57 protein-coding genes (2 of these 57 only partly in view) are annotated in these 57,671 nt (G+C 30.5%); 44 read left to right on the top strand and 13 right to left on the bottom strand.

The features are described from left to right. From EV145_RS08340 to EV145_RS08325, 5 genes are all read right to left on the bottom strand, one after another. Nucleotides 1–853, bottom strand: the 5' portion of a protein-coding gene (locus EV145_RS08340) for a thiopeptide-type bacteriocin biosynthesis protein (RefSeq protein ID WP_133524756.1). Its footprint begins 5 nt before the window's first position; the window shows 853 of its 858 coding nt (coding positions 1–853); the start codon lies at nucleotides 851–853; its stop codon lies beyond the left edge, outside the window. A gap of 2 nt (nucleotides 854–855) precedes the next feature. Next, nucleotides 856–3,054, bottom strand: a complete 2,199-nt coding sequence (locus EV145_RS08335) for a lantibiotic dehydratase family protein (protein WP_133524755.1) — start codon at nucleotides 3,052–3,054, stop codon at nucleotides 856–858. Beyond that, on the bottom strand, nucleotides 3,051–4,724 hold the full coding sequence (locus EV145_RS08330; RefSeq protein WP_166638425.1) for a S8 family peptidase: 1,674 nt from the start codon (nucleotides 4,722–4,724) through the stop codon (nucleotides 3,051–3,053). Before EV145_RS08330 ends, EV145_RS08335 begins: the two co-directional genes overlap by 4 nt. A gap of 10 nt (nucleotides 4,725–4,734) precedes the next feature. Then, on the bottom strand, nucleotides 4,735–4,911 hold the full coding sequence (locus EV145_RS22380) for a hypothetical protein (protein ID WP_166638424.1): 177 nt from the start codon (nucleotides 4,909–4,911) through the stop codon (nucleotides 4,735–4,737). Nucleotides 4,912–5,046: 135 nt separating this feature from the next. After that, complete coding sequence (locus EV145_RS08325) at nucleotides 5,047–6,672, bottom strand: helix-turn-helix domain-containing protein (protein WP_166638423.1); 1,626 nt, start codon at nucleotides 6,670–6,672, stop codon at nucleotides 5,047–5,049. Between the two features lie 621 nt (nucleotides 6,673–7,293). Here EV145_RS08325 and EV145_RS08320 point away from each other — a divergent pair. The 7 genes from EV145_RS08320 (at nucleotide 7,294) to EV145_RS08290 (ending at nucleotide 14,477) form a co-directional block, all read left to right on the top strand. Then, nucleotides 7,294–7,485, top strand: coding sequence for a hypothetical protein (locus EV145_RS08320; protein WP_133524752.1), 192 nt, complete (start codon nucleotides 7,294–7,296; stop codon nucleotides 7,483–7,485). 83 nt (nucleotides 7,486–7,568) lie between these two features. Next, nucleotides 7,569–7,757, top strand: coding sequence for a hypothetical protein (locus EV145_RS08315; protein ID WP_133524751.1), 189 nt, complete (start codon nucleotides 7,569–7,571; stop codon nucleotides 7,755–7,757). A gap of 133 nt (nucleotides 7,758–7,890) precedes the next feature. After that, a complete protein-coding gene (locus EV145_RS08310) occupies nucleotides 7,891–10,290 on the top strand; it encodes an outer membrane beta-barrel family protein (protein ID WP_133524750.1) in 2,400 nt (799 codons plus the stop codon). Nucleotides 10,291–10,424: 134 nt separating this feature from the next. Next, nucleotides 10,425–10,616, top strand: a complete 192-nt coding sequence (locus EV145_RS08305) for a hypothetical protein (RefSeq protein WP_133524749.1) — start codon at nucleotides 10,425–10,427, stop codon at nucleotides 10,614–10,616. 78 nt (nucleotides 10,617–10,694) lie between these two features. Then, the gene (locus EV145_RS08300; protein WP_133524748.1) at nucleotides 10,695–10,886 is read left to right on the top strand and encodes a hypothetical protein; all 192 of its coding nucleotides are present in this window, start codon (nucleotides 10,695–10,697) and stop codon (nucleotides 10,884–10,886) included. A 44-nt stretch (nucleotides 10,887–10,930) separates the two neighbouring features. Further along, complete coding sequence (locus tag EV145_RS08295; protein ID WP_133524747.1) at nucleotides 10,931–12,283, top strand: radical SAM/SPASM domain-containing protein; 1,353 nt, start codon at nucleotides 10,931–10,933, stop codon at nucleotides 12,281–12,283. Nucleotide 12,284: 1 nt separating this feature from the next. Further along, entirely contained in the window at nucleotides 12,285–14,477 is a 2,193-nt protein-coding gene (locus EV145_RS08290) for a peptidase domain-containing ABC transporter (protein ID WP_133524746.1), read from the top strand. A 672-nt stretch (nucleotides 14,478–15,149) separates the two neighbouring features. Here EV145_RS08290 and EV145_RS08285 read toward each other — a convergent pair. Next, on the bottom strand, nucleotides 15,150–15,614 hold the full coding sequence (locus tag EV145_RS08285) for a RadC family protein (protein ID WP_035685144.1): 465 nt from the start codon (nucleotides 15,612–15,614) through the stop codon (nucleotides 15,150–15,152). A gap of 389 nt (nucleotides 15,615–16,003) precedes the next feature. On the opposite strand from EV145_RS08285, the gene EV145_RS08280 reads away from it, so the two are divergent. From EV145_RS08280 to EV145_RS08190, 19 genes are all read left to right on the top strand, one after another. Next, entirely contained in the window at nucleotides 16,004–17,047 is a 1,044-nt protein-coding gene (locus EV145_RS08280; protein ID WP_133524745.1) for a tyrosine-type recombinase/integrase, read from the top strand. Nucleotides 17,048–17,209: 162 nt separating this feature from the next. Then, a complete protein-coding gene (locus EV145_RS08275) occupies nucleotides 17,210–17,488 on the top strand; it encodes a hypothetical protein (RefSeq protein ID WP_133524744.1) in 279 nt (92 codons plus the stop codon). 120 nt (nucleotides 17,489–17,608) lie between these two features. Further along, nucleotides 17,609–18,091: a hypothetical protein gene (locus tag EV145_RS08270; RefSeq protein ID WP_133524743.1), complete on the top strand. Its 483-nt coding sequence runs from the start codon at nucleotides 17,609–17,611 to the stop codon at nucleotides 18,089–18,091. Between the two features lie 221 nt (nucleotides 18,092–18,312). Beyond that, complete coding sequence (locus EV145_RS08265; RefSeq protein ID WP_133524742.1) at nucleotides 18,313–18,909, top strand: hypothetical protein; 597 nt, start codon at nucleotides 18,313–18,315, stop codon at nucleotides 18,907–18,909. 180 nt (nucleotides 18,910–19,089) lie between these two features. Beyond that, nucleotides 19,090–19,755 carry a hypothetical protein gene (locus EV145_RS08260; protein WP_133524741.1) on the top strand — a complete coding sequence of 222 codons (666 nt, stop codon included), beginning with the start codon at nucleotides 19,090–19,092 and terminating at the stop codon, nucleotides 19,753–19,755. A 190-nt stretch (nucleotides 19,756–19,945) separates the two neighbouring features. After that, the gene (locus tag EV145_RS08255) at nucleotides 19,946–20,500 is read left to right on the top strand and encodes an XAC2610-related protein (RefSeq protein ID WP_133524740.1); all 555 of its coding nucleotides are present in this window, start codon (nucleotides 19,946–19,948) and stop codon (nucleotides 20,498–20,500) included. Nucleotides 20,501–20,657: 157 nt separating this feature from the next. Continuing rightward, on the top strand, nucleotides 20,658–21,215 hold the full coding sequence (locus EV145_RS08250) for a hypothetical protein (protein ID WP_133524739.1): 558 nt from the start codon (nucleotides 20,658–20,660) through the stop codon (nucleotides 21,213–21,215). Nucleotides 21,216–21,377: 162 nt separating this feature from the next. Beyond that, nucleotides 21,378–21,869, top strand: a complete 492-nt coding sequence (locus tag EV145_RS08245) for a DUF695 domain-containing protein (RefSeq protein WP_133524738.1) — start codon at nucleotides 21,378–21,380, stop codon at nucleotides 21,867–21,869. Between the two features lie 212 nt (nucleotides 21,870–22,081). Further along, nucleotides 22,082–22,438, top strand: coding sequence for a hypothetical protein (locus EV145_RS08240; RefSeq protein WP_133524737.1), 357 nt, complete (start codon nucleotides 22,082–22,084; stop codon nucleotides 22,436–22,438). 168 nt (nucleotides 22,439–22,606) lie between these two features. Beyond that, nucleotides 22,607–23,149, top strand: coding sequence for a hypothetical protein (locus EV145_RS08235; protein ID WP_133524736.1), 543 nt, complete (start codon nucleotides 22,607–22,609; stop codon nucleotides 23,147–23,149). Nucleotides 23,150–23,323: 174 nt separating this feature from the next. Continuing rightward, the gene (locus tag EV145_RS08230) at nucleotides 23,324–23,803 is read left to right on the top strand and encodes a hypothetical protein (protein WP_133524735.1); all 480 of its coding nucleotides are present in this window, start codon (nucleotides 23,324–23,326) and stop codon (nucleotides 23,801–23,803) included. Between the two features lie 285 nt (nucleotides 23,804–24,088). After that, nucleotides 24,089–24,445 (top strand): hypothetical protein, encoded by a 357-nt coding sequence (locus EV145_RS08225; RefSeq protein WP_133524734.1) that lies wholly within the window; start codon nucleotides 24,089–24,091, stop codon nucleotides 24,443–24,445. A 171-nt stretch (nucleotides 24,446–24,616) separates the two neighbouring features. Then, on the top strand, nucleotides 24,617–25,168 hold the full coding sequence (locus tag EV145_RS08220) for a DUF695 domain-containing protein (RefSeq protein ID WP_133524733.1): 552 nt from the start codon (nucleotides 24,617–24,619) through the stop codon (nucleotides 25,166–25,168). A 175-nt stretch (nucleotides 25,169–25,343) separates the two neighbouring features. Next, on the top strand, nucleotides 25,344–25,949 hold the full coding sequence (locus tag EV145_RS08215; protein ID WP_133524732.1) for a hypothetical protein: 606 nt from the start codon (nucleotides 25,344–25,346) through the stop codon (nucleotides 25,947–25,949). 160 nt (nucleotides 25,950–26,109) lie between these two features. Then, nucleotides 26,110–26,676 (top strand): hypothetical protein, encoded by a 567-nt coding sequence (locus EV145_RS08210; RefSeq protein ID WP_133524731.1) that lies wholly within the window; start codon nucleotides 26,110–26,112, stop codon nucleotides 26,674–26,676. A 161-nt stretch (nucleotides 26,677–26,837) separates the two neighbouring features. Continuing rightward, the gene (locus EV145_RS08205) at nucleotides 26,838–27,308 is read left to right on the top strand and encodes a hypothetical protein (RefSeq protein ID WP_133524730.1); all 471 of its coding nucleotides are present in this window, start codon (nucleotides 26,838–26,840) and stop codon (nucleotides 27,306–27,308) included. 159 nt (nucleotides 27,309–27,467) lie between these two features. After that, nucleotides 27,468–28,028 (top strand): hypothetical protein, encoded by a 561-nt coding sequence (locus EV145_RS08200; RefSeq protein ID WP_133524729.1) that lies wholly within the window; start codon nucleotides 27,468–27,470, stop codon nucleotides 28,026–28,028. A 151-nt stretch (nucleotides 28,029–28,179) separates the two neighbouring features. After that, the gene (locus tag EV145_RS08195) at nucleotides 28,180–28,749 is read left to right on the top strand and encodes a hypothetical protein (protein ID WP_133524728.1); all 570 of its coding nucleotides are present in this window, start codon (nucleotides 28,180–28,182) and stop codon (nucleotides 28,747–28,749) included. Nucleotides 28,750–29,027: 278 nt separating this feature from the next. Beyond that, on the top strand, nucleotides 29,028–29,441 hold the full coding sequence (locus tag EV145_RS08190) for a hypothetical protein (RefSeq protein WP_133524727.1): 414 nt from the start codon (nucleotides 29,028–29,030) through the stop codon (nucleotides 29,439–29,441). A gap of 282 nt (nucleotides 29,442–29,723) precedes the next feature. Here the strand turns inward: EV145_RS08190 and EV145_RS08185 are convergent, their stop codons facing one another. From EV145_RS08185 to EV145_RS08175, 3 genes are all read right to left on the bottom strand, one after another. Then, a complete protein-coding gene (locus tag EV145_RS08185) occupies nucleotides 29,724–30,956 on the bottom strand; it encodes a relaxase/mobilization nuclease domain-containing protein (protein WP_133524726.1) in 1,233 nt (410 codons plus the stop codon). Next, on the bottom strand, nucleotides 30,941–31,333 hold the full coding sequence (locus tag EV145_RS08180; protein ID WP_133524725.1) for a plasmid mobilization protein: 393 nt from the start codon (nucleotides 31,331–31,333) through the stop codon (nucleotides 30,941–30,943). The genes EV145_RS08185 and EV145_RS08180 overlap by 16 nt, the downstream gene beginning before the upstream one ends. Nucleotides 31,334–32,060: 727 nt before the next feature. Continuing rightward, on the bottom strand, nucleotides 32,061–33,413 hold the full coding sequence (locus tag EV145_RS08175) for a hypothetical protein (protein ID WP_133524724.1): 1,353 nt from the start codon (nucleotides 33,411–33,413) through the stop codon (nucleotides 32,061–32,063). Between the two features lie 470 nt (nucleotides 33,414–33,883). On the opposite strand from EV145_RS08175, the gene EV145_RS08170 reads away from it, so the two are divergent. Together EV145_RS08170 and EV145_RS08165 are read left to right on the top strand one after the other, a co-directional pair. Further along, nucleotides 33,884–34,315 carry a DUF6326 family protein gene (locus tag EV145_RS08170; protein WP_133524723.1) on the top strand — a complete coding sequence of 144 codons (432 nt, stop codon included), beginning with the start codon at nucleotides 33,884–33,886 and terminating at the stop codon, nucleotides 34,313–34,315. A 16-nt stretch (nucleotides 34,316–34,331) separates the two neighbouring features. After that, complete coding sequence (locus EV145_RS08165) at nucleotides 34,332–35,021, top strand: DUF4386 domain-containing protein (protein ID WP_133524722.1); 690 nt, start codon at nucleotides 34,332–34,334, stop codon at nucleotides 35,019–35,021. Here EV145_RS08165 and EV145_RS08160 read toward each other — a convergent pair. Continuing rightward, nucleotides 35,005–35,976, bottom strand: coding sequence for a T9SS C-terminal target domain-containing protein (locus tag EV145_RS08160; protein ID WP_133524721.1), 972 nt, complete (start codon nucleotides 35,974–35,976; stop codon nucleotides 35,005–35,007). The genes EV145_RS08165 and EV145_RS08160 overlap by 17 nt on opposite strands. A 455-nt stretch (nucleotides 35,977–36,431) precedes the next feature. Between EV145_RS08160 and EV145_RS08155 the strand changes: the two genes are divergently transcribed. From EV145_RS08155 to EV145_RS08095, 13 genes are all read left to right on the top strand, one after another. Beyond that, the gene (locus EV145_RS08155; RefSeq protein ID WP_133524720.1) at nucleotides 36,432–36,857 is read left to right on the top strand and encodes an adenylyltransferase/cytidyltransferase family protein; all 426 of its coding nucleotides are present in this window, start codon (nucleotides 36,432–36,434) and stop codon (nucleotides 36,855–36,857) included. Nucleotides 36,858–37,018: 161 nt separating this feature from the next. Further along, entirely contained in the window at nucleotides 37,019–37,930 is a 912-nt protein-coding gene (locus EV145_RS08150) for a glycerophosphodiester phosphodiesterase family protein (protein WP_133524719.1), read from the top strand. A 146-nt stretch (nucleotides 37,931–38,076) separates the two neighbouring features. After that, entirely contained in the window at nucleotides 38,077–38,499 is a 423-nt protein-coding gene (locus tag EV145_RS08145) for an adenylyltransferase/cytidyltransferase family protein (RefSeq protein ID WP_133524718.1), read from the top strand. A gap of 4 nt (nucleotides 38,500–38,503) precedes the next feature. Continuing rightward, entirely contained in the window at nucleotides 38,504–40,414 is a 1,911-nt protein-coding gene (asnB, locus tag EV145_RS08140; protein ID WP_133524717.1) for an asparagine synthase (glutamine-hydrolyzing), read from the top strand. A 36-nt stretch (nucleotides 40,415–40,450) separates the two neighbouring features. Further along, a complete protein-coding gene (locus EV145_RS08135) occupies nucleotides 40,451–41,698 on the top strand; it encodes an oligosaccharide flippase family protein (protein WP_133524716.1) in 1,248 nt (415 codons plus the stop codon). 34 nt (nucleotides 41,699–41,732) lie between these two features. Beyond that, a complete protein-coding gene (locus EV145_RS08130; RefSeq protein ID WP_133524715.1) occupies nucleotides 41,733–42,968 on the top strand; it encodes a CDP-glycerol glycerophosphotransferase family protein in 1,236 nt (411 codons plus the stop codon). Further along, nucleotides 42,958–44,154 (top strand): glycosyltransferase family 4 protein, encoded by a 1,197-nt coding sequence (locus EV145_RS08125; RefSeq protein ID WP_133524714.1) that lies wholly within the window; start codon nucleotides 42,958–42,960, stop codon nucleotides 44,152–44,154. Before EV145_RS08130 ends, EV145_RS08125 begins: the two co-directional genes overlap by 11 nt. Before the next feature lie 5 nt (nucleotides 44,155–44,159). Next, nucleotides 44,160–45,455 (top strand): hypothetical protein, encoded by a 1,296-nt coding sequence (locus EV145_RS08120; RefSeq protein WP_133524713.1) that lies wholly within the window; start codon nucleotides 44,160–44,162, stop codon nucleotides 45,453–45,455. Next, a complete protein-coding gene (locus tag EV145_RS08115) occupies nucleotides 45,455–46,489 on the top strand; it encodes a glycosyltransferase family 4 protein (RefSeq protein ID WP_133524712.1) in 1,035 nt (344 codons plus the stop codon). Before EV145_RS08120 ends, EV145_RS08115 begins: the two co-directional genes overlap by 1 nt. A gap of 116 nt (nucleotides 46,490–46,605) precedes the next feature. Beyond that, nucleotides 46,606–47,745: a glycosyltransferase family 4 protein gene (locus EV145_RS08110; RefSeq protein ID WP_133524711.1), complete on the top strand. Its 1,140-nt coding sequence runs from the start codon at nucleotides 46,606–46,608 to the stop codon at nucleotides 47,743–47,745. A 91-nt stretch (nucleotides 47,746–47,836) separates the two neighbouring features. After that, nucleotides 47,837–49,255 (top strand): undecaprenyl-phosphate glucose phosphotransferase, encoded by a 1,419-nt coding sequence (locus EV145_RS08105; RefSeq protein ID WP_133524710.1) that lies wholly within the window; start codon nucleotides 47,837–47,839, stop codon nucleotides 49,253–49,255. A 124-nt stretch (nucleotides 49,256–49,379) separates the two neighbouring features. Then, a complete protein-coding gene (locus EV145_RS08100) occupies nucleotides 49,380–50,171 on the top strand; it encodes a polysaccharide biosynthesis/export family protein (protein ID WP_133524709.1) in 792 nt (263 codons plus the stop codon). A 9-nt stretch (nucleotides 50,172–50,180) separates the two neighbouring features. Continuing rightward, nucleotides 50,181–52,580: a GumC family protein gene (locus EV145_RS08095; RefSeq protein ID WP_133524708.1), complete on the top strand. Its 2,400-nt coding sequence runs from the start codon at nucleotides 50,181–50,183 to the stop codon at nucleotides 52,578–52,580. Between the two features lie 83 nt (nucleotides 52,581–52,663). Here EV145_RS08095 and EV145_RS08090 read toward each other — a convergent pair whose 3' ends face one another. Next, nucleotides 52,664–53,407 (bottom strand): tyrosine-protein phosphatase, encoded by a 744-nt coding sequence (locus tag EV145_RS08090; RefSeq protein ID WP_133524707.1) that lies wholly within the window; start codon nucleotides 53,405–53,407, stop codon nucleotides 52,664–52,666. A 157-nt stretch (nucleotides 53,408–53,564) separates the two neighbouring features. On the opposite strand from EV145_RS08090, the gene EV145_RS08085 reads away from it, so the two are divergent. Continuing rightward, nucleotides 53,565–54,737 carry a DUF5009 domain-containing protein gene (locus EV145_RS08085; RefSeq protein ID WP_243739225.1) on the top strand — a complete coding sequence of 391 codons (1,173 nt, stop codon included), beginning with the start codon at nucleotides 53,565–53,567 and terminating at the stop codon, nucleotides 54,735–54,737. Nucleotides 54,738–54,878: 141 nt separating this feature from the next. On the opposite strand, the gene EV145_RS08080 is transcribed toward EV145_RS08085, so the two are convergent. Both EV145_RS08080 and EV145_RS08075 read right to left on the bottom strand, forming a co-directional pair. Beyond that, on the bottom strand, nucleotides 54,879–55,274 hold the full coding sequence (locus tag EV145_RS08080; RefSeq protein ID WP_133524705.1) for a hypothetical protein: 396 nt from the start codon (nucleotides 55,272–55,274) through the stop codon (nucleotides 54,879–54,881). Between the two features lie 4 nt (nucleotides 55,275–55,278). Next, on the bottom strand, nucleotides 55,279–55,836 hold the full coding sequence (locus EV145_RS08075; RefSeq protein WP_133524704.1) for a hypothetical protein: 558 nt from the start codon (nucleotides 55,834–55,836) through the stop codon (nucleotides 55,279–55,281). A 151-nt stretch (nucleotides 55,837–55,987) separates the two neighbouring features. Here EV145_RS08075 and EV145_RS08070 point away from each other — a divergent pair, with 151 nt between their 5' ends. Together EV145_RS08070 and EV145_RS08065 are read left to right on the top strand one after the other, a co-directional pair. Further along, nucleotides 55,988–57,175, top strand: a complete 1,188-nt coding sequence (locus EV145_RS08070) for a hypothetical protein (RefSeq protein WP_243739224.1) — start codon at nucleotides 55,988–55,990, stop codon at nucleotides 57,173–57,175. A 31-nt stretch (nucleotides 57,176–57,206) separates the two neighbouring features. Further along, a protein-coding gene (locus EV145_RS08065) for a glycosyltransferase family 2 protein (protein WP_133524703.1) crosses the window boundary here: on the top strand, nucleotides 57,207–57,671 show its 5' portion. 699 nt of this gene lie beyond the right edge of the window; only the first 465 of its 1,164 coding nucleotides appear in the window; it begins with the start codon at nucleotides 57,207–57,209; its stop codon lies beyond the right edge, outside the window.

Raw genomic sequence — 57,671 nt, 5'->3', positions numbered from 1 at the left:
TATTCTCCATTCTGTAACTTAAGTACTTATAATACCTGTGCAAATGATCATAAATAACAAGTTCATACATTCTTTGTTTGGAAGTATATTGCCTGTTAATCATCATATGAATATGACTTGATAAAAAATCATCTAAGGGAATTTTAATTTTCTCCATCATTTCAAAAGTCTTTTTTTCGATGCGTTTTGCTTTCTTATTGACAATACTGAAAATTTCAGAGAAATTATCTTGATTCGAAAATTCTAAAAAAAGCTTAATTTGCGGATATAATAATCGATAACTGACATCCAATTCTTTTTTCTGAATTTTTTCTATTTTAAATTCTTCCTTAAAAGCAATCTGCAGCTTATTAATTAAAGCCAATTTTTCCAGATTTGACAGCTTGAACGAATTTAAGAAAGATTCAATCATTAAAAAACTAAAAAAAAGCGGAGTTTCTCTTTCAATGAAAGTCGTTTTTAAACTCAGATATCTTAACATCATTTTACTGTCTTGCCAGAAAAGAAATTCAGAATCATGCATTGTTTCTTTTCCATAACGTTCTATTTCTCTTTCATAAGTATCTGTCTGAATTTTCCAAACTAGATTCTCATCCATAAGCTCCTTGAAAATAGGATAAAAAGAATTGATGAGTACACTCAAATTATCAACATCATCTATTAAAAAACGAATTCGCAGATGTTCGTCAGTATCTCTATATCTGATAAAGAACCACTTTTTTATTTTTTTATTTTTTTCTAAGCTAGCAATAACAGGGGCTAGCTTTTCGATTAAAATATAATCGGCTGTTTTTACACCAGTGTATATTTTATAATATAGCCACCGACTGCCTAAACAAAAACTTCTCTGCATCTTTATTCTTTGTAAAACGATAATATAAATTGATTGCAATAACGATCCGCATTTTTATTTTGTACCACGGAATTTTTTGTAAACAAAAATTCTTCCAGAATGATTTCTTGTTTATTTTTGACAGAATTTAAGAATAAGTCAATTCCTACCTGAGTTTCAAAATCAAACAAAAGAGTATTGTCATGATTTACCCAATTGACATAACGCGAAATATTTCTTTGAGACCGCCAATTTAAAAATTCTTCTATAAGTTGTTTGTCATTCATTTTAGAAAAATATATGATTTCTTCTTTTTCTACAGCCCACTTGGCTTTTGATAAAATGATATCATGATACGTTACTCGTGGAAAATAATTATAATGCTTTTTTAAGACTCCCCAATCAAAAGAATAAATTGGTTTTATATGTTGAGATTGTAAATCACATAAAAAGTGGTAAAGAGGTAATGAATTCTTAGAAAAGTTGTGAGCATTTGACAAACAAGGAATTACCTTTTTATTGTGTTTTTTTGAAAATAGTATTATGGTGTCATTTTCTACAGAAATCCACAAATCATTCAAATTAATTGTATCCTTTTCATGCACTCCGGATTTTGCCAAATAACTAATTTCATGTTTTCTAAAAACAGGTCGACGCAAAATATTTCCTGTTCTTGATTCAGGAATATGAACAACCTCCGCCATTATCTGATCGGCATAAAAAACTTCTTCTTTTTGTATAATCTCTTTAGTCAGTTTATGGACTGAAAGATTGCCGTTGCAAAACCGACCTAAGAGCTTGCTAGCACTCACATCCCCTGATGATTCGATTACAACTTTCTCCTGATCTAAAACTTCAAACATAACAGAAAATGTGACCGGAGCACTACTAAGATCTCTACTAAAGTTTGAAAAATCTTTTTCAGATAATTCAATTTCTGTTCCTCCTTTTAGTATGCACTCCTGTATTTTTTTCTGTAAAATAAAATCATAAGATGTCCAAAGTTCATTTCCATGCTCTGCGCCTTTAGGTTTAACTGAAAGAAATTCCAAGATCTCATGGCTGTCGTTCATATCGTGATTCTGGAGATAACCAATTCCTATTTCGGTATCCAAAACAGTTGCTAATGGCATTATTCTGCTTTCATACCTTTGAATAAATGCTTTTTTAAAGTTTTCCTGATTTTTAAAATTCTGCTTTGTTTGAACACCATTTAAAAACTCAATTGCACGAAGAACTTTTTTTTGAATATTTTTATTTAAAGTGTTAACACAAGTATTTGATTTTAAATCTGTCTGGAAAAGATATTTTTCATCAAAACCAATTCCTATTTGTTTGATATTGCTTTTAATTTCATAATATGTCTTCTCAGAAGGAACAAGTTTTTCATCTAGAGAACCAAGTTGTTTTCTAGTTTTTTTTAATAGCTGATAATCTCTATCAAGTAAAGGAATCTTTTCCAAAATAGCAAATATTCTATTCCAATCCTTATTTCCTGTGACAACTGCATCTAACTCGCTTACTAAAAATTGGAAATCGATGAGTTTTAAAACATATTCTTGAGCATCTTGTTTTTCATTCTCATCATCCGACAAAAACGTGACCATTTCTTCGATAGTCATTCCATTTTGTAAAGTATCAAGCAATTCAGCTAATAGAGCAGATTCTCGTAATGCCGAAATACTATGTTCCCGCTTTGTGCCTAAACTTTTGTATTCTATATAACGATAAAAATCTCCAATTTTATAAATACTATTGTTTGGATAATATTTTAAATGTGGCATTACTTCCTTTTTTCTAGAAACTTGCTGAAGCAGCATTATCCAAAATTGCATATCAAATTGGGTAAAACGCTCAAACTTCTCAGAATCCTCTAGAATAATTCTTGTTTGGACATCTATTCTCCCCACAGAACAACCCGAAAAGAGACCAAAAGGTGTACATCTGGATGACATTCTGGCTAAATATTTTAGAAATGTAAGCTCTAATCTTTTTGCCTTTTTAACAGACAAATTTGAATCTGTTTTAGCCCATTTATCTAATTCTTTTATCAAATCCGGAGAAGCTAAATTAATAGCTTCTCGAACTAGTGGATTTTGATAATGTCGTTTTACTTTCTCAATCGAATAATTATCTACTGTGTCAAGATATAAAGACAATGGAAACAAAGGGGTTCTTAATACATAATCATCAAAGGATGCTATCTTAGTGTTCGATATCATTTTCTCTCTCGATTCACTTTTTTAGCTAAGTTCATGGCATTGTAAACATTTAAAACCTTGCCTGATTTGGATAATTCTGAAAATAGTTTCTTTTTATCTTTTGTTCCCGGTATTATTACTTCTAAATTGTAAATAGTTCCTGAATCTAGAATAATTTGCTTTACCTGCCCAACTGTAAGTTCTGGATAATAAGACCAAATTAATGCAGCTGTTCCCGAAACCATCGGAGCAGCCAATGATGTTCCTGAATCAAATTTATATGTATTGCCAGATGCAGTAGTATAAATTTCTTCTCCAGGGGCAAATAAATCAACATTCTTTTTGCCATAATTAGAAAAACGGGAAACAAATGTACTATCAAGTCTGCTCGATATTGAGCCTACATTGATAAAATTATTGGAAATATCTTCAGTTCCATCATAACTATTATCACTTGGATAGACAGGATTTTCATCAATATTTAGGCCCTCATTTCCGGCAGCGTGAACAATTAAAACATTATGTTTTTCAGCATAACGGAAAGCTTCAGAAATCCAGTCTTGTCTTAATGAAAATTCCTTGGTAAAAGACATATTAATTACTTTTGCTCCGTTATCAACCGCATAATAAACTGCCATTGCAATATCTTTATCGTGTTCATCTCCTGAATATGAAATGGTTAATGACATGATTTTTATATTTTCTGCAATTCCTTTCATTCCAACATCATTATTTCTTTCGGCTCCAATGATACCTGACACTTTTGTATTATGATCTTGAAAAGATCTATGCCCTTTTTTAGAAATACTTATATACTTACTGCCGTATCCTTTTTCCAAAATATCAGGATGATCTCCAATAAATTTTCTTTCATCAAAATTTACATTCAAATTTTTATTTACAATTGAATCAATTTGTGTTTCCATTTCGACAACATCAGCCAACGTTTTTTCATCTAGATCATATCTATGCATCATAAAATCTATCATTGCCCCCAAGTCTTTATCATTATCTTCACGTCGTTGGCGAAAAGTTTTGTCATTAACTTTATGAATCTTATACAAGCTATCCAATTGTTCATAAGTGTAATTCTCTTCAGGGAAATAATGCCTTAAGCTGTCTTTAGCAATTGGAAAAACTACTGTACTGTATTTTTGAGATTTCAGTCTATTTTCATAATACTTCTTTTCTTCGGCCAACTTTTTCTTCGCTCTTAAATATTCTTTATAGCTAGTTGCATCATTTTTCGAAAGTTGAAGATTATCGTTATTTTCAAACTTATCTCGAAACTCTCTTACAATCCTTACATATTCAAAATTTCCCCACACGACATAGCTGTCGTTTTTTGCAGTAAAATTCCAGCCTTGTATATCATCGATATATCCGTTTTGATCATCATCCAGATTATTATTAGGAATTTCTTTTGAATTTATCCAAATTTTATCTTTTAAATCTTCATGGTTTTTATCAATTTGAGTATCAATTACTGCAACGATAATAGTCTTTTTTGTTTTATTTTTATTTTGGCCGAACCATTTATCTAATGAAATACCTGGTATCTTGTTTATTTCATAATCTTTTTGATACCACGTTTGTTTTAAATCTCCCGTTTTTAAATTGATCGTTTCTTTTGAAGATTTACATCCAATCAAAATGATAAAAGCAAAACAAATAATATATATTTTTTTCATTCTTATAGTCTTAATCATCAACACCGCAAGACCTACTAAGATTACAATTTTTGCTGGTAGCTGTACCTGTTTCTGGATCATCACCGCCGTCACCGCCAACAATCAGATGCATATTTTTTAATTTTGCAAATTTCATTTTTTCCAAGTCAAATTTTTTGACCTCTTTTTTAGTCTTCTTACCTTTCATGTTTTTTTTATATTAAATGTTACGTTGCAAATATAAATTTTGCCTGACAAAATCATATTTAATCATAATTTCTATTTATCGAAATTCCTGAATTCCAATATCAAAATCATAAAAAAAACACTCATTAACAACCAGTTAAGCTTCATTTATTTTTTCTAACTGCTTAATAAAATAAACGGGTTTGATACCTGTTTTTTTATAAAATGCAGTCGAAAACGATTCAGAATTATTAAAACCAAACTCAATAGCTAATGCTTGAATTGTATATTTTCTCAATTTATTATCTTCTTTCAAAGATTTTAAAGCGTCTTCGACTCTAAGGTCATTAATGTATTGTATAAAACTCTTCCCTTTATAAGTATTTACTACTTTAGAAATATATTTACTATTAGTTTCAAAAGCATCAGATAATGACTGAACAGTAATATTTGAGGATAAATAACCTTTTGTTATTTCGAAATGATTTAACTTTTCTAATATCTGTCCGACCAGTTCCTGATTGATTCCAATATTCTCTATGCCAGATTTTATACTTTTAATTTCTTTTTTAATTGGTTTATTAGTTTCTATTTCACTATTCGCTGATTCATATATTAATTTTTCAAATTTAGAATATTGTCTCTTTTTAATTTTATACTGATAAACCCCAAAACTTGTAGTGATAATTACTAATGAAAGCAATAAACCAATCTCCCAATAAAATCTGTTTTTACCATTTGTCAGATCTTGTATCAGGTTTTCTTTTTCTAAAATCAAATTAGGTATATCATATTCTTTTTCCAGCTTTTTACTTAGTTCTTTATAATCAGTCTGCAAAAGGCTATCAATAAACATATATTGGCTGAGATATTTTAACTGATTTTCTTTGTCGTTTTTATTTTTAAAATAGGAGATCAAAAACAAATATCCACTTGTAAACTCGGGCGTAATTTTTTTTGTTTTATTGTAAATTGAGTCTACTTTTATAAAATTTTCAGCAGCCTTATCCATTTTACCTAATCCATTATATGCTTTTCCTAAATAGTAATATGACGCTAGAGTATTTTCTGAGTTTTTATAGAAAATAATTCTTGGCAAAGCTTTATTGATACTGTCAATTGCAGTATTATACATTTTTTTTTCTACTGAATTAGCCCCTTCATTTAGAACAAAAAGTGTATTGTATTCAAAATCTTTAGTAAGTTTTGATTCCTTATATCCTAATTTATTGTAGTATGTTGCTGAGTCTAATTGATGTAATGTTTTGTATGCATCTGCTAATCCAAACAAAACATCTTGATAGGCATAGGAGTATTTAGATTCTCTAACATCTTTTTCTTTATAGTAATTAAAACATTCTTTGTATAATTTCAGTGCCTCATTTACTTCTCCTAATTGCTCCGATCTTAAAACTGCAATCGAATATTTTACGTGGTAATAAAAATCAATATTGTTTTTTTTAGCAATTTTTTCCGCAATCAAGAAATTATCTATAGCTTCTTTATAATTCGACTTATATACAAATTCATACGCTTTTCTTGAAAAAGCATAAGCCGGATACTTCATATCATTCAAATTTTTGGAATAATATATAGTACTGTCTAAATAACGAATAGCTTTCTCTCCAGAGCATAATAATGAAAGTAAATACCAACCTCGTGCCTTTTCAATTGAATTGCCTTCCTTATTTGCCTTCGATAAATAAGCATTAGCATAAAATAACTGCTTTTTTACATCCTTTATATTATTATGATAAAGCGCTTTTAGTTCTTTATAAGACATTTCATCAAAATGCTTTTTAGGACCCTGAGCCAATATAAAACTAGAAAACAATATTAAAACTAAGTTTATCAAAAATTTAAAGCGTCGCATATTTTATATTAATTTCCGACAAAAATAAAGTTTCTTTCCAAAATTTAAGACAAAAATTCTTAAAAAAAATGAAATGATAATTCGTTTAAAACCAACACTTAACACGGTACACAAGTTAAAAATTCCTGAATTCCATATCTAAATTCCAGAATTTCGATACATAACATTTGTGGCCTAAGTCAAGTCCTTGTAGTTTTGACTTATGAAATGTTATATAATTAAAGTGGTGTCTATTTATAAACATTTGTTCTATTATAAATGATGTTTCTTCTAATCAATATTAATTAAGAATCAAAAGTAAGACAACTAGTTTTGTCCACTTTTTTTGCAAGCTAAAAGATTAAAATCAGCCAAGAATTAATATAAAGCCTTGAAAGATAATTAGGACATAACATACATAGATTTATCATTTTGAGTACCTCGTATTGCGCAGTGCGAAAGAAAAAAATCTAAATAACTAGGTTGCAACCAAGCCGAGCCAGCACGGTGTTTATGGATGCTGTATTTTTTTAACTTTAAACTATTAATACAATGTTTAAAAACAAATTTAAAGCCTTAGTTCAAAATAAAGAATTTTCTAGCAGTTCTTTTGAAATTTTGAACGACAGAGAAACATCAAAGCTTACCGGAGGATGCAGAAAGTTATCTGGATGCGGAGTTTTTTCGGGAACATGCGGTGAACTAGTAAGCTGTCAAAGATTTGACGAACCTACGGATTCGTAAAAGTAATCAAAAAATAGATTTTCAGTACAGTAGAATCATTATAATGGTTTTACTGTATTTAATAACAACTAAAAAATTACAATATGTTCAAGAAAAAATTTATTGAGCTTTCAAAAAGAAAAAAAGCAATATCAAATTTCGAGATTATATCTGAAAAACAAGCGATAAAATTAATTGGTGGCTGTGGAAAACTATCAAGCTGCGGTGTTTTCAGAGGAAACTGTGATCAATTAACTATTGATAATTGCGGCTCATTTTATCTTAACGAGTAAAAAAAAATAAAAACACAGTACTAACAAAGTCGCTATTAGTTAACAGTTTTGACTGATTAAAAGTGCATGTTGATGCAAAATTTTAAAATTCAAAATAAACTAATTCAAATAGAAATCATAAACAGCCCCTAGAATGTTGAGAACCTATTTTGTATCTTTTTTTTTAATTGTTTTATTGCCTGCTTCATTATTTGCACAAATAGAAATAAAAGGACAGGTTAGACAAATTGAGAAAAACCTAAAGTTTTTAGAAATACAATTAATAAACAAAGACTCTATAGTCGTGCAAAGTACATTAACCGATTATGAGGGGAAATTTTCAATAAAAACAGAGAGAGGAAACTGTCAATTATTAATTAAACAAGTTGGAACTATTTTATATCAAAAAAGGTTTGACTTTCAAGGTAATCAGGACTTGGGAATAATTGAAATAGATAACTCACAAGAACTTAAAGAGGTAATGGTGAACTCAAAAAAGAAACTTATAGAGAGAAAAGTTGATCGTTTAGTTTTTAATGTTGAGAATAGTATTTCTGCTTCAACAGGTGGAGATGCAATTAATGCTTTAAAAGCTACTCCCGGGATAAATATTCAAAATGATAAAATAAGCATGATTGGCAAAAGCAGTCTGGCAGTAATGATTGATGAGCGGTTTGTTCAGCTTTCCGGAGATGATTTAACTAATTATCTGCGAACGATAAAATCAGAAGACATTAAGTCTATTGAAGTAATCACAAATCCGCCTTCAAAATACGATGCTGAAGGAAATAGCGGAATTATTAATATAAAATTAAAAAAAACTAAATCAAACTCCTGGAATGCAAGTTTTCGCTCGGCATACATCCAATCCACTTACTCTTCAGGTTCCGTTGGAGGTTCATTTGCCTATCAAAAAAACAAAATTGCATTAACTTCAAACCTAAATTATTCAAACGGCTCTAATCGACTATTAGAAAATCAAAAAATTGATTACGCAACAGAAAATTGGAATAGCAATGATAAATTGCGCAGTTATAATAAAATTTTTGGAGGCAAATTTTCGACTGACTATAAAATAAATGAGAATATTTCTATTGGATTTCAATATACTGGAGGAAACAGCGATCCAACTGTTAAGCAAAATAATTTAGCAGTCCTTTCTGATGTTGAAACAAATAGTCCAAATCAAAACATTCAGACAAAACTATTCGAAAAAAAGGACAACAAGTATAGTACGTTGAATTTCTATTCAAAATATAAGATTAATCCAGACGGACGTAACTTATCATTAGACATAGATTATTTTGATTATGACAAAAAAAGTTATTTAGCATTTATAACTGATGATTATGATGTAATAAATGATTCAGGTACAATTGTTTCAAAGCAAAATTTAGGGAATCAAGAATTGAAAAATTTTTCTGTAAAAGTGGATATGGTACATCCGTCAAAATGGGCTAACATTGATTATGGAGCCAAAATATCAGTTGTGCAGAATAATAGTGAACTTGAATATTATAATCTTAATCCAGACAAAAATACAGCCGAAACTTCGATAAGCAATTTATTTAGATACAAAGAAAATAATCAGGCAGTATACTTTTCAGGGGCTAAAAAAATCGGCAGCAATAAATGGGAAATTCAGATTGGGCTGAGATACGAAATAACTCAGACCAATGGTTACTCTGCTACTCTGAATAAGAAAACCGACCAAAAATATTCAAAACTTTTCCCAACATCATACATAACATTTACTCCAAACGATAATCATTCATTTTCAGTCAATTATGGAAAAAGAATTAATAGGCCCAGATACTCCATGCTCAATCCTTTTCGGGAATATAACAATGCATATTCCTATATTGAAGGCAATCCTTTTTTGCAGCCAAGTATAAGCCATAATCTCAGTCTGGGCTATATTTTGAAAAACAATTTTAATTCATCACTGTATTACTCCTTGGAGAAAAATGGCTTTTCTTCAATAACATTTATCGAAAATGGAAATATTAATCAAATTACAACAAACTTAAATTATTTTGACTCCCAAAATATTGGAATAAATGAAAGTTATGTTTTTAACAAATTTAAGTTCTGGGAAAGCTTTAACTCTTTATTTCTCTACTACAGCAAGACAAAGTCTGATAATATCAGCGTTGAGAGTCCAACAGAAGGTTTGGGAAGCAGTTTATCAAGTAATAATTCGTTTATAATAAATAAATCCAAAACTATTTTAATGAATTTGGACATAATGTATTCTTTTCCCAGCACTTCTATAAATACAAGAAATGAGGGTGTTTTTAATACTGATTTTGGTTTCAAATATTTATTGCTGAAAAAACAGTTGGTTGTGAATTTTCTTGTTTCTGATGTTTTTAAAAGTAATATGCAAAGGTGGTCACAAAAAATAAACGGCATAAACTCATACAATACAAATTATGAGGATGCACGCCGATTTACCATTTCAGTTTCTTACAAGTTTGGAAACAATAAATTGAAGATCAAGGAGAATAAAGCGGGTAACAGTGAAGAAAAAAACAGGGCTGGAGGAAATTAGATTTTGATTTATCATTTTGAGTATTTCGTATTGCGCAGTAGGAAAGAAAGAAATTCTAAATATGGGTTGCAACCATGCCGAGTCAGCACGGTGTTTTTATATGCTGTATTTTTTAATTCTTAATTTTCAAAACAATGTTTAAAAGCAAATTTAAAGCCTTAGTTCAAAATAAAGAACTTTCTTCGACTTCTTTTGAAGTCTTGAATGATGCAGACGCATCAAAATTTACAGGCGGCTGCAGATCATTAAAGTCTTGCGGAGCATTTAGCGGAACTTGTCCGGAACTGACATCTTGTTCAAGATATGCAGAACCGGAAGATTCTTAATATAATCTTAAAATAGATTTTTACAGTACAGTAAAGCCAATATATTGGTTTTACTGTATTTCTACTAAACCACTAAATATGTTCAAGAAAAAATTTATTGAATTTGCTAAAAGCAAAAAGGGAACAGCAAGTTTCGAGATTGTATCTGAAAAACAAGCTTCAAAATTAATTGGCGGATGTGGTAAACTATCAAGTTGCGGTGTTTTTAGAGGAAACTGCGATCAATTAACGATTGGTGACTGCGGTTCATTTTACCCTGCAATAGAATAGAATTATACTGTCTATAATTAACTGAAAACTAACAAAACTAAAGTATGAAATTTTCAAAATACCATCTATCTACTGATGAACTGAGCGATGTAGATATGCCTAATAAAAGAATTATTTTTTCAACTCGAACTGCGACTTCAATATTAATTGATGAGAATATCTATCAATTTGCCGTTAATAACGAATTTGATAAAGTTGATAAAGAAATATACAAAACATTAATCGAAAAAGAGTTTATAGTTAGCGCTGAAGAAGATGAATATCTACATGTCATGTCAAGAAATGCAGAAGTTAGAGATACTGTAAATTTCCTGGCCATGACTATTCAGCCATCTGCCAATTGTCAATTAGGGTGCCACTATTGTGGTCAGACACATACTAAAGACTACGCAAAGGAAGATGTTATTGATAAATATCTTGAAAGAATAGAATTTTTATTGAATGGAAAGGATATCTACAATGGACTAGCCATTACGTGGTACGGCGGTGAACCTTTGACAGGTTATTCATCAATAAAAAAAGCATCGAAAAGAATGATTGCTTTATGTAAAGAAAAAGGCTTTACATATATTTCCGATATGGTTACAAATGGTTTAAGCTTAAAACCTAGATTGTTTGAGGAACTCGTTAAAGAGTGCGGAGTAACTGACTATCAAATAACTATAGATGGAACTGCGGAGAGTCATGATACACGAAGAATTACTAAGACAGGCGATCCAACATTTGATATTATAATGAAAAATATTGCAGATGTTACTCAAACTCCAACTTATAAAGATTATGGATGTAATATATCCATAAGGGTAAATATTGACAAAACTAATTACCAATATGTGGAGCCCTTAATAGATTATATTAATGAAATGAATTTGCAGGATAAAATTACTATGTATTTTGCAACAATTGTTGATTTTGGTGGTAATGATGCTGGAAAAGAAAGTTTAACAAAAGATTTTTTTGCACAAAAAGAAATCGAATGGCTTTTTAGATGTTATGAATATAATATAAGAGTGAACATTTTGCCAAAACGAAGTTATTCTGTTTGTATGGTTGAACAAAAAGACAGTGAAGTATGGGATGCTTTTGGAAACATATATGCCTGTTGGGAGTTCCCTTATTCTGAAACTTATGGCAAAGGAGATAGTTTGATTGGAAATCTTTTTGAATCCAAGGAAACTTATAATATGAATGCAACGCTCCGGGATTGGAGTACTGTAGTAGACTCAGGAACAACTTGGTGCAAATCGTGTTTGCATTTGCCAGTCTGTGGAGGTGGCTGCCCAAAATCTTGGCATGAAGGAACTCCCGCCTGTCCGCCTTTTAAATCAAATTTTAAAGACAAACTGCTTTTGGATTATTATATCAGACAAAAAAAAGAAGAAATTGCAAAAAATTAAAATGACATATCAATTAGACGAGATGGATTGTGGTCCATCTTGTTTGGTTATGATTGCTAAATATTACGGAAAAGAATTTAGCCTGTCTTTTTTTAGAGAAAATTCTTTTATAACCAAAAATGGCGTAAGTCTTTTGGGGATTTCGCAGGCCGCCCAAACGATAGGCTTTGAGACAATATCTGCGAAATTAACACTTGATAAACTTAAGGAAAAAGAAGTCGAACTGCCTTGCATACTTCACTGGAATCAAGCACACTTTTTAGTCTTATACAAAATTAAAAAGAGCAGATTTCTTAAAAAAACATATTATTACTTAGCAGATCCAGCCCACGGCTTCATTAAGATAGATGAAGAAGATTTCTGCAAGGGATGGATAGCTAGCTCAATGAAGGGCATTGCTTTATATTTAACTCCCGGTAATTCTTTTTTTAAACAGAAAGAAATAAAAGAACAGAATAATCTTTCTTATCTCTTAAATTACATAAAGCCATTTAAATGGCAAATGACAAAAATTTTTGCAACTCTATTTTTAGGAAGTTTGCTGACTCTGGCCTTCCCTTTTTTAACTGAAAATTTGGTTGATAAAGGCATAAAAGCTAAAAATATAAATCTTGTTACATTAATTCTTTTAGCTCAGCTTTTTCTTTTCTTTGGGCAAACAATAGTAGAGATCATAAGAAATAGAATTCTGCTTTATGTTGGATCAAAAATCAATATAAACATCATTGCTGATTTTTTTGGCAAATTAATGAGCATGCCTTTAAAATATTTCGATGCTAAAAGAATTGGTGATTTGACGCAAAGGATCCAAGATCATAAAAGAATCGAAAATTTTTTAACTTCCCAAAGTGTTCAGATTCTTTTTTCTTTAATAAATTTTTCTGTTTTTTTTGGAGTTCTTGCATATTATAAGTGGTCATTATTGTTAGTATATACGTGTATAACACTCTTGTCTATATTATGGGTTTTATATTTTCAAAGACAAAGAAAAATACTTGATTATAACAGGTTTGACTTATTAGCAGATAATCAAAGTACCACTTATGAACTTGTAACCGGAATGCAGGAGATAAAACTGAATAACTTTGAAGAATACAAAAAAAATCAATGGAAAGAATTACAGGAAAAGCTTTTAAAGATTAATGTAAAAGTTCTTAATTTAGACCAATTTCAACTTTCCGGATATGATTTTTTAAACAGTTTAAAAAATATTGTTGTCACATTTATAGTTGCTCAAAATGTAATTGATAACAATCTTACTTTAGGCAGCATGCTAAGTGTATCTTATATTATTGGTGAAATGAATTCTCCAATAAATCAATTGATAACTTTTTTTCGTTCACTGCAAGACGCTAAATTGAGTTTTTCAAGATTAAATGAAATTCATAATTTCAAAGTTAATGAAAATCAAATACCATATTTGCCTACTAAAAAATACATGATCACTGATAAAATAGATGGAATTTTACTTAATGATATTAGTTTTCAGTATGAAGGCCCAAAATCTGAATATGTATTGCAAAAGATTAATCATTTTATTCCTGCAAATAAAATTACTGCAATTGTTGGTTCAAGCGGAAGTGGTAAAACAACTCTTTTAAAAATTTTATTGATGTATTATGATGTAACGGAGGGAGAGATTTTAGTAAATGGAAAAAATTTGAAAGACACTAAACTTGAAGAATGGAGAAATGAATACGGAGTTGTTATGCAGGACGGATTCATTTTTTCAGAAACCATAGAAAGGAATATTGCTACCTCTGAAGTAGAAATTGATAGTGAAAAGTTAGAAAATGCCATCAAAACAGCAAATCTGTCCGACTTTATCAATAGTCTTCCTCTGGGCTTAAAAACTAAAATAGGTTCTTCAGGAAGTGGGATTTCCGGAGGTCAAAAACAAAGAATTCTGATTGCTAGAGCTGTTTATAGAAATCCAAAATATTTATTTTTTGATGAAGCCACAAGCAGTTTGGATGCCGAGAATGAAAGAATAATAATGGAAAATTTAAATGTTTTTTTTGAGGATAAAACTGTATTAATTGTAGCACATAGATTGAGTACCGTTAAAAATGCAGATCAAATTATTGTTTTAAAAAACGGTAAAATTATAGAAATAGGCACTCACAAAGAATTAGTAAATAAAAAAGCAGATTATTTTAATTTAGTAAAAAATCAGCTTGAGTTAGGTGTCTAAATTAGTAGAGCACTTTATACCTTAGTAGCCTTCAACTTTGCGATAAAAACTAAAAAAGAAGATAAATAATATGTTGAGACCAATGAAAAATATAATTAGAAAGTACTAAAAAGAATGATACTATTCTGTTCTTTAGTCGAGCAATGTTTTTTTTTTATTGTTATACAATCAGATTTTGATCTGAATAATCTCCCTACTATATTTTAACATTTAACCCTTACAATACTTATGAACCGCTTACGAGTAAAATATTAAGCTAATTATCTTATAAATTCACCTAAAAATAAGCAAATTTCTTTAAATCATTCATAAAATGGTTTGTAAATTGCAAACTAGACTGTCTATATTTATTAATATTTATATTGACCGTCACGGGATTTAAACCAAAAAATTTAATATTGTTTGATATTTATTTTATTTAAATCATCCCAAAAATGGTTCGAGAATTGTCCCGTTAGGGCTATTTAAAAAGGTATTTAAAATTTTATTTTTTTACCAACTAAAGCAATTAGATATTCTATAGTTACTATACTGAGCGGGAAGCATTCAATTATCTAACCATTTTATTGAAGATTACTATATGATTATTGCACTTGCATCTTAAAAATATACATAGGATAATCTTTAACTTTTTTGGATATCTTTTATAGATAAAAATAGTTGAAAAGGCGCTTATAAAGCGCCTTCATCAGCAAAGGAGTAGTAGGATTCGGAAGTTATAATTAATGAATCCAGTAAGGTGATATCAAGGAGCCTTCCTGCTTCTTTTACTTTTCGAGTTATCTGTTTATCGGCTTCAGAGGCTGTTAGGTTTCCTGAAGGATGATTGTGGATCATCATCAAAGATGTGGCATTTGCCTTAAGAGCTGCTGAGAATATTAATCTAAGATCTACAACAGTTCCTGCAATTCCTCCAGAAGAAATTTCGTAAATACCAAGTGCTTTATGAGCGTGATTCAAAAGCAATACTTTGAACTGCTCGAAGAATTCTATTTTATTATAATCCCAAGCTGAAAGCATTAGTATATATGCATCTTTTGAAGATTTGATTTGTGGTCTTTCAGAGTTTTTTACTTTTGTTTTGTAGATCAGTTCAATTTCAGATACAGTCTGCCAGTTTTGATTTAAAGTTTCCATAGTTTCTATATTTTATATTAATTATGGAACATTCGCTGGGAATCGCTCAGCAAGCGCAAAAAGCAACGCAATAAAGCAGGAATTTTTTCCTGCATTTATGGGGGAATTTTTTGCTAGCGCCCGCAGGCGATTCCCGAACTTTGTGACGAAATTAAATAAGATTAAGAAGAATAAAGAGCCGTTTGATTACCTAATTTTATAGTGAAAGATCACTATAATATGTGTGAAGAAAAATTAAACTCTTCGATGATTAAAATATAAAACTTTGAAGGGAATTGATAATTCCACGATCTGCCAAAATTCAGCTTATTTTATTACTCTTCTTTTGTCTTTATACTCATTTTGAGATTGATCTTAATTTATTATTTTAGTAGTTAAATTGCATAAGTATGAATTGGGAAGCCAAAATTATCACGTATAAAAAAGAAAAGAGAATAGCAGTTTATTTTGAGAAAAACACCGAATTAATAGTTCGAATAAAAAAGCTAACAGGTTCTCGCTGGAGTCAAACTTTGGGAGTTTGGCACCTTCCTAATACGGTTGAAAATAGAGAGCGATTTCATTTGGCACCTCCCTCTTATTCCTTACCATCAGAAGAAGGCATTGAGCAAATCGAAAAATTCAAACAAATACTGCGTTCCAAACGTTACAGCGAAAACACTGTTACGACTTACAGCGAAGCCCTGAAATCTTTTTTGGTTTTCTACCGGGAGAAAGCGGTTGCCGAAATTACGAACGAAGATGTGATTGTATATAATAACGAGCATATCTTAAAGAATAATCTTTCGGCTTCTTATCAAAACCAAATCGTTAATGCTATTAAATTGTTTTTTCAAATCATTCGAGAAACCAAGATGATAGTGGATAAAATTCATCGTCCCAAAAATGCCAAAACCCTACCTAATGTTTTGAGCAAAGAAGAAGTCAAGTTGATTTTGAATGCCCATAGTAACATCAAACACAAAATGATGCTTTCGCTGATATACAGTTGTGGCTTGCGCTGTGGTGAATTATTAGCGCTTAGACCTGTTCATGTCGATTCTAAAAGAAATATTGTATTGCTTAAAAACTCCAAAGGAAAAAAAGACAGAATTACACCTTTATCTCCTAAAATTTTAGAAATGCTTCGGGAATACTATGTCTTATTTAAACCCACAACCTATTTGTTTGAAGGTGCAAATCCTGGTGAGCCCTATTCAGAAAAAAGTTTGCAAAGTGTATTAAAACAAGCACTCAAAAAAGTTGCCATAACAAAACCTGTAACTTTACATTGGTTGCGCCATAGCTTCGCTACGCATTTACTTGAAAGCGGAACTGATTTAAGGTATATTCAAGAATTATTAGGCCATCAAAGTAGTAAAACTACCGAAATTTATACCCATGTTAGTACAAAAAGTATTCTACAAATAAAAAGTCCGTTTGATGATTTATGAAATAAAAATCCTATTTTTGAAAAGAAATAATACTGACAATTGTCAGACATAGCGACCCAATTTAGGGTAGATAAGTCGGACGTAGTCAGACATATATACAAGTTATGCCTCAGTTTAGAAACCGAAAACAAACGATAAAATAATAATTAAAAAAAAATTGATATGAATTTTGACGATATAAAAAATGAACTGAACAATCCGACCTTCAAAATTGACATAGGAACTTTGTTGGTAAATATTCATTCTACTAATCTTATGAATAGTTATCACTTAAAATCAATATTAAAAAGACAAGTTGAAATACTAGAATTACAAAAAGGAAAAACAGGACAAGAACTCGAAAGTGCCGTAGAAATAGAGATTGAAGAATTGAATAATCAGTTTTCGGAGTGGCTAAAAGAAGATTTAATAAACGTCGTGAACGACTGTTCTCACGACTAACTATTCTTTCTATTTGAATTTTATTTATTGAAAACATAATATCTGATTTTTAAAATTGTTTCCAACTTTAAAACGGCGCGGAAGCGAAACCGAAAAATTGGAATAAATAGAAAACCGAAAATGGAAAACATAAATGACTTAATTGAATACAATATTAATTTTATAAAAAACAAGCCTAATTTCAGAATACGAAGACTTGAATTAAAAAATTTAGATGGAAACACATTACCAACCAACGATTGTATTTCATTACATAAAATACTAATAGAAAAATCTCTAATTTTTGAAAGCGAACACAAAGATTTGTTTTTAACAGGAATGTCTGAAGAAATAATATTAAATGGCGGTTGGTTAAACCATTTAAGAATTGAAAAAGATAAAATTGAAAAAGCTGAATCAAAAGAAATTTTAGAAATTGCAAATCTAAAGCTACAAAAAGAAAGTTCTGAATATTCTAAAACTTTGCGCCAAAAAGAAGAAGAAATTCGTAACCTAACAAGGGATAACTTAAGGCTTGGTAATTGGGATATTCGATTTAGATGGTACATTGCAGTAACTAGTTTTATAATTGGATTTATAATTAAATATTTCATTGACAAGTAATATGCTTCCAACTTTAAAATGGTGCGGAAGAGAAATCGAAAATTGGAATAAATAAAAAACCGAAGGCATAACAGCCACTACAACGGATTTGGGCAATAGGGTTAATGGAAAAATTGGTTTGTATTTGGAAGATTTGGCAAATCCGAAGATTGGGCTTAATTTAATCCCAAACCCGCTGTAGTGCCAGAACGTTAGGCATTATTTAAAAAACCGAAGTGCAAATGAAATATAGAATTATGAAGATTATGGCTTCCTCTTTTTTTCTGCTTTTTTTGTGTTACTGTACAATGAAAGATAAACAACTTTCAAATATTGTCATTGTAGACAAAACTCTAAAAGAAAATCTCCAAATCAAAAAATTAAACAATCAAAGAGAAGTTTTTAATTTTAATGAAAAGATGAATAATGATACTTTGAGAAAAAAAACAAGCAGTGTCATTTACAAAAGTTACAAAGATGAAAGCTTAGAGTCTTCAAAAATGAATAATTGCAGAAGTATGATTGATGATGGTTTTTTTGGACAAAAAGGTAATTTAATTATAAAAATAGGCTTATTTAATGGAATTGGAGGAAGTGGTTTTAATGTCCTTCTCAATAAAAACATTTATACAATCAAGCCTTATTTGTCGGAATGTTCACCTGACCCTAAAAATAAAAAAACTTACAAAACTATTTACCAAGAACTTGTACTTGACAAGCTAAAATATAAAAGTGGAGATAGTTTGTTTGGTAAAATTAAATTTAAAATAATTGAACAAAATATGTATGAAAAAAAGGAACATATTGCAGAAGGATATTTTAGAAGTTTAGTGGAATAATAAACAATGCCTAACACACGCTACAAGCAATTTGGGCATTTGGCTTAATGGAAAAATTGGTTTGTATTTGGAAGATTTGGCAAATCCGAAAGATAACACTGATTTAGTCCCAAACTGCTTGTAGCGCGAGAACGTTATGCGTCATTTTGCCTGAACAGAAACTAAAGAATAACAATCGAAATGAAAAAAGTATTTGTAATTATTATTTGCAGTTTAAGTTTAGTTTCTTGCGCACAAAAGAAAGAAATTGAGATTGAAAAAGTTAGTAATATTAAAACTGAAAGTTTTCAAGTATTGGCGAAATTTATTCAAAATCAAGGCGGAGATAAAGTCCATACAATCAAATACAAAATATTAAAAAATTTATCCAAAAATGAAATTGGAGAAACTATTGAAGTTGGATTTTATAATTACAAACTATACGAAAAAGAGCAAGACACTGTTTTGCTGACAATTGAAAATTATAATTTGCAAAAAATTAAAGACTATTTCATTTTTCCTGATTATGACGCCAAAAAGGGAATTGAAAAAGCAAGAGTTGATTATGTTGATTCTGAATATTGGGAGAATTGTGAAACAGGTGCAGAATGTAATACTTTGAATTTTAGCAGAAAATCAAAAAATGAAAAATGGTTTTTGATCTTACCATGTGGCGGAACATTTACAGATGTAACTTTAACGAAAAATGGTGAAAAAAATCCAATCAAGAAATTAGAAATAGAACATTCAAAATGTCCACCATATTTTGAACTAACCGAATTTAAAGATGGAAAATATTTCGCAAATATGATTGCTTGTGGTTTGGGCGGAAAAATAGAATTTAATATAATAACAACAACGGAATAAATAAAAAACGACGCATAACAGCCACTACAACGGATTTGGGCATTTGGCTTAATGGAAAAATGGTTTTGTATTTGGAATGATTTGCTTCGCCTATTCGCTATCGCTCGGGTGGCAAATCCGAAAATAGACCTAATTTAGTCCCAAACCCGCTGTAGTACCAAGACGTTATGCATCATTTAAAAGAGCCGAAATGAAAATATTGACCTTTATTTTTTCCATACTTTTCTTTACGGGTTGTAATTCGGATAGCAAAAAAGTTAGTGATGAAATTTTGAAAGCTAAAAGCCAGAAGTTATTAAAAGCATTTAACGAAGAAAGTAAAATAACTTCCGCCGATTCTGATACTTTAATTGACTTGAATTATGATGATATTAAAGATTTTGTAATTGGGTATTATGGACAATCCGGAACCGGTATAAAAAATAAGATCCGAGTTTATCTTTATGATATTAAAAAGGATAATTATGTTTTAAACGAACAATTATCGAACTTATCAAATCCAACATTTTACATTGAACAAAATAAGATAACAGAATTCTATATTGGTAATGGTGGCGGAAGCGGAAGAAAACTTGAATGGATTAACGGAAAGTGGATTTTGACTAAAATGTTTGAAGTTGATGAAAATGAAATTAAAACAGTTTGGAAGATTACATATCCTTTGAAAAAGAAAACTGAATATTTTGCCTTACCGTATAAAATGATTCCGCCAAAAGAAATTTTAGAAACAGACGTTAAAGAATAAACGATGCATAACAGCCACTACAACGGATTTGGGCAATTGGCTTAATGGAAAGTCGGTTTTGTATTTGAATGATTTGGCAAATCCGAAGAATGGGCTTAATTTAGTCCCAAACCCGCTGTAGTACCAGAACGTTATGTGCAAGCTTAAACAATATTGAGTGAAAAATACAATTACATTAGAAAATATTCACACTTTTTCAATTCCATTGCAAGAACATCCGTTGAAATGGAAATTTGAGGAAGATGACAAAAAATTGTCAGCCGAATTTGAAGACCAAATTATTCCTTTGACTTCCGAAGCTTCTAAATTTTTATGGAATTTCGAAAGCACACAAAGATATCTAAACTCTATTTCTGCTGTTGGAAAATATTTTAACGAGCAAAATGAATTCTCATTTGGCGAAAACGACAGTCAAAAAGTTAAGAAATGGCTTTTTGAAAGGGGAATTCCGTTTGACCAAAAAGTGTTTTGGGTAACACAACCAGAATGGGGATTTATATTGACTTGGAAAATGGTAATCAAATTTTCTGATGAATTATTTTTTGGAACAAACGAATTAATTTGGGACAAAACTCTAAATTGGGCCTTGATTTATGACCACAATGATGTTTTCTATTTCGGAAAAAACAGAAATTTTAATGCTGAAAAACATAGCGAAGAAATAACCGAAATAGAAAAAATGATTAATAAAAATAGTGGAAAAGCCAGCACATAACAGCTACTACAACTGATTTGGGCAATTGGCTTAATGGGAAGTTGGTTTTGTATTTGGTATGATTTGGCAAATCCGAAGAATGAGCTTAATTTAGTCCCAAACCCGCTGTAGTGACAGAACGTTATAGGCAACTTTAGAAAAAATAGACTTAAAAGAAAAAATATGACAGCTTTCCTATCTAAGTTATTTGGAAATAAAAATGAACAAAAAAAGAACGGAAATTTTTTCTCTAAAGATAATTTCTATGTAATTGAAGCTGATTATCAAGACGGAAACTCGATGCTCGGCTCGATTGATTTTGCTTATAAAAATTTCATTGAAAAGGCAAAATATCCTTGGTGCTTGGAAATCAATATAGCTCTGAAAATCGAAAATTGTACAGAAAATACTTTGCCAATAGAAAGTGAAAGTAAAATTGCAAATAAACTTGAAGATGAACTTTTAAAAGAAATTCAAAAAATTGAAATTGCTCACTATATCGGACACATCTACAACGACAATTTTCTAGATTGTTTTATTTATTTAAATAATCCAGAAGAAGTTAATAAATACCTGCAAACGCAAGTTAACAAAGAAGGTCTATTAAGAGGATTTGGATACAAAATAAACCAAGATCCAACTTGGGAAAAAGTTGAAGCATACTTTAACATGTAAAAACCAAGAAAAGCTACCTATAACAGCCACTACAACGGATTTGGGCATTTGGTTTAATGGAAATATGGTTTTGTATTTTGGATGATTTGGCAAATCCGAAAATAGGGCTTAATTTAGTCCCAAACCCGCTGTAGTGCCAGAACGTTATATGCAAGCGCATTGAATTATACCAATTCGGTAACCAATTAGATAAATTTTAAAATTGAATGAGCTTGAAAAAGAGTAAGCAAAAAAATAAAAAATCACATTTAAAAGAGTATAGCAAAGATTATCTAAAAATAGGATTGGTATTTTTTTTTATATTATTCGTGTTTAGAGAACCTTTAATTTATTCAACAATTTTATCCAATTTCAATGTTGAATATGCAAAAGGGTACATTATTGATGAAAAAAATTATGAAAGAAGAGGACATTTGACAGATAAATTCAGTTACTCTTATAAGTTCTATTACGACAATGAAGAATATTTCAATGTCAGTAATAGAAAAGAATTAAAAGTCGGAGATAGTTTGATGATTGAGTTTAATAAATATTTTCCCTTTATGAATAGAATTGTAAAATCAAATTAAGTGATTATGCCAGCATATAACAGCCACTACAACGGATTTGGGTATTTGGCTTAATGGAAAAATGGTCTTGTATTTGGAATATTTGGCAAATCCGAAGAATGGGCTTAATTTAGTCCAAACCCGCTGTAGCGCCAGAACGTTATGTGTAATGCCACAGAAAACCAAAAAATGAGAAATATAAAATCAATTTTGACTTTTATCTTAGTTCTGACTTTTGCTAATATTTATGCACATAAAGACCGAATTGAAAAACCACAATCATTCAAATTTACTTTTGAGAATAAGGAAGTTGTGAAGTTGAATTCATCAGATTCAAAATTAAAGACATTTTGTAATGAAATAGTTAGCCGAAAAAGAAAGCTTGTTGAAGCGCAAATGACATACAAAACTGGAGAAATTGTAACGGCAAAATATGACGGTAAAAATTGGACTTCAATAAAAATATCCAATAAAACTGAAGATCTATTTGTTCCGAAAAATGTTTTGAAAAAAATAACTGAGATTCATTTCTCAACTTTAAGTTTATTATGGTCGGGAGATAGTGAATATGCATTTAATTCATCCTATTTTTATATTAAGTTTGATATTGGAAGGGTAAAATATTTTAATGAATTGCCAAGTTTGAGTATAAATTTTGAAAATAAGAAATATTCAAATTCTGAAATATGGAAAAAAGTCAGTACGAATTCAACTCAAGGAGCAGATCTTTAAGATAGTGAAAGGCACTACACATAACAGCCACTACAACGGATTTGGGCATTTGGCTTAATGGAAAGTTGGTTTTGTGTTTGGAGTATTTGGCAAATCCGAAGAATGGGCTTAATTTAGTCCCAAACCCGCTGTAGCGCCAGAACGTTGTACCTAATTTTAAAAGACCAAAAACGAATGAACATATTTCCAAAAAGTGATTATACTTTCAAAATAATTGGAGAAGAAACAGAAACTCTTGAACGTTTGAAAAGAAGAACTGAACTGTCTGAAAGTTTGACTTCAAAAATAACCGACAAATCATTTCGTGGAATAATTAAAGACAATACATTTAGGATAATATCCTCAGAAATTGGAAAAGGCGCATTTTGTGTTTTAACAGGCGAAATTGTTAACAAAGATGGACAAGTTGAAGTGGAAATAAATAAAGCCTTCCGAATTTTGTTAAGTGTTTTATTGTGCTTTCCTTTCATTGGTTTAATTGCTCAATTTTTTTCTAATAAAGAACAGTTTTCAATAATCTTTATACTTGTGGCAATACTACAATTATTAATGATTAGATATGTTTTTATTGAATTTGCATTCAGACGATTCTCAAAATCTAGTTTAAGTAAATTGAGTGACGTATTGGACATAGATCACCTTGAAAAAAACTAGGTACAACAGCTACTACAACGGATTTGGGCAATCGGCTTAACGGAAAGTTGGTTTTGTATTTGGAATATTTGGCAAATCCGAAGAATGGGCTTAATTTAGTCCCAAACCCGCTGTAGTACCAGAACGTTGGCGGTAATTACACATATTCAGATCAAATGAGTTGCTTCAGCTAACGAAAGAAAGTGAAAATTTATACGAATATTTTAAACTAGAAATGACTGATTTTAAAACATTAGTCAAAACTTAAAAACGAAAATTGAAAATATTTAACTCAAATTTAAATTAATGAATGACTCAAAAGATTTTATATGTAACCGAAATTATAGAATTTGGATGTATACTGTTAGCCATTGCACATTAATATTAAGAAGTGAAAAACAGTATTTCGATGTAGAATACAATGATAAATATGACAACCCAAACACCACAATTGATGTGATTTTAAATGGAGTAGATTTTATATCTATTCCTAGTAATTTTGATGGAATATATATTAAAAAAGATAATGATAAATTCATTTTTAATAATAATGAAAATTGGTATGTGAAAGCCTTCAATTGTTGGATTGGTAAATATGACGGAGAGATTGAAGATCAAATTTGGCAGAGAGATTTAGATTATGACGAAATTATACACCTTTAACACAAACTACCGCCAACAGCTACTACAACGGATTTGGGTAATTGGCTTAATGGAAAGCTGGTTTTGTATTTGGGAGATTTTGCAAATCCGAAGAATGAGCTTAATTTAGTCCCAAACCCGCTGTAGTACCAGAACGTTAGCAGTAATTTTGCCGTAGAAACAAAAAAATCTATGAAAACAAACATTAAAAATTTCACTTTTACACTTATAATAATCTTGACTTTAACAAGTTGCGAAAACTCACAAAATAACAAAATGGGAATATTTGACAAACTCTTTAATAAGAAAGTAACCGAAAATAACGAAGAAATAACAAGTATTCCAGAAAGTTGGTCAATCTTACAATCTGAAAACAATGGTAAACCAATGTTAATTCGAAAAAATGTTGGTTGTGAAAAAATTGCGGGAAATAAAAATTATTCTACAGGTTGCGGAATTGCATTTCAAGTGAAATTTCCTGATGAAAATGGCTTGCCAAATGCAGAAAAAGAACCTGAATTAAATACTTTAGAAGATGATATTTTTGAAATCTTCGAAAAAGATTTAAACGCAATTATCCCAATCGTTATTACGACTTCGGGTTTTAGAGAATATGTGATTTATACAAAAGATTTATCTGAATTTAAAAATAGACTTTCGAAACTTAAAGAGAAACACAAGCAATACGAACTTACGAGTTATAATAAAGAAGATGGAAATTGGAAAACGTACAAATCGTTTTAAATAAAAAAACTACTGCTAACAGCCGTTTGGCGTGATTGGGGTTTTAGGCTTAATTTAAAGATGGTTTTGTATTTGGAAAATTTGTGTTTAACCGAAAAATCCCGCATCTTTAATCCCCCAACCTCACCAAGCGCCAGAACGTTATAGCCAATGATAAGATAAGACAAGACAACAGATGAAACATACAATTATATTTTTCCTTATAATTTTTTCAACATTAAAAGTTGAAGCAAAAAAAATGGTTTACCCCATTGAAATAATCTCCGGAATGGCAGACATTATAGTCATTGGGGAAATTGACATTGTGAAAGATAATTCATATACCTTTAAAATTAGTGAAACATTAAAAGGAAAAGTTTATAAAACAATTTCTGTGCAGAAGTTTAAAGAATGGACTTGTGATACAAGATTTGGTAAAGTACTAAAAGGACAGAAACTTTGTCTATTTCTGAAAAAAGGGTCAACTAATTGGACAATTATTAACGGAAGTACGGGCGAACTCCTAATTTCAAACAACTATATCACTTTGGGTGGTGATGAGGAATACATACACGTTGATTATAAATTTACTCCATACCGTCTTTTAATTGAAGAATTTAAAAACGGTATTAGAGAATTTAGTAAATGTTACCGATTCATCGGCGAATATGACTTTATGGATAAAAAAGCTCATTTTGAACAAATATGTGATGACAAACAAATTTCAAAATTTAAAAGCATTAACAAGTTTTCAGCTTGGCTTTATAAAAGAATGACAAAATACCCAGTAGTTAAAGTGTAAAATCACTGGCTATAACAGCTACTACAACGGATTTGGGCAATTGGCTTAATGGAAAATTGGTTTTGTATTTGAATGATTTGGCAAATCCTAGGAATGGTCTTAATTTAGTCCCAAACCCGCTGTAGTACCAGAACGTTATATGCCATTTTAAAAGAACACTATGCAAAGTAGAACTAATAAAATCATTCTAATTCTTTTTCTTTTGACTTTGATTTCGTGTAGCAGAAAAAAAGAAGAAGAAAATCCGATTAAATATTTCGAATTTAGTTACGACGATACTTTTGGTTCAAGTTTTACACTAGTTTACAAACCTAAAGACAGTTTATATATCAGACAGCATTGGTCAGCAAGTGAAGTATTTGACAGTTTAAAAATACCGAAAGGTAAAACAAACTATTCCGCCAAAATTAACTCAAGTGATGAACAAAGCTTAGTGAAACTTATTTCAGAACTGAAACTTAGAAAACTTAAAAATGAATATTTTGAAGATTATAGTGATGGTCGGACTTATGCAGTATTTATAGATAAAGATTCTATAAAAAAGTTAATTTCTGTTCATAGCCACAATGCTCCAAAAGAACTTGATAGTTTAGCAAGATGGATTTATAAGTTCAAGCAAAAATTAAAACTCACTAAAACAAAAAAGGAACCGAAACTGAAAAGTGCAAAATATGTACTTCCGCCTCCACCACCTCCACCTATTGAGAAAAAACAAAACGGCATATAACAGCCACTACAACGGATTTGGGCAATAGGCTTAATGGGAAGTTGGTTTTGTATTTGGAAGATTTGGCAAATCCGAAAATAGGGCTTAATTTATTCCCAAACCCGCTGTAGCGCGAGAACGTTATGAGCAATTTCACAGAACTTTAATCTAAAATAGAACGGATGTTATTTAACCGACAAATTACGGAATGGGAACACATCGTTAATGGAAGTTGTGATATCGAGTTTGATTATGTCGCAATTGATAGCATTGGTCAAGTTGCAATTTTTAGCACATTTAATAGAGGATTTAAACCAAAGATTGTGACCAAATCTTTCGAAGATTTCTTAAAATTGGATGAGTTCATGGAAACGTTGCCGAAAATAGCAAAGCCAATACAAAAAACTGAAAGTGACGGTATTTATGATGACTGGAAAAAGTATGCGGAATTAGGTTTTTATGCTTATGACAATCAAGATGTGCACAGAACAAATAAATTGGAACGATACGACATTATTTATCAACCAAAAGAGCCTTTGAAAATAGAAAGCCGAACAGAACTTAAAAAGTTTGAAAATATTATTCCGAAATTTGATTTAGTGTTTGGAGAAAATTTAAAGTTTGAGGAATTAGAAAAAGCGCTGAGAGAATAGAAACTGCTCATAACAGCTACTACAACGGATTTGGGCAATTGGCTTAATGGAAAGTTTGTTTTGTATTTGTGAGAATTTGGCAAATCCGAAGAATGGTCTTAATTTAGTCCCAAACCCGTTATAGTACCAGAACGTTATGACCAATTATAAAACAACAGAATGCTAATCGAAAATAAAGGAATAAAGACAGACAAATTTAAAATACCTCCATTCGACTTGAACGAAGGAGAAATTATTGTTTTGCATTTATTCAATGGACAGCATTTCTACGAAACAGAAATGTTCCTCAAAGACATATTTTGTGGGAAGACAATAGACGAAAATGTTGTTGTGTCTAAAAATTCAACATTTGTTGAGCATTTTATTGAACCTAAACTTCGAAGACTTTTTTATCCTGTTACTGTTGGTGAATATTTAAAAAAGAATGCGGATTTGAACAGTGATTATGCGACAAAAATTTATGAAACTGAATGGATTACCGAAAAGACAAAAGTCAATACTCTTGCTGGCAATCCAAGAAGATTATTAAGTTTATATGCGACGCTTTCAAAGACGAGCAACATTGTGTTTGACGTTGTTGGACAAGACCCAAAAGGAGCCGAAGAAACATATGAAATAGTTAAAGATGTAGTAAAAAATGGTGGTTCAGCAATTTTACTTGACGGTTTTGAAGATCTGAAAAATGACTGTACAAAATATATTGAATTACAATGGACATAAGAATAACCGGGCATAACAGCCACTACAACGGATTTGGGCATTGGGCTTAATGGAAAGACGATTTTGTATTTGGGATGATTTGGCAAATCCGACGAATAGGCTTAATTTAATCTCAAACCCGCTGTAGTGCCAGAACGTTACCAGCAAGCATATGAAAAAAAGAAATACACGACTCATAAATAGAAATAAGCAACTCAATGATGGATTGAATAAAAAGTTCAAACCTCTGAGATTGGTGTCTTTTAATTTTGCCCTTTTGTCATTTGTACCTTTGGGATTTGGAATTTATAAAATAGACAATTATATAAATGATGTTTGGTTCGGTCTTATATTTTCAACTTTAGGATTGCTTATTGGAATTTTATTCTACTATTTAATACTTTGCAAAACATTCAAAGATTTGAAAAATTACAATAGAAAAGGATGGTCAATTAGCGCAGGTTTTATTATTGGTTTTGTAGGTTATACATTTGGAATCGCAAGCTTTATGAACAAAAATGAACCAGCAATAATAAATACAAAAGAATATGCAATTGAAGAAAAATCTCAAGGAGTCGGAAGAAATAGAGAAAATTATTTGTTTGTAAAAATTGACAAAAACATTGAAAGAATAATATGCTCAGATAAATATTGGAAATCGGTAAATGTTGGAGAAAATATAAAATTGAGAATTATTACAGGAAAACTTGGATTTGATTTCATTGAAATTGAAAACGAATAAAAAGCCAGCTGGTAACAGCTACTACAACGGATTTGGGCAATTGGCTTAATGGAAAGTTAGTTTTGTATTTGGGATGATTTGGCAAATCCGAAGAACGGACTTAATTTAGTCCCAAACTGCTTGTAGCGCGAGAACGTTATGGGCTAGTTGTGCCGAAATTACGCAGATGAAAACAATCAAAAATAAGTATTTGTTTCCGCATAAAATTTCAAAGCGGAAGCATAAAAGTTGGACTTTTGCTAAATGAAACTTAAAAACTAAAATATAAAAACAGAAAAATGAAATATTCAATTTCAGAAGAAATAAAAGCAAAAGCGATTAAAAAAAACAGAATTTATATGTCTCTTCATTATGGAGGAGGACTTATCATAGCTACTATGATACTATTAAACGATTTCAATTTGTTACCAACAGAAAACTTATTTTATTTCTTTGGAATAATTTTAGTAGCACCCTTTGCTTGGTGGTATTTTGACAGAAACTTTAGAAATAAAATGAATTCAGAATACGAAATCGCAAACGGAAAATTAATAATTACTGAAAATGGAAAGCAAAAAACAACTGAATTGAAATCAATTAGAACAGTAACAAAAATTCCAAGTGGACACCGAATAGTTTCTAATAATGGAACATTTTATATATTAGATGGAATTGAAAATAAAGAAGATTTAATGACCAAACTAAAAGGATAAACCAACTGAAAAGTTTGCGGTTAAAATCATAATTTCGACAAAACAACCAGCCCATAACACACGCTACAAGCAATTTGGGGATTTGGCTTTAATGGAAAAATTCGTTTGTATTTGGAAGATTTGGCAAATCCGAAGAATGGGCTTAATTTAGTCCCAAACTGCTTGTAGCGCGAGAACGTTAGCGGAAATTTTAGAAAACCAAGTCAATAAAGATTTTTTTTTAATGTTATTATTATTCATCTTTTAGATAAAAATTATTGTGAACTTTTTGATATTTTGTTTTTAGATTCCTCTTCGAATTCTTTTTTTCTTCTTTTGTTTGTTTTTTTTCGGTAAATATTCATTTGTGTTTTCTATACGAAATAGAATATCGGTAGGGTTAGTTTTTAAATTACTTTGAGTCTCGCAGACTTCTGAAAATTGTACAGATTTCTGATGATTATGGTTTTGAAAGGACTTGTTTACTATACATTTTTCCATAATTCCTTTCGCACTAAACTCTTTTCCGAGCCCGCTGCCGTTGAAAATACAATTTGTTTTATGATCAACATAAGTTATTCCATAAAGCTGTCCATCTTTACTTTTTCTTAAAACAACATGAATGCCTTCACTTTGAATAGAGTTTGCTAATTTTTCTGGAGTTATGACTTTTTTATCATTGAAAGCGAGTCTTATAGCATTTTTTAAATGGCTTTTATATGACTCTTTTTTTGTTTCATTAATTTTAAATCTCTCTTCCAGAAATTTTAAAGTCGGTTTGTTGTAAAAGTCACTTGCCTTGATTGGCACTCCAACTGGTTTAGAATTTTCATCAAGAATTTTATAAAGCAGTCCATTATTTCTAAAAACTCTTGAATCTTCAGTTCCCCTATCTGCGTGAACATTATACTGATTTAAAACTGCATTGAGTTCTGGAAGGCTTGAATATTTATATTCAAATAAAACTCTGTTTAAAACTCCATTGATAGCCTTTTTGGACTCTGCTTTTCCATATTCTACTTTGCGGTTTGCAATTGGCTGTAAAGAAAATTTTTCTTTTGTTTTTCTTCCTTCCGCTTTTACCAGACCGAATGTTTCCTCTATTTCTTTTCTTGCGGGTTCTGATTTTCTAATTGCCAGTAGATGAAGATCAATCCTTTTTCCATCTCTTTGGATATTATTTGTGATCAGATGCAAATGAGGATGCCCTGCATCATGATGTTGATATACCAGATATGGCTGTTTTCCAAATCCGATTTTTTCTATGTAAACCCTTGCAATCTCGTTGAGCTTTTCTTTGGAATGGTTTTCCGAAGGATCAAAATTTAATGATATATGTACAGCGTTTCGCTTAACGTTTTCGTTAAGGGAAGCCTGTTTTACAAATCGGTTGAGTTTTAAATTAAAATTTAGCCTCTCGAGTTCCAGAGGAAAGTTAATAGCACTTATACATTCTGCTTTTCCTTCTTTTACTTTTATCTCATTGTAGTTTAAAATTCGCTGTACTGAATTACTGGTTTTTATAATTGCAACCATTGCTCTGAGAATTTTTGAGAGTGTATTTTAATTTCCTCTATTTTTTCTAATAGCTTCTTTTTATCTACTTCAAACCAGAATATCTGTGTTTTAAATTCGGATATAGTCTTAAAAGAATTCATCTTTTTGGCAATCTGGTTGATGTTATTTCCTATTGAATTAAGCTCGTTGTTTAGAGTCATTGTTTCTTCGATGTAATCATCAAAAGAAGCATTGCGGTAAGTTGTTACAATAGGTTTGTTAAATAAGTGCCTTCTTATATGGTCACTTAATTTTCGGCAGGTACTTGCTCTAAATCTTTTTTCCAGTTCGGCATACTCCAAAGGAGTTAATCGCAGTCCTACGATTCGTGTTCTGTTTGAATTTTCTCTTTTCATAATCTTTCATTTTCATTGTTTCAAACTCTTTTCTTTCTAGTTTCTCCACCACCGAGTTCCGAGGTAAAGGGTGGCAAGATAGGCGGTTGTTAAACAACCGTTCATCTTGCCAGACCACAGGAATTAGGTGGTCTTTGATTTTTTTCAGCATTTTAAAGACTTTTAGAAAGTCAGTAGTAATAAATAATTTTGGATTAAGTTGAAGTTCTGTTTTATAAATTTTCTTCAAGTGCTTGTGGTTTGTGAGATTTTTTAATTTAATCCATTAACCATTTTAGGTCAACTTCAAAAATAAGGAATGCAAATAGTATTATCACATCATGGCTATATTTTGACTATGATAGTTGTTTACTGTTATTCTTTTTTGGATTGTATCTTAAGGCTTAATAGTAGATCAAAACAAAGCTAATGAAGAAAAATGTTTTTTAAGTATCATAAGTATATTTTACTTATCAAGAGTAAATTAAATACATTCTAAAGAAGAAATAAAGCAGTCGAATATTTGACACTCTGCGCTTATTCTAACTATGAAATGTTAGAATTGATATTTTAAAAAAGAAAAAGGAAAAAAAGAAAGCATTCTAATATTGAACTCAGGCAGTTGAAGTGCTATAAGTCCCGAAGGGTGGCATGACGAAGGAAATGCCATTATGCGCACTTTTCTGTCTAAGTTCAATATCTTGGCTGGATTTATTTTCTTTTAGATCTTTGGTATTTAATTGGAAATTTAAGAAAATCTATAAAGTTTTGATGGTTTAGTTTTGTTTATCTTCTTTATTTCCTGTGTGAACATTACCGCCTTGTCCAGCATATCCCTTCTGTCGTAGATATGAACACTGCTTGTATTGCTTTTCTTTGATGGATGGGTAACACTACTGATTACAATTTCAGAGAGTCCGAGCAGAGAAAGATTACTCACGAATGTACTTCTTAAATTGTGTGTGCTGAATAAACTGCTGTTTTCAATTTCGGCTAAGTTCAGGACGTTTCTGATATTGATATTTAGATTAGCGAGCGTAATGCAGGTGAAATCAGGAAACTGGAAATTATTATTTTTAATAATTTCCAGTGCTGTTAAAAATAGGGGAGTGTAACATTCAGTGGAAGTCTTTTCCTGAATTGTATGCAAATAATAGAATGCATCTTTATTGTTTTTATACAGTTCAATAGTTCTTCCCTTTGCTTCCTGCATTGACTGAAGTCTCATTCCGGTCTGGCTTGCAATAATAATATATTCTCTGGCCAGCAACATGTTTTTTGATACTGGCTTGCATTTCATTACCTTTAAGATGTCCTCTTCTTTTAAAAAAGCATCGGTTTTTACTGAACTGTTTTTTTCTGCACTGTTGATTAAATTAGCATCGGTTAAATCAAGTGGGATATCTATGTTTTGTTTTCTGGCAGATTTACAAAGCAGTATAAAGTAATTTTGATATGCTTTAATTGTGTTTGATGCAAATTTTTCTTTAGATCTAGACTTATAGCCTTCAATTTCAAGATCACCTGTTTTTATGCTATTGCTTACATCCCAGAAATCTCTGTAAAGTTCTTCATTAAGATTTTCAAATATCAATTTGCTTTTAGCCTGCTGATATCTTTTTACAAGAGGTACAAGATTCCTAAACGAATTGATGGTATTCTCTTTTACTTCATCTTTTCGTCCGCTTCCAATAAGATTTTCTAAATGTTTGATGTGGCTTTCTAAGAAATAAAGTATTTCAAAGCTTTCTTCAGGTTTTCTTTTTTCTCTTCCGGTAATGGAGTGAAGATAATTTTTTACCTGCTCGGCAGTGGGGTTCTCATTTCTGAAATACACCTGGGCAGATTCTATGTAAAATTCAAAATCTGCAATTTTATTGCGCAATACTTTGTTGAATTTCTCTGATTTTTTGACTGTATTAGGGTCATAAATATACCCCATTTTGCCTCTTTTTTCCCGGATTATTCCAAAATGCTGAGGTAAAACTGTTACTTCCAAAGAGAATTGAAACTTCTTGTAGCCCAATTGTCCGTCTTTTTTACTACTGAAAGCACCGCTGACTTCTGCCATCACCAGTTCAGGTCTGGTGCGGTTTTCCAAGGTTTTACTTCTTGGTTTAAGCGTGTATCTATAGGTAATAGCTTTCATCAAAACAAAGATACAAAAAAAGGATTATATAAGTCTCTAATTAGGTCTCTAATTTAGTGTTATTAGATGGTATTTAATGGTATATTCTGAAATGTTTTAATTTCAAAAAATCATGTAACTATTATATTTTTAAGGGATTAAGTGGTTTTGGTGTTTTTGGGAAAACTGCATTACTTATTCTACAGATAAGTAATTCACTTTGTAAATTGTAAGTTATAAATTGTGAGTTATGAGTGTTTTAGAAAACATAACTTTTTTGCAAAAGTAAACTTTTATCTTACGATTTGCGAATTGTTAATCTTATTTAAGTTTTAAAGAAATGAAAATTAGAAGAAAGCTTTTAAAATTTATCTTTTAGATTAAAAACAGTTTGTAACATTTTAAGGTTATATTCGACATATTTGAAATATAATTCCTTAAATATGAGTGAGAAAGGTATAAACACGGGTGGTTTTGAAGATTTTAAAGTAAACACAAAAATCAAACTTGCAACATTGTGGACTTCCGTAATGTTTTGTTACGTGTACGGAGATTATTTTTCGCTTTATGTTCCAAAGAAAGTCGAAGATTTTATAAGCGGCGATACATTACTCGATTCTCCGGTAAAATTATTTCTCGCAACACTTTTAATGACAATTCCGGCATTAATGATTTTTGCATCGGTAGTTTTAAAACCAAAAATAAACCGTTTGCTTAATCTCTTTTTCGGAATAATTTATACCGCCATAATGTTGTTGATAGCGTTTACTACAACTGGATCGTGGTGGAGTTTTTACATTTTTCTTGCATTAATCGAAAGTGTACTTACATCAATCATATTTTGGACTGCACTTAAATGGCCAAAACAAGTTTAAACTTAAAGGTAAAAGCATGAATCAAGAATCAAAACTATCGTTTAGAAATACAGGAAGAATTGCTGGTTTGTTATATTTAGTAGTCGTAATAACAGGAATTTTTAGTTTGGGATACGTTCCTTCAAAATTAATTGTTTGGAACGATACTGTTGCAACTTTTACTAATATCGTTAATTCTGAATTTCTTTTTAGACTTGGTATTGTAAGTGGTTTAATCTGTTATACTTTCTTTTTGTTTCTGCCTTTGGTTTTGTACAAATTATTGAAATCCGTTCATAAAACGTACGCTGTATATATGGTTGTTTTGGCGATTGTAAGCGTACCGATTTCGTTTATAAACATGCAGAATAAATTTGCAGTACTTTCTATAATTGGTGCAAAAGAACCGCAAAAAGATCTTGTGATGTTTTATCTCAATCAATATGATTACGGAAATTTAATCGCTCAGGTATTTTGGGGACTTTGGCTTTTTCCGTTGGGATATTTAATTTTTAAATCAGGAATAATTCCGAAATTTTTAGGAGTACTATTAATGTTGGGCTGTTTGAGTTATTTAATAAATTTCTTCGGAAATGCATTATTTCCAAATTATTCTGAACTCGGAATATCTTCGTATGTGAGACTTCCAGCAACTCTAGGTGAAATCGGAACGTGTATATGGCTTTTAATAATGGGAGCGAAAAATAACATTATTGTTGCCGATTAACATATTGATTTAAAACAGGACTCAAATCTAAATAATGAATTTGCGACGGAACATTTATGATCGGTTTTCGAATCAAGGTTTCATTTGTTACATAATAATGAAGTCCATCTGTTGTCGTAATTCCTTCTATTTGATGAAAAGAAAGCTGAAGATCAATTCTGCGCTTGTTTCCCGATAGAAAGTCATTATTTTTAAAATCATATAATAAATAGAGAAAAGGCTTTCCAAGTTTTGAGTAGCCACAAAGAGCAATTAGTTTTTTTGACTCCAAATAAGTTGCTCCAGTAACCAAGCCTTTGGTGTCAAACGTTTGTTTTAATTGAGCAATATGATTTCCTGGTTGATTTGGCAAAGCATAAATACTAGTTTTAGATGACTTCCATTGTTTAGTAAAAAGAAAAATACTGTCTTTGGTTACTATAGAAGCTTCGCAGTCAAAATTGGTTGTATTTGGTTTTTGGGCTAAAAAATCAGTTTGATTCGAATAAGTGAATGAAATTTTTTCAATTATTGGTTTTTCGTCTAAAAATGTTTTTTTATCAATCTTTAAAATATTCAGATCATTTCTATTTCCGGCAGCATTATTTCCAAAATCACCAATGTAAATATGGGAGCTGTCTTGTGATATCTCTTCCCAATCATGATTTATAGCCTTATCTAAAATAATTCTTTTTTGAATTTTTCCCAAAGTGTCGAATCCATAAATATGTTGGTCGTGATCATCATTGTGCGTCCAAAGCAAGTTGTTAAACGAAATTAATCCCGAGGTTTCTTTGATTGTGTCACTTAGTTTTACCGAATATTTCGGTTTCAATTTGAAAGAATCATATTGACAGCTTCCATTGTTTACAGTGGACATTGGATCATAATTGCTTGCAAGAGAATCAGTACAGCGATTTATTTGAGAAAAAGCTACCTGAAAAACCATTAAGAAAAGGAAAGTTAATATTTTCATTTACAAATATTTCGCTCAATTGATTCGGCAAAAGTAAATTTTAATATTCTGAAAGCGTTTAAAAAATCTTAATATAATAACCTAATGAAGTACAATTTTTTTAAAATAACATTGTTATCTGTTATGGTAATATTATGGTTAATCTATATTAAGTTAAGACAATTCTTTCTTTATGGCTTTCAGTATTCAAATTAGAAATGTATTTTTGCAAAGATATTAGAGGGGTATTCTTACTTTGTTTTATTTAAGTTGTTGTTTGTTAACTTCTTATATATGAAGTTGCTTATTGTACTTACTTTGTTAAAGTATCTTTTGATAAAAAAAACTTAAAATTTGTCAATATATTTGCCGCTAATGTGAATTTTTCTGCTTTCAAATTTTGGGAGTTGGAAGGGCGAAGCCATGTGTTGAAAGCAAATGTTAGTTATTTGTAAAATTAAAGTAAATAAATTGTTATGAAAATAGGAATTACATTTAGTGCATTCGATTTATTGCATGCAGGACATATTACTATGTTAGAGGAGGCAAAGCGTCAGTGCGATTATTTAATTTGTGCTTTACAAACAGATCCAACTTTAGATCGTCCCGAAAAGAATAAACCGACACAGACAGTAGTAGAGCGTTACATACAATTAAAAGGATGCAAATTCGTTGACGAAATAGTTCCCTATGCTACAGAACAAGATTTAGAAGATATTTTACGTTCTTTCAAAATAGATGTACGCATTTTGGGAGATGAATATAAAAATAAAAAATTTACAGGAAGAGATTACTGTGAGGAGAAAGGAATAGAATTATATTTTAATAAAAGAGATCATCGTTTTTCGAGCAGTGGACTTAGAAAAGTTGTTGCTGAAAAAGAAGCTCTAAGGGTAATTTAACATTTATAGTAAGAATAATACAGCAATAAAGAAAAACGCTTGTTGATTTGGTCTTTTTTTTTAATTTCAACTAAAAAAAGTTCTGATTTTTTGGGTAATTCAGATTTTAAAAATTATCATTGCAGATCGTTAATGACTTGATTTTTAATCTTAAATTATATATGAATAGAAAATTACTTTTTTTTGCAATTTCATGTTTAGTAATGCTTTTGAGTTGTTCTGCTCAAGAGGATTTGGGCAATTTTACTTCTAAACCAGTAAATGTTGAAAAGCCTGATACTATTTCTAAACCTGCAGATTCGGATGATGATACAATAGTTGTCCAAGATCCGGTTGTTCAAGATCCAGTTATCGTAGCCCAAAATAGCATTATTGCGCATCGTGGTGCTTGGAAAAAAAATAATTTTCCGCAAAATTCGATAGCGGCATTAAAAGAGGCAATAAGATTAGGATGTAAAGGCTCGGAGTTTGATATATGGTTTACTGCTGATGACTCTTTAATTGTAAATCATGATCGTATTTACAATAACTTAATAGTTCAAAATGCGAGTTATTCACAATTAACTGCTTTGAAACTTTCAAATGGTGAAAATTTGCCAACACTACGAGAATATATACAAGCAGCAAAAGAAAACAATACAACAACCAAATTAGTTTGCCATTTTCAAGAAGGTTTAAATCCAGTTAGAAGAAAGTTATTTGCGACTAAAATTTTTGAATGTATTAATAAACTTAAAGCTCAATATTTAATAATCTATGCTTCTGATTCATATGCTTTATTAAAAGAAATAAGAGCTAAAGATGCTTTGGTGGATACTAGATATTTGATGGGCAACGCTTTTCCTCCTGAACAAGTCAAAAAAGATAATATATCTGGTATTTTTTATTATGACTCTGCCTATACCAATAACCCTGAATGGATAGAAAGTGCAAGAGCTAACAACCTTACTTTAAGTGTTAGTGGTGCAAATAATATAGACCGTATTAAGTGGTATCTTAAAAATAATTTTGATGCTATCTTAACTGATGAACCTGAGTTTTTAATAAAACTTCAGTCGTCCTTGGTGAATTAATATATAAAAAAAACTTAAAAAATATTGGTTTTCCCTTGAAAACTAATATTGTATCTAAGAACTTGCATATCTTGAACAAGATGAAATTATTGCAATGATAATTTTTAAGAATAAAAAACTGATTTTACACAAATAAATAAAATATAATGAAAATAGGGTACACAACAGGTGTTTTTGACTTGTTCCATATAGGACATGTTAACTTGCTGAGAAATGCGAAGTCAATGTGTGATAAATTAATTGTAGGGGTGACTACAGATGAGTTGGTTTCATATAAGAATAAAAAAGCAGTGATCCCTTTTGAAGAGCGTGCTGAAATTGTTAGAAATTGTAAACACGTGGATGTAGTTATTCCGCAACCATCTATGGATAAATTTGAAGCTTGGCAAAAATTAAGATTTGATATAATGTTTGTTGGTGATGATTGGTTTAATACTGATAAATGGAAAGACATTCAAGCACAGTTTGAAGAGGTTGGAGTTAAAATTGTTTATTTTCCATATACTAAAGGAACATCTTCGACTATTTTGAATGAAACATTAGAGAGATTAAGAGAAAGTAATAAATAAATTTATGTGCGGAATATTAGTAAATGTTGGAAGTGTTGGGAAGGATAAATTTATTCAAGCTTTAAATTTACAAACACATAGAGGTCCAGATAGTTTTGGTTATGATAAAATTGACAATGTAAGTTTCGGACATAGAAGGTTAAGTATCATTGATTTGAACGAGTGTTCAAATCAACCCATGCGAAATCGCAACGAGAGATATACAATTGTTTTTAATGGAGAAATTTATAATTATAAAGAAATTAGAGAAGAGCTAATTGAATTAGGATATCTTTTTGAAACTGATGGTGATACTGAGGTTTTATTAAATGCTTATGAGGCATTTGGAGTGAAGGTGTTAGATAGGTTAATTGGAATGTTCGCTTTCGTTATATATGATAACCTAACTAAAGAAATTTTTGTCGCACGTGATAGATTAGGAGTAAAACCTCTTTTTTATACCATAAATAATGATGGGATGATTTTCTCGTCTGAGGTTAAATCTATTTTAAGTTTGGATGGTTTTAAGCGCAAGTTAAATTTACATGCAGTTAGTTCTTATCTTTCGTATCGATACCCAATAATGAATGATACTTTTTTTGAAGGTATAAATGTTTTTCCATCTGCTCATTGGATGAAAATTGATTCAGATGGACAAAAAACTATAGAAAAGTATTGGGATTTTGATGATAAAATAAGTTTGCAAAAAGAAGATAAAGGAGAGAAGTATTATATTGATAAGCTAAAGGAGTTGATTACATCTGCAGTCAAATATAGAATGGTTTCAGATGTACCTGTTGGCGCATATTTATCTGGAGGTGTAGACTCAAGCATTGTCACGTATGAATTAGCTAAATTAAAAGAAGGGGTAGTAAATACTTTTACAATTGGTTTTGCTGAAGAAGGATATAATGAATTTTCATACTCAAAAATTGTGTCTGACTTGTGTAACACTAATCATAAAGAAATTCTTCTTGATGAAAAGAATTATTTTGAAGCAATGACTGATTTGATTAAGGTCAAGGATGCTCCTTTAGGAGTTCCAAATGAAGTTCCTTTATTCTTAATGTCAAAAATATTAAAAAAAGATATTACAGTTGTTCTGTCTGGAGAAGGTGCAGATGAAATATTGGCTGGCTATAGCAGGATTTTTAGCTCATCAGAAGATTTTAAAAAAATGTCAGATCCGGAGTTAGAAAAAGACAGTTTGTTGAGTCAAAAACTAAGTAGTAAATATGGAGAAGATTTTCCCAAAAGTGAGATTGAACACTTTTTGAGTTTATATCAATACTGCTCTTCTTCGTTTAAATCAAAATTATTTCATTCTAATATTGATTCAACAAACATTGAAAAAGATTTAAATGAGGTTTTTTCTTTTAATTTTGAAAAATTAGATGGCGAGTCTTATTTGAATAAAATGCTTTATTGTTTCGAGAAAATTCATTTACCTGGTTTATTAAATAGATTAGATACAACTACAATGGCGGCCAGTGTTGAAGGTCGTGTGCCATTTGTCGATCATAGATTAATTGAATTTGCTTTTTCGATACCTAATCATTATAAGTTAAAGTGGACTGGGGATAAAACATCTTTAGATACACAGTTAGGCAGTGAAATGGCAGAAAATTCTAATGTTCCAAAATATATATTGAAAAAAAGCTATGAAGATATCATTCCAAACGAAATCCTATATAGAAAGAAAATGGGGTTTCCAGTGCCTTTGAATAATTGGTTTGGGAATGATTTTAAAGATCTTGCTTATTCTAAGATAATTAATGGATATTTAATAGGAAATAAAATTATTAATAAAGACTTTTTCTTGGAATTAATTAATAATTATGAAGTAATTGGAAACAAAGAGGATATTGGTATGAAAATTTGGATGATTTTAAATTTAGAACTTTTTCTATCTGACTATTTCAAAAAGATAGATTAGTATTTAATAAATAAAAAAATTCAACTTTTAGTTTAAATGATATTAAAAAATGTAAATATCAAATCGCCTTTAATATCTAATTTTTTATCATTAGTAATATTACAAGGTGCAAATTATATTTTTCCGTTATTAACTATTCCATATTTATTTAGAACGTTAGGAGTTGAAACTTTTGGATTAATTAGTTTTGCAACTGCATTTGCACAGTATTTTGTTATTCTGACTGATTTTGGTTTTGGGATTTATGGTGTACAATACGTTTCTGCGAATCGAGATAATAAAGAGCTACGAGATGTTTTTTTTGTTAACGTAGTGATTGCGCAACTTTTTCTTTTTGTGCTAGGATTATTATTTTTACTTAGCATAATTTTTATTTCCGATAAATTTTATGTAGACAGATGGGTGTATTTAATTTCTTTTATGTCGGTCTTTGGTACAGTACTTTTGCCAGCTTGGTTTTTTCAAGGAATAGAGCAAATGAAATACATTACTCGAATTAATATTGTAACCCGTACACTTTCGATTATTCCTATTTTTTTCTTTGTAAAATCAGACGCTGATTATTTATTAGTACCTTTTTTTTATGGTTTAGGGTCTATTACTTCTGGTGCAATAGCATTGTATGTGGCAAGTAAGCGTTTTAAAGTAGATTTAAATTTTTTTAGAGCATCTTTCTCAGGAATAAGATTGTGTCTCACAGAAAGTTCTACTTTTTTTGTTTCTAGAATATCTGTGTCATTGTATACTGTTAGTAATAGTTTTGTCTTAGGGCTTGTACTTGGTAACGTTGCAGTAGGGTATTATGCAGCCGCAGAAAAATTATATTCTGCTATACAAAGTGTGTATAGTCCACTTAGTAGTGCAATATATCCTCATATGGTTAAAAGTAAAGATCTGAGTATGTTTAAGAAAATATTTGGATTTGCAATATTGATTAATTGCTTAAGTATACCAATTTGTATTTACTATGCAGATTTCATAATGTCTTTGATATACAAAAATTTAGCAAAAGAAAGTATTGCAATATTTAGAATATTACTGGTAGAATGTTTACTTTCTATACCTTCTATTTTAATTGGATACCCTTTACTTGGTGCATTTGGACATGCAAAATATGCTAACTTCACGGTTATTGTCTCTTCTTTTTTTCATATAGTAGGACTAGCAATATTATTTTTCACAAATAATATTACAGTCATAACAGTGGCTTGTTTAGTAGTGTTGACCCAAGTTGTAGTTTTGTCGCTTAGGAGTGTGGGAGTATATACCAAAATATTAAAATAATGAAGCTTTTAAAAATAATTATTAAAAAAATCTGATGGATATAAAATATTTGTTGAAAATAATAATCTCTCCTGTTACAAGTTCTCTTTATTTTATTTCTGGAATGATACCTAGAGACCCAAAAATTTGGGCATTTGGATCTAATAATCAAATTTTTTCTGACAACTCTAAATATCTCTATATTTATTTATTAAATTCTTACCCTTCGTTAAAATGTGTTTGGATTACAACAAAACCAGATGTTTTTAAAAAAATTTCAGAAAGAGGTGGAAATGTTGCAATGAAATGGAGTCTTAAAGGTTTTTGGTATGCTTTGCGTAGCAAATACTGGTTTGTAAGTGGTTCTCGACCGGATATTAATTTTTACGCCTCGAAGGGAGCAACAACTTTTAATTTATGGCATGGAATTCCTTTGAAAAAAATTGGATTTGATATTGATAATGGTCCACAATATAATGAGTTTCATTCAACATCATTTATTCATAGAAAAATTATTGCGAAAGATATATTTATAGCACCGGAATATTTTTTAAGTACTTCAGATTATGTTTCCAGAAAAATTTTTAGCTCTGCATTTGCAATTCCTCTTGAAAGATGTCTTTCTTTTGGATATCCTCGAAATGATATTTTTAGCATGAATGTTGATAGTATCCAAAAATTAGTGACAAAATGGGAAAGTAAAGAGATTGACGATTTGTTGAATAAAATTAAATCCTCAAATAGAACTTGGGTATATATGCCAACATTTCGAGACTCTAAGCCAAATTTTTTAGTTGACATTGAACTTAATTATGAAAAAATAAACTCATTTTTAATCGCACACAATCATTTTTTTATATTAAAACTACATCCACTAACTTCTGCTGATACATTTGAATCTTTAAAAAAATATTCAAATATTATATGTATGAATCCTAAGGATGATATCCATTTGTTGCTTCCATTTTGTGATGCGTTAATTACAGATTATTCTTCAATATATTTTGATTTTTTGCTATTAGATAAGCCAATATATTTTTTCTCTTATGACTTAGATGAATATTTACTTCAATCTAGAAGTATGTACTATGATTATACCGATATAACACCAGGAGATAAAATTTTAAAAGCCGAAGATTTACAGTCACTTATCTGTTCAGAGGTGTTAGAAGATAATTGGAAAAAGAGACGTGAAGAGTTTAAAAAAAAGTTTTTTAAATTTTCTGACGGTAATAGTTCCCAAAGGATTACAGATTTTATAATTCAAGAAAATAAACTTAATGTTAACTAAACGTCGTTTGTTGTTCATAAATACTTTATACTCACCAAATATAGGTGGTGGTGCCGAGATAATTTTACAAGAGCAAATAGAAGGGTTAAAAGCTAAAGCGTATCATGTAGCTGTTTTAGTTACAGGCCCCGATAAAGGATTGAAGATTGATAAAGTTAATGACGTAACTGTTTACAGGGCAGGTTTGAAAAATTTGTATTGGCATTTTACAAAAAAAAAGCACAATAAATTTTTGAGACTTGTTTGGCATTTTAAAGATAGATACAATAATAAAATGCGTACGTATGTTAATGATGTTATTAAAATGGAAAAACCTGACGTTATTATTTGTCATAACCTTACAGGATGGTCAATTTCGGTATGGGATGAAATAGCAAATGCAGGAATTCCAATTATCCAAGTAATACACGATCTTTATCTTTTATGCCCATCTAGTAGTATGTTTAGAGGTGGAAAAGCTTGTCAGATGCAATGTTCTGATTGTAGATTGTTTAGAGCAAACCATGTTTTAAAATCTGAAAATATTAATGCTGTTATTGGAGTCAGTAATTATATATTAAATAGATTTTTATCAGCAGGATATTTTGCTAAAGCTCAAAAGCATGTAGTTTACAATGCAAGGGAAATTGAAGATACAAAATCAAAAAAAGAGAGAATTGATAACAAAGAAACTTTACGTATTGGTTATATTGGTACGTTATCAGAAATAAAAGGAGTAGAGTGGCTAATTAATCAATTTCAATCAATTGATATAAATGCAACTTTAATTATTGCAGGAAGAGGTCTTGTTGAATATGAAAGACATTTAAAAGAAATTGCAACAAATGAAAATGTTAGTTTTATTGGTTATACTTCACCAAGTGATTTTTATTCTCAAGTTGATATAGTTGTAGTTCCTTCAATTTTAGGAGAAGCATTTGGTTTAGTCGCAGTTGAAGCAGGCGCTTATCATCTGCCTGTTATTGCTTCTCGAATTGGGGGTTTGCCAGAAATTGTTAAAGATGGGGTAAATGGGTTATTATGTGATGTTAATGATCCTGATTCTTTGGGTTTAGCGATATTAAGTCTATATAATAATTTAAATCTTTACAATCAATTATCAAATAATTCTAGAGCTTCTGTTGAATCTATGTTGAGTAAAGAAGTAATGCTAAAGGAATATGAAGAGATTATTAAATCTGTTTAAAAAAAATGAAAGAACTTTATCTGAAAGATAAATTAAGGCCCGATTTGAAAAAATCTTTTTTGTTGAAAAAACAAGATAAAGTTGCATCTAAATTTATTTTAGTAATTATTTCCAGTCTATTATTATTTGAAGTTTTTTCTGGAGCGTTAAGATATTATTTTTCGCAATGGGGTATGTCATATATTATCTATTTACCTAAAATAGCTTGTTTTATTGCAGTAGTTTTAAAGATCATAAGGTTAAAAATAAAAAATTTTATACCAATAATTGCTCTGGTATTTTCAATTTTAGTTGCTCTTTTTAATTCGGCAGTTTTCTCAAATATTGCATTTAGTTTTTTTGTTTATTCACCAGTTATTTTTGGTATTTTATATGGTAAGTACATTGAAATTAAGCAAAAAGAGGTTCTTTTTATTGTATGGATCTGTTTAATTGCCTCCATCTTTGGTATTTTTTTAGATTCAACAACAGATTTGCCGTGGAAAGGTTTTGTTTATAATATTGGTGATATAGAAGTGCAAGCAAATAGACAATGGCAAACTTTTGGTGAAGACAGAATAGCCGGTTTTTCTAGAATATCAGCATCTCTGGCTATTATGATAGCAATTTTTTCCTTGTATATTAACGCATATTTGCGCTCGAATTTATTGCGTTTTTTACTTTTTGGGATTACATTTTATAGCATCATTCTCACAACAAATAAATCTACAGTAGTTTCTTATTTAATTAGTCTTGTCGCTTATTTTCTATTTCAGAAAAGATCAGCTTTAAAGGGGATTTTTTATTCTATAACAGCTGTAGGTGTCTTTCTACCTGTTTTAGGAATTTTTTTAGAATATTCCATAAATACTCGTGGTTTAAGTACTCTTACTAAAACATTGCTTTTTTCGTTTGATGATAGATTAACAAATACTTGGCCCAATTTTTATGAAAATGTGTTAAGTCATAATGGCTTATTTTGGGGTACTGGATTAGGTACTATTGGTACGCCATATTCAACATTTCCTATTAAAGATTTGCCAGCTATCAAAGGTTATAGTCTTGGTGTGGCTGACAATACTTTTTTATACCTATGGGGCATTTTTGGAGTGATTGGAGTTTGGCTATATACTCGTTTTTATTGGTTGATGAAAAAACTTGCAATTTCTCATTATAACTTTTCAGTTGCATTATGTTGTATTTCAGTTTGTGTTTGTGTAATATCATGGACTACTGATATCTTTGAAGCTGTGGTTAGTAGTTTATTTATAGGGATTGCAATTTCTAGAGCAATCGGAAAACATAAAATTGCCAGTTTATAATGATTGTTATTAATGCAAGATTTCTTACCCAGCCAATTACAGGCGTTCAGAGGTTTGCTATTGAGATTTCAAAAGAGCTTAAAAAGAGTAATCTTCCAGTTGTTTTTTTAGCACCTAAAAATATCATTCACCATGATTTGGCTCAGGAATTAGATGTAAAAACTTTAGGCAGGCTAAAAGGTCATCTGTGGGAGCAGATCGAGTTGCAAACATACGTACTGAAAAATAATGCTTTTTTGGTTTCGTTTTGTAATACAGGCCCTTTGTTTGTTAAAAAGCAGATTGTAACAATTCATGATTTGTGTTTTAAAGTACATCCGGAATGGTTCTCAAAAGGTTTTTCTTCGTTTTATAATTTTTTGATACCAAAATTAGTTAAAGTTTCAAAAGCAATTATAACAGTCAGCGAAGTTTCAAAAAAAGAACTTATAGATGAACTTAGCGTTTATGATGAAAAAATCACAGTAATTTATAATGCGGTTGCACCAGTTTTTAAAGAGCCTAATAGTGTGATAAATAGTAAGAGGCCCTTGAATGACGAGTATATTTTATCTGTTTCATCTCATCATCCAAGAAAAAACTTCGACAGACTTGTTGAAGCATTTAAGCTTATTAAGAGAGATAATCTTAAATTATGCATAATAGGAAATGTAAATAAGAACTTTAATTCAAAAATAAGTGAGAATGACGAAAATATTATTTTTTTAAATAATATTTCAGATACGGAACTGGTTGGTTATTACAAATTTGCCAATTTGTTTGTTTTTCCAAGTTTATATGAAGGATTCGGGATACCAATAATTGAAGCAATGAGTTTAGGTACAAAGGTGTGCGTTTCTGATATTCCTGTTTTTAGAGAAATCTGTGGTGACAATACGATATATTTTAATCCATTAGATGTTAATGATATTAGCAGGAATATGTTAAAAGCTTTAAATAGTTCAAATGATAAATTGTCTCAAAATAATTTAGCAGACTACAGCTGGAATCAAAGTGCTTTGAAATTAATAAAATTGATTGAAAAGAATTTATAATAGAAAAATAAAACTATATAATTAAAGATAAAAATTTAAAAACTACTGAATGTGGCTTTTTTAAATTTTTAAAAGATATAAAGCTATTATTGCTTTTCCTGTTTAAAAAATAATAAATGAAAATTGCACTTGTTCAAGATTGGTTAACAGAGTTAGGCGGAGCCGAAAAAGTATTTCGATCGATTTATGATTTATACCCGGATGCAGATATATATACTTTAGTATATAATCCAGAAGTTCTTAAAAAAATGAACATTTCAGAGAGTAAAGTCACGGCATCATTTATTCAGAGATTGCCTTTTGGTAAAACAAAATATCGCAATTATCTTCCTCTTTTTACAAAAGCAATTGAGAGTTTTGACTTTAGTCAATATGATTTGGTGATTTCTTCATCTTATTCTGTTGCTAAGGGAGTACTTACAAATAGCAGTCAGGTGCATATTTGTTACTGTCATTCTCCCGTTAGATACGCTTGGGATTTGTATCATCAATATTTAAATGAAGCTGGATTAAAAAAAGGATTAAAATCAATTATTGTAAAACACTATTTGCATAAATTGAGAATATGGGACATTATTAGTACCAATCGTGTCGATTATTTTATTTGTAATTCAAATTATATAAAAAATAGAATTGCGAAACTATATCGACGCGATGCAGAAGTTATTTATCCTCCAATTTCTATTGAGGAGTTTCCATTTTTAGACCAGAAGGAAGATTATTTTATAACATGTTCTAGATTGGTGCCATACAAAAGAATTGATCTTATAGTGCAAGCTTTTTCTTTACTTCCAAATCTTAAACTGAAAGTGATTGGAGATGGCCCTGAAATGTCAAAAATAAAATCTTTAGCAAAATCAAATGTTGAAATATTGGGTTATCAAGAGGATAATGTTCTTAAAAAAGAATTATCTAATGCGAGAGCATTTGTATTTGCAGCCGAAGAGGATTTTGGGATAATTCCGATTGAAGCTCAAGCATGTGGAACTCCAATAATTGCATTTGGTAAAGGCGGAGCTTTAGAGACGGTGATAGAAAATGAAACAGGAGTTTTTTTTGAAGAACAAACTGTTGAATCTTTGATTGATGCAATAAATAGATTTTTGATAGTTGAAAATAATTTCTTGTCTGATAAAATTAGAGATAATGCATCGAGATTTGTTGATACGAAATTCAAAAATGCAATTATTCAGTTTGTTAATGTACATACGATAGGGAAGAATAATAAAAAAAATAAAGATTTATTAAGTGACTAGTTTTTGAAATGTTTATGATTTTTTTAGTCGTAATCAATATTTTGATTTTTGAAGTATGTCTTGTTGTTAACTTAATTTTTAATAAGTAAAAATGAAAATTTTAGAAGAACTCTCGGAGTACCGCTTTTCTCGGTATTTTAAAATCTTGTTCTTGATATGGGATATAGTACTGTTAAATGTAGCTATCGCTTTATCAGCCTTGCTTCGATTCGGGACTATTGACAAATTATTTTTAAAAGAAGTAGAAACTATTTCATTATTAGGTAATTTAATATGGATTGGGCTTTTATTGTATAAAGATTCTTTTAGAATTGTAAGAGTTGAACCTATAGAATCTATTTTAAAAAGAACTATTAAAAAAGTTATTATACATATTGCTATAACCGCTTTTTTTGTTGTTGTATTAAAATACACAGATATTTCGAGACTGCGCTTGGTTTATTTTTATTGTATTTTCTTTGGGTTACTTATGATTTCGAGGTATTTATCAATGAAATTGCTGAAGTTTATTAGAGCGAAAGGATATAATTTTAGAAGTTTTATAATTGTAGGCGCTAATGATACCGGCGAAAGAATGCGCAGAATTTTAGCTAAGGATTTAACTTATGGTTACCGTTTTCTTGGTTTTTTTGATGAAAAAGTGGATCCTTTTGCATTTATTTCACACCCTATTTTAGGTGGATTTGATCAGATTGAAGAATTTATTCTTAATGAAGAGGTGGATGAAATGTATGTAGCATTACACATTGATAACATTGCTGTGATAAATCAATTAGTGAAAATTTGCGAACAGCATATGGTTCGTATAAAGTTTATTCCAGACTTTCAGTTGTATACAAAGTCCAACAAAGTACAAATGACTTTTTACGAAAATACTCCCGTGTTGATGTTTCGACGAGAACCATTAGAAGCGGCGGTAAATCGATTTTTAAAGAAAGTTTTTGATATTTGTTTTTCATCATTTGTTTTGGTCTTCATATTTCCATGGCTGTTTCCCATTATTATGCTTATTATAAAAATGGAATCTCCAGGTCCCGTTTTTTTTAAACAGGAGCGTTCAGGAAGGGATAATAGATCTTTTACCTGTTTAAAATTTAGAAGTATGCGTCTAAATGGAGCTGCTGACAGTAAACAAGCTGTGAAAGGAGATAGACGTGTTACTAAATTTGGTGCTTTTATGCGAAAAACAAGTATTGATGAATTGCCTCAATTTTTTAATGTGTTTTTTGGAGATATGTCGGTAGTTGGACCTAGGCCGCACATGGTCAATCATACTAAGCAATACAGCGAGTTAATTAATAATTATTTAGTGCGTCAATATGCTAAGCCAGGCATAACTGGATGGGCGCAGGTTAATGGCTTTCGTGGAGAAACGAAAGAACTTATAGATATGGAAAATAGAGTAGAATATGATATTTGGTATATTGAAAACTGGAGTTTGTTATTAGATATTAAAATAATAATAAAAACAGTCTTTAATGTGTTTAAAGGTGAAGAAAATGCTTTTTAAGTATATAGTTTTGAACTTTTCCGAAATCTAACATTATAACTCAATGCCTGACATAAAAGGTGCATTTGCCTTTTGTATAAATATTTTTTTAATCCTTATATTTGCCCCGTAAATTGTAGACCTAATGAAATTGAATTCTTCCTTTTTTATAAAAACATTTAGTTTTTTAATGCTTTTATTCTTGTTTTTTTCTTGTGGATCCAAAAAAGATGTTGTGTATTATCAAAATATCGATGGAATGACTGCGCAGCAAAACGCAAATTCTTATGAAATTAAACTCCAGCCTGATGATTTGTTAATGATTTTAGTTTCAGCTGATGATCCTGAAGTAGCGATTCCATTTAATTTAAGAACTTATAGTACAACAAATAATAACAGATTAGATGTTACGAGAGGCCAAGAAACAGTTCAATTGTATTTGGTGGATCAAAGCGGTAATATTGAATTCCCTGTTATTGGAAAATTAAAAGTGAGTGGACTTACACGAACTGAAGCTCTTAAGATGTTGCAAGAAAAAATAGGTACCTACATTAAGAATCCAATTATTAATCTTCGTATAATGAATTTTAAAATTTCTTTACAAGGTGAAGTAAATTTACCAGGAACTTATCCGATAACATCAGAAAGAGTTACTTTAGTTGAAGCATTAAGTATGGCCAAAGATTTAACAATTTATGGGCGTAGAGATAATATTTTGGTTATCAGAGAAGTAGATGGTGTAAAGTCATATAATAGAGTAGATATAACTAAATCGGATTTTATTAATTCTCCTTTTTACTATCTATCTCAAAATGACGTAGTCTATGTTGAGCCAAATAAAACCCGAATCAACTCATCTGCAGTCGGTCCAAATACGTCGGTAATTATATCTGCAATTTCGATATTAGTATCGCTTTCTGTTCTAATTTTTAAATAAAATATTAAAATGCATAAACAAGATTTTTATAATGATATTATCGATGATGAAACTGAAGATTTTAATCTTAGAGAACAATTAGATAAGTATTTAATTCATTGGCGTTGGTTTTTATTAAGTATTTTTTTGGGATTGGTTTTATCTTTTTTATATTTAAGATATACAGTACCAAGTTTTGAAGCAACGACTACAATACTTGTTAAAGACGAGAAAAAAGGTGGTATGCTTTCTGAATTGTCGGCTTTTGCTGATCTAGGAATTGGTGGAAGTATGATAAACAACGTTGATAATGAAATTGAAATTTTAAAGTCTAGAACATTAGTAGAAAGCACAATAAAGAAGCTAAATCTAAATGTTAGCTTATTCGTAACTGGTAAAGTTATTGATCTTGATATATATGCAAAATCTCCTATAAAGGCATTTTTTATCAATAAAACTAGTTCATTTGATAAAGCTGATGTAGTTTTTAAGTGTAATCTTTTGAATGATAATTCTTTTCAATTAGAAACAGAAAAAGACAATGTAATTGGTTTAGATGATGAAAATGTTATCTTGTCTGCAAAAAAAGAGTTTAAATTTGGAGAAAAAATTAGCACTCGATTTGGTACGTTGGTAGTTACGAAGACTCAATTTTATGAGAAAAATAAAGATGGCAAATTTAAAAATATACTAATAGTTATACAAACCTTAGATGATTTAACGGAAGGGTTCAGAAAAAAATTAAAAGTTGATCCTATTAGTAAAACGAGTAGTGTAGTTAGTGTTTCTATTTCTGATCCTGTATCTAAAAAAGCGGAAGACTTCTTGGATAATATGATTCAGATCTACAATGAAGATGCGGCGGAAGATAAAAATTATATTTCAGAAAACACGTCTAAGTTTATTGCAAGCAGATTAGCATTAATAGCTCAGGAATTAGATGGTGTTGAACAAGATGTAGAAACATTTAAAAAAAGCAACAAACTTACAGATATTGAATCAGAAGCAAAACTTTTTATTGAAGGTTCAACGGAGTATGATAAAAAAGGAGTTGAAACGGAAATTCAATTAAATGTTGTTTCTTCACTTTTAGATTTTATTAAAAAAAGCACGAATTCCGATTTGCTGCCAACTAATATGATTTCTGATAATGCTGATGCAAGCGGGTTAATTTCGTCTTACAATCAGTTAGTTTTAGATCGCAACAGAATTTTAAAATCTGCCACTGAAGAAAATCCTTCTGTGGTTAAATTAAACCAAGAAATTTCATCTTTAAAATCAAATGTTGCAGCAAGCTTGAGACGTATGCAGTCTAATTTGCAAATTCAAAATCGTGATATAAAAAGCCAAGAAGGAATTTTAAACAGTAAAATTGGTAAAATTCCTGTGCAAGAACGTCAGTTTAGAGTAATTGCTAGACAGCAAAAAGTTAAAGAAGAATTGTATTTGTATTTACTTCAAAAACGTGAAGAAACTGCCATTTCGTTGTCTGCAACAGAACCTAATGCTCGAGTAATTGACGTCGCAAAAGCAGATAAAGACCCAATTAGTCCAAAGAAAAAAATTATTTATTTGGCTGGAATGCTTTTAGGATTATTGATTCCGTTTGGTGTCATTTATGGGAATGACTTATTAGATACAAAAATTAAGAGCAAATTGGATCTTGAAGGAAAAACACAAATTCCATTTATTGGAGATGTACCAACTTCAGATGATATTGCTGAATTAATTAAATCAGAAAGCAGGACAAGTTCTGCAGAGGCAATTCGTATTGTGCGAACGAACTTGGAGTTTATGCTTACCAAAGTTCCTGAAGGAATTGCAAAAACTGTTTTTGTAACATCAACTTTCCCTTCAGAAGGTAAAACTTTTATATCCGTAAATCTTGCAGCAACTTTTGCTTTATCTGGTCGACGTGTTTTATTGGTTGGTTCTGATATTCGTAATCCAAAGTTTGGTGAGTATATCAATGTGCCAAGCGTAGGTTTGACTAATTATTTGTCATCAACTGATAAAGATGTTAGAGATTATATTATTAAACACGAAGGCTACAAGAATTTCTTTATCCTGCCATCAGGTGTGATTCCGCCAAATCCGGCTGAATTATTGATGAGCAATAAAGTGGATCAGCTTTTTGCAGAACTTAAAAAAGAGTATGATTATATTATTGTAGATACGGCGCCAGTTAGCTTGGTTACAGATACCCTATTAATTGCTAAAAACGCGGATACTTTTGTATATGTAATGCGTGCGAACGTATTAGAAAAGCGTATGTTGAATATCGCTAACACTTTCTATAAAGAGAAGAAATTACCTAATATGTGTATCGTCCTTAATGATACAGATTCTACAAAAGGTTATGGATATGGCTATGGTTATGGTGTACGAGTAGAGAAAAAACCTTGGTACAAAAAGTTAATCTCTAAGTAATAAAAAGAAGATTGCATAAAAAAACGGCTCAATTACTTGAGCCGTTTTTTTATGCAGTATTTTTAGTTTTAAATCAATTGGGGTCAGAATTTGAAAAATTGATTGTTTGCAATAATTTCTTTTAAAACTTTAATGTTATTATTGTCAATTTTTACTTTCTGATTGAATGATGCAATATGATTATTATGGTGTACATCTGTTCCGACAAAATCATACATTCCTTTTTTTAGAAGCTCGTCGGCGATTTTTGTGATTTCACTGCCATAATATCCAACTGTTGCAAGCAGGTTAAGCTGAAACAAACAACCAGCCTTTTTTAATTTATCATATTCATTGAAATTTTTATGATAAAATAAATAGCGTTCAGGATGTGCTAAAACAGGGATATATCCCGCAACCTGAAGATCAAAGAGAATTTTGTATAATTGAACTGGTGCGTTCATGTACGACATTTCAACTAACACATAATTGTCTTTTAATGTCAAAAGCTTTTCGTTTTGAAAATGGGTTTCAAACCAGTCATCCATGAAATATTCTGCAGCAGCCTGAAATGGAATTTTAGTATTTTTGGCTTCCAGTAAAATTTGAGTTTCTTTATGTTTGGCAATAATCGATTCGGGCGAATTATTCCAAATATAATGACTAATATGAGGAGTTGCAATAAATTGAACAACGCCCATTTCTTCAAAAGACTTTGCAAGTCTGTTTGTGTCTTCTATCGTTTTTGCACCATCATCGATTCCTGGCAATAAATGTGAATGGATATCAACATAATTACCAGCTAGAAGGTCCTTTAAATACGGTTTTGATTTTAAGAATGATAACATGCTGCAAAAGTAAGTAAACTACTCTATATTTTCGAACTCAAAATGGTAAACTTTTTATAATATAGATTTTGAGTGGCAATCTAATTTTTCTATCTCAGGTATTATTTTATATTTGTTTCTGCTAATAATTTAATATTTTATAAAAATTAAAGAAAATTTGTATAATAAAAGAATTGTTTCTATCGATGCTTTGCGAGGAATTACCATTTTTGTAATGATTTTTGTAAATGAGCTGGCAAGTGTAAAAAATGTGCCTCAATGGATGAAGCATATGCCAGCCGATGCTGATGCAATGACTTTTGTTGATTTAGTTTTTCCTGCTTTTTTGTTTATTGTAGGAATGTCAATTCCATTTGCCTTTAATGCTCGGTTAATAAAAGGAGATAGCCCTAAAACGATTTGGACTCATACACTTAAAAGGGCATTGGCTTTGATTATTATTGGTGTTTTTATGGTAAATGCCGAATATGGTTATGATGCCTCAAAAATGTTGATCGCACCTGCTTTTTGGGGATTATTGGCTTATGCAATGCCAATTCCGATTTGGAATAAATATTCGAAGGATTTTTCAATCTGGCTAAAATATACACTTCAGTATGGTGGAATGCTGGTTTTGGCTGTTCTATATTTTCTTTATATTCAGGATACAGGCGAAAGAGGAATGACTCCAAAATGGTGGGGAATTCTTGGTCTTATTGGATGGGCGTATCTTTTTACCGTTGTTTATTATTGGCTAGTTTGGGGTAAATTATGGGCAATGATTGTCTTTTTAATTTTTTGTGTTACAGCAAATTCACTGAATTTAATCGAAGGCTCTATAATACAACAATCATTCTGGCTAAGTTTTATAGCTGGACACTTAACACATGCTTCTTTAGTTAGTGCAGGAGTTGTTATTTCGTTATTGTTTTTTGATAAGAAAATCGAAACCAAAATTAATTGGCCAGTAATTGGTTTTGCAGTTTTATTTTTTATTGTCGGTTATTGGCTTAGACCTTACTTTGGAATTTCAAAAATTAAAGGAACTCCGTCATGGACAATGTTTTCGGCAACAATTTGTACAGTATTATTTTATTTTCTGTATTGGCTTATGGAAATTAAAAAGCAAACAAAGTGGAGCGAATTTTTTATGCCCGCCGCCGCAAATCCGCTTTTGATTTATATTTTGCCGGGTGTAATCTATTATTTCAATCTGGCTTTTAATATTCATATAATTCCCGATTATTTCCGCGAAGGAATTCCAGGAATTATCTGGTCCTTAGTTTTTTCGACGATTATGCTTTTGGTTATGAAAATTTGCAACAGATATAAAATTCAGCTGCATTTGTAGAGGGAATGGTTTCACGTTTGCTCCGCCAATTCGGCTTCCAGCCTCGGGTCAGGTTTCAGGTTTCAAGTTCAGCACAAAACCTGAAACTTGAAACTTGAAACTTGAAACCTGAAACCTGAAACCTGAAACCTGAAACAAAACTCACCTAACTCGCTTAAACGCGATTGGCCCATTCCGACCTTTATTATCAACAAAAGTTCCTTCGAGAGTATTTCCATCTTCAGATAGAATTAAAGTATGCGTTCCGGCAGTCGCCCAACCATCAATTGGTAAAGTCACATTTACTGTATAGGTAATTGTATTTCCAATTCGTTTTCCAGTGCCGCTTTCTACAAATTTTTGCCCATTCCATTCTAAATAATGAGAGAAAATGACTTTTCCGTTTTGTTCGGAGATAATGGCTACTGCATTTGATACACCAGAATTAATATCTGTCCAAACGCCATTAATATCTATTTTTGGAGTGACAGATTTTTTTTGGCTGTAGCCGAAATTGAAAAATAAGGAAGTCATTAAAAGCAAAAGTTTTATTTTCATGTTTTTAATTTTGAATTATAACAGATTTAATTTCTAATAAAGCTCCAGAAACTGGTTTGTAATTTACAAAGTTGAATTTGCACAGATTGTGAATATTCAAAAGTTTTCCGTCAGCTAGCCCGTCTTGTTTGAAGTTTTTCCAAGGAATTTGTAATGTGGTAAAATGTTTTGGAGATGCGGGTAAATCTACCATCGGATGCGAGCCACCATGAATACAGCCAGTTCCTTCGGTATTTCCTTCCCGTGCCTGCAGTTTTATTAACTGAGTTGATTTATAAATTATTGTTACAAAACCAGAATTCTCAGATAGATTTTTCGGAATTCCTTCGTTTGTTTCTGATGGAATAATAGTAACATTCAGTTCAATTTCTCCTACTGGAAAATCTTTAGCTGTTACACGTATAATGCCTTCTTTCTCGCGAACAGCGTTGATGATTTCTTGGTTTTCTGCTACCGGACCTGCAATAAACCAAGTGTTTGATTTAACAAGATCTGTACCTTCCCAAATAAAACTCGAGGTAAAAAAGAAAAGCACAAAACATATTAAGAGGGGACGAATCATAGAATCGATTATTTTTTGAAATTCACTTTCATTCTTTCAAAGATACTTTTTCTTAGGTATTTAATTTTCTCACTGTAAATCTTTTTAAAATAAATGTTATTGTCTTAATAAAATTCTAAATTTGTAAGAATGCATTCTTAAAGTCTTTTTAATGAATAGTTTAAAAGTAAAATTTATCTTGTTTGTAATTTTTATTTCACCATTTTGTTATTCGCAAAATGATAGTACTGCTGTGGAAAGCCAAGATATTTTAGATGTTATTCATAAAATATTTACAAAAAAAAGTGATTCAATATCTGAACGAAAGGACCGAAAGCTGGCTTTTTCATTATTGCCAGTTCCTGTTGGGGCAAACAATTCAAATGGGTTGGTTGTTTCTTTCCTAACTACATTTTATTTAGGTGAAGATTATGAAACCACAAATATGTCACAGGTTTCTTTTTCTCCTTATTTTAGTTTCAGCAATCAATATGTGTTTCCTATTCAATCGTATATTTATACAAAAGAGAATAAATGGAATTTCATTGGTGACTATCGTTATATGATTTACCCGCAGCTGACTTATGGACTGGGGGATAACAACTCAAAAGAAGAAATGTCGACTTTAGATTATCAGCAATGGCGTTTTTATCAATTTATTACGCGCAAAGTTGTTGGGAATTATAGGTTGGGAATTGGTTTTCTGTATGACAATTACACTAATATTTCTGAAGATTCTAATATCGATGAAGAGACGGATTACGTTAAATACATGAATGGGGATTTTTCAGATGAAACCTCGTTTGGATTTGCTTTTCAAGGTTTGTATGATTCCAGAAAAAACATCGTGAATCCGGAAGAGGGAATGTATATTGAAGCCGATTTACGAATAAATACAAGTGGCGTGAACGGTGACAAATGGCAGTCTTTATATTTTGATGCCCGAAAATACCATTCCTTCAGTAAAACTAAACATCGTGTTTGGGCTTCGAGGGCTTTTTATTGGTCTACTTTTGGTGGAAAACCGCATTATCTTGATTTGCCGAGTATTGGCTGGGATCGTGACGGAAAAACGGGACGTGGCTTTACAAAAAACAGATACCGCAGCAACGCATTGATTTATTTTGAAACGGAATATAGAACGGATATAACCAGAAATGGCTTTTTTGGTGCTGTGTTTTTTGCTAATATTTCATCAGTTTCAAAACTTGATACGTATCAATTTGATAAATGGCATCCCGCTGTCGGGACGGGAGTTCGAATTAAATGGAACAAAAAAAACAATAGTAATTTAGCCTTGGATTACGGAATAAGTAAAAACGACTGGTCTTTGCGACTGGGTTTAACAGAAAATTTCTAACTTCCCCAAAAATCAGCAGTTTCAAATTTTCATGCAATTATCGGTAATAATTCTTAATTATAATGTAAGATACTTTCTGGAACAGTGCGTTTTAAGTGTTCAGGAAGCCATTACTATGCTTGATGGTGAAATTATCGTTGTTGATAATAATTCAGCAGATGATTCCTGCTTGATGATGATGGAACGATTTCCTTCGATAAAATTTATTCAAAATGAAGAAAATTTCGGATTTCCGAAAGGGAATAACATTGCCGTTAAAGAAGCAAAAGGAAAATATATTTGTATTTTAAATCCTGATACGGTTGTTGCAGAAGATACTTTTACTAAAATTTTGGCTTTCGCCGAAGAAAAAAAAGACTTGGGGATAATTGGGTGTAAACTAATTGACGGAACTGGAAATTTTTTGCCCGAAAGCAAACGCGGTATTCCAACGCCTTGGGTTGCCTTTACGAAAGTTTTAGGGTTGTATAAAATCTTTCCAAAATGGAAATTTTTC

This window comes from Flavobacterium sp. 245, from assembly GCF_004362055.1.
In the GTDB taxonomy this organism is placed as follows: Bacteria; Bacteroidota; Bacteroidia; order Flavobacteriales; family Flavobacteriaceae; genus Flavobacterium.
Note: the sequence above shows the minus strand (reverse complement) of the source record. Positions and strands in the feature narration are given on the sequence as shown.

What these genes read in the sequence shown, in the direction of transcription:
- EV145_RS08335 (WP_133524755.1), bottom strand. Translation starts at nt 3,054, where the DNA reads ATGATATCGAACACTAAGATAGCATCCTTTGATGATTATGTATTAAGA.
- EV145_RS08330 (WP_166638425.1), bottom strand. Translation starts at nt 4,724, where the DNA reads ATGAAAAAAATATATATTATTTGTTTTGCTTTTATCATTTTGATTGGA.
- EV145_RS22380 (WP_166638424.1), bottom strand. Translation starts at nt 4,911, where the DNA reads ATGAAAGGTAAGAAGACTAAAAAAGAGGTCAAAAAATTTGACTTGGAA.
- EV145_RS08325 (WP_166638423.1), bottom strand. Translation starts at nt 6,672, where the DNA reads ATGTCTTATAAAGAACTAAAAGCGCTTTATCATAATAATATAAAGGAT.
- EV145_RS08320 (WP_133524752.1), top strand. Translation starts at nt 7,294, where the DNA reads ATGTTTAAAAACAAATTTAAAGCCTTAGTTCAAAATAAAGAATTTTCT.
- EV145_RS08315 (WP_133524751.1), top strand. Translation starts at nt 7,569, where the DNA reads ATGTTCAAGAAAAAATTTATTGAGCTTTCAAAAAGAAAAAAAGCAATA.
- EV145_RS08310 (WP_133524750.1), top strand. Translation starts at nt 7,891, where the DNA reads ATGTTGAGAACCTATTTTGTATCTTTTTTTTTAATTGTTTTATTGCCT.
- EV145_RS08305 (WP_133524749.1), top strand. Translation starts at nt 10,425, where the DNA reads ATGTTTAAAAGCAAATTTAAAGCCTTAGTTCAAAATAAAGAACTTTCT.
- EV145_RS08300 (WP_133524748.1), top strand. Translation starts at nt 10,695, where the DNA reads ATGTTCAAGAAAAAATTTATTGAATTTGCTAAAAGCAAAAAGGGAACA.
- EV145_RS08295 (WP_133524747.1), top strand. Translation starts at nt 10,931, where the DNA reads ATGAAATTTTCAAAATACCATCTATCTACTGATGAACTGAGCGATGTA.
- EV145_RS08290 (WP_133524746.1), top strand. Translation starts at nt 12,285, where the DNA reads ATGACATATCAATTAGACGAGATGGATTGTGGTCCATCTTGTTTGGTT.
- EV145_RS08285 (WP_035685144.1), bottom strand. Translation starts at nt 15,614, where the DNA reads ATGGAAACTTTAAATCAAAACTGGCAGACTGTATCTGAAATTGAACTG.
- EV145_RS08280 (WP_133524745.1), top strand. Translation starts at nt 16,004, where the DNA reads ATGAATTGGGAAGCCAAAATTATCACGTATAAAAAAGAAAAGAGAATA.
- EV145_RS08275 (WP_133524744.1), top strand. Translation starts at nt 17,210, where the DNA reads ATGAATTTTGACGATATAAAAAATGAACTGAACAATCCGACCTTCAAA.
- EV145_RS08270 (WP_133524743.1), top strand. Translation starts at nt 17,609, where the DNA reads ATGGAAAACATAAATGACTTAATTGAATACAATATTAATTTTATAAAA.
- EV145_RS08265 (WP_133524742.1), top strand. Translation starts at nt 18,313, where the DNA reads ATGAAATATAGAATTATGAAGATTATGGCTTCCTCTTTTTTTCTGCTT.
- EV145_RS08260 (WP_133524741.1), top strand. Translation starts at nt 19,090, where the DNA reads ATGAAAAAAGTATTTGTAATTATTATTTGCAGTTTAAGTTTAGTTTCT.
- EV145_RS08255 (WP_133524740.1), top strand. Translation starts at nt 19,946, where the DNA reads ATGAAAATATTGACCTTTATTTTTTCCATACTTTTCTTTACGGGTTGT.
- EV145_RS08245 (WP_133524738.1), top strand. Translation starts at nt 21,378, where the DNA reads ATGACAGCTTTCCTATCTAAGTTATTTGGAAATAAAAATGAACAAAAA.
- EV145_RS08235 (WP_133524736.1), top strand. Translation starts at nt 22,607, where the DNA reads ATGAGAAATATAAAATCAATTTTGACTTTTATCTTAGTTCTGACTTTT.
- EV145_RS08230 (WP_133524735.1), top strand. Translation starts at nt 23,324, where the DNA reads ATGAACATATTTCCAAAAAGTGATTATACTTTCAAAATAATTGGAGAA.
- EV145_RS08225 (WP_133524734.1), top strand. Translation starts at nt 24,089, where the DNA reads ATGAATGACTCAAAAGATTTTATATGTAACCGAAATTATAGAATTTGG.
- EV145_RS08220 (WP_133524733.1), top strand. Translation starts at nt 24,617, where the DNA reads ATGAAAACAAACATTAAAAATTTCACTTTTACACTTATAATAATCTTG.
- EV145_RS08215 (WP_133524732.1), top strand. Translation starts at nt 25,344, where the DNA reads ATGAAACATACAATTATATTTTTCCTTATAATTTTTTCAACATTAAAA.
- EV145_RS08210 (WP_133524731.1), top strand. Translation starts at nt 26,110, where the DNA reads ATGCAAAGTAGAACTAATAAAATCATTCTAATTCTTTTTCTTTTGACT.
- EV145_RS08205 (WP_133524730.1), top strand. Translation starts at nt 26,838, where the DNA reads ATGTTATTTAACCGACAAATTACGGAATGGGAACACATCGTTAATGGA.
- EV145_RS08200 (WP_133524729.1), top strand. Translation starts at nt 27,468, where the DNA reads ATGCTAATCGAAAATAAAGGAATAAAGACAGACAAATTTAAAATACCT.
- EV145_RS08195 (WP_133524728.1), top strand. Translation starts at nt 28,180, where the DNA reads ATGAAAAAAAGAAATACACGACTCATAAATAGAAATAAGCAACTCAAT.
- EV145_RS08190 (WP_133524727.1), top strand. Translation starts at nt 29,028, where the DNA reads ATGAAATATTCAATTTCAGAAGAAATAAAAGCAAAAGCGATTAAAAAA.
- EV145_RS08185 (WP_133524726.1), bottom strand. Translation starts at nt 30,956, where the DNA reads ATGGTTGCAATTATAAAAACCAGTAATTCAGTACAGCGAATTTTAAAC.
- EV145_RS08180 (WP_133524725.1), bottom strand. Translation starts at nt 31,333, where the DNA reads ATGAAAAGAGAAAATTCAAACAGAACACGAATCGTAGGACTGCGATTA.
- EV145_RS08170 (WP_133524723.1), top strand. Translation starts at nt 33,884, where the DNA reads ATGAGTGAGAAAGGTATAAACACGGGTGGTTTTGAAGATTTTAAAGTA.
- EV145_RS08165 (WP_133524722.1), top strand. Translation starts at nt 34,332, where the DNA reads ATGAATCAAGAATCAAAACTATCGTTTAGAAATACAGGAAGAATTGCT.
- EV145_RS08160 (WP_133524721.1), bottom strand. Translation starts at nt 35,976, where the DNA reads ATGAAAATATTAACTTTCCTTTTCTTAATGGTTTTTCAGGTAGCTTTT.
- EV145_RS08155 (WP_133524720.1), top strand. Translation starts at nt 36,432, where the DNA reads ATGAAAATAGGAATTACATTTAGTGCATTCGATTTATTGCATGCAGGA.
- EV145_RS08150 (WP_133524719.1), top strand. Translation starts at nt 37,019, where the DNA reads ATGAATAGAAAATTACTTTTTTTTGCAATTTCATGTTTAGTAATGCTT.
- EV145_RS08145 (WP_133524718.1), top strand. Translation starts at nt 38,077, where the DNA reads ATGAAAATAGGGTACACAACAGGTGTTTTTGACTTGTTCCATATAGGA.
- asnB (WP_133524717.1), top strand. Translation starts at nt 38,504, where the DNA reads ATGTGCGGAATATTAGTAAATGTTGGAAGTGTTGGGAAGGATAAATTT.
- EV145_RS08135 (WP_133524716.1), top strand. Translation starts at nt 40,451, where the DNA reads ATGATATTAAAAAATGTAAATATCAAATCGCCTTTAATATCTAATTTT.
- EV145_RS08130 (WP_133524715.1), top strand. Translation starts at nt 41,733, where the DNA reads ATGGATATAAAATATTTGTTGAAAATAATAATCTCTCCTGTTACAAGT.
- EV145_RS08125 (WP_133524714.1), top strand. Translation starts at nt 42,958, where the DNA reads ATGTTAACTAAACGTCGTTTGTTGTTCATAAATACTTTATACTCACCA.
- EV145_RS08120 (WP_133524713.1), top strand. Translation starts at nt 44,160, where the DNA reads ATGAAAGAACTTTATCTGAAAGATAAATTAAGGCCCGATTTGAAAAAA.
- EV145_RS08115 (WP_133524712.1), top strand. Translation starts at nt 45,455, where the DNA reads ATGATTGTTATTAATGCAAGATTTCTTACCCAGCCAATTACAGGCGTT.
- EV145_RS08110 (WP_133524711.1), top strand. Translation starts at nt 46,606, where the DNA reads ATGAAAATTGCACTTGTTCAAGATTGGTTAACAGAGTTAGGCGGAGCC.
- EV145_RS08105 (WP_133524710.1), top strand. Translation starts at nt 47,837, where the DNA reads ATGAAAATTTTAGAAGAACTCTCGGAGTACCGCTTTTCTCGGTATTTT.
- EV145_RS08100 (WP_133524709.1), top strand. Translation starts at nt 49,380, where the DNA reads ATGAAATTGAATTCTTCCTTTTTTATAAAAACATTTAGTTTTTTAATG.
- EV145_RS08095 (WP_133524708.1), top strand. Translation starts at nt 50,181, where the DNA reads ATGCATAAACAAGATTTTTATAATGATATTATCGATGATGAAACTGAA.
- EV145_RS08090 (WP_133524707.1), bottom strand. Translation starts at nt 53,407, where the DNA reads ATGTTATCATTCTTAAAATCAAAACCGTATTTAAAGGACCTTCTAGCT.
- EV145_RS08080 (WP_133524705.1), bottom strand. Translation starts at nt 55,274, where the DNA reads ATGAAAATAAAACTTTTGCTTTTAATGACTTCCTTATTTTTCAATTTC.
- EV145_RS08075 (WP_133524704.1), bottom strand. Translation starts at nt 55,836, where the DNA reads ATGATTCGTCCCCTCTTAATATGTTTTGTGCTTTTCTTTTTTACCTCG.
- EV145_RS08070 (WP_243739224.1), top strand. Translation starts at nt 55,988, where the DNA reads ATGAATAGTTTAAAAGTAAAATTTATCTTGTTTGTAATTTTTATTTCA.